We start from the raw sequence: 57,671 nt of genomic DNA, 5'->3' as shown, positions 1-57,671 counted from the left end.
GCGTCGAGAACGTTTTCAATGAGCTAATCCAAGACAGCCGAGCAAAGAAGAAGCGCTACAGCGTCCACCGCATCACGCTTGATGATGCCTGCGAGCAAGGTCTCTATAAGCGTATTTGCCAAGTGCGCGGCAAGATCTGGACGCCAGAGGCAGAGGAGGAATGGAAAGCCAACCTGCTCAAAGACACCGCCACGCGGGAAGACGCGCTAGAAGAGTACTACTGCGTGCCCAAGGCAGGCGGCGGTGCCTACCTTTCCCGCGCCATGATCGAAGCGCGCATGGTCGATGCGCCGGTGATCCGCTTTGAAGGCAGCGCCGAATTTAACGCGGTACCGGAACACTACCGCGCCCTAGAGATAGCCGACTGGTGCAACGAACACCTGCTGCCATTGCTGGAAAAACTCGACCCACGCTCAACCCACTGCTTTGGTGAAGACTTTGGGCGTAGCGGTGACTTAACTGTGATAGCCCCCATGGCCATCACTCAGCAGTTGGTGCGCCAGGTACCGTTCATGGTCGAGCTGCGCAATGTGCCGTTCAAGCAGCAAGAGCAAGTGCTGTTCTTCATCGTTGACCGCCTGCCGCGCCTACAAGGTGGCGCGCTGGACGGTCGCGGTAACGGCCAGTACCTGGCAGAGCAAGCCGCCGAGCGCTACGGCAGCATTGTCGAGGTCGTGATGCTTTCCCAGAGCTGGTACCTGAACAATATGCCGCCCTTCAAAGCCGCGTTTGAAGATGAGCTAATCCTCATTCCCCGCGACAGCAACGTGGTCGATGACCTGCGCGCCCTGCAAGTGATTAAGGGCGTGCCGAAGCTACCCGATGCCAAAACCGGTGACAGCAAAGACCGCCACGGCGATGCCGCCATCGCGCTAGCCATGGCGTACTACGCCAGCCTAATGGATGTAGCCCCCATAGAATTCACCCCCGCGCCCCTGCCTGGCACCCGCCAGGACAACGACAGCGATAACGACGACATTGAACACGCCGGATTCGGCATAGGAGGCGGCGCATGGTAAGCCCAGCAAAGAAGTATCGGCGTAATTTGATCAAAACGAATAGCCCTGCGCTGAAAGAGCAACAGACCAACGATGCCCGCATCGGCCAGCTCAAGCGGGAGTTTGCCGACCACCCCACCAAGGGGCTGACGCCTGCGCGCCTCTACCAGATTCTTGAGGCTGCTGAGCAAGGCGACCTCAAAGCGCAGTCTGAACTCTTTGACGACATGGAAGAGAAAGACGCCCAGATCGGCGCGGACTTAGGCAAACGCCGCCAGCTTGCCGCCGAGCTTGAATGGCAGATCGTGCCGCCAGAAGGTGCGGATGCCCGCGAGAAGAAAGCTGCCGAGCATGCTGCCGAAGTGTTCTCGGGCATTGAGGTTGAGGATCTTATTCTGGACTTGGGTACCGGCATCGGCCACGGCTGGGCCAATCTCGAATTAAGCTGGCAACGCGATGGCGCACTGCGCTATATAGAGCAGCCCACACTGCGTCCGCATAGCTGGTTCAGGCTGCACCCAGACGATCAGAACTGCATCACCCTGCGTGACAACAGCGCGACAGGTGACGAGCTATGGCCGCTAGGTTGGGTGCAACACCGCCACCGGGCCAAGAGTGGCTACGTCGCCCGTATGGGGCTACACAGGATGCTCGCTTGGCCATATTTATTTCAAAATTATGCGTTAGGCGACCTAGCGCAATTGCTAGAAATCTACGGCCTGCCCGCCCGCATCGGTAAGTACCCGAAGAACGCCACCGAGCGTGAGAAAGCCACGCTCTTACGCGCTGTGGTCACGCTTGGCCAGAACGCCGCTGGCATCATACCGGAAGGGATGTCGGTGGAGTTTATGGAAGCGGCGGGTAAAGGGTCATCTTCAGATATCTATAAGGTGATGATGGACTGGTGCGAACGCGCCAAAGCGAAAGCCATCTTGGGCGGCACCCTGACAAGCGGCACCGGCGAAGGCACTAACACCAACGCGCTGGGCAATGTGCATGAACGCGGGCAAGCCAGTTTGATTCGTTCGGATGCCCGGCAATACGCAGGCAGTATCGGTAAGAGCATCCTCTGGCCCATGGCCGCGCTAAACTTCGGCATCGACAAGCCCCAGCGTGCGCCACGGTTCTACCTAGACTGTGGCGAAACCGAAGACCTGGAGCGCCTCTCCAAGAGCCTACCCACCATTGTGGACATGGGCGTGAAAGTGCCCATGTGGTGGTTCCATGAAAAAAGCGGCATCCCGAAGGCCGCCAAAGGCGAAGACGTACTAATGCCAAAGGCAGCGCCAAACCCGTTTGGGGCCCTACGCCTGCCAGCATCTAAACCACTGCTGGCAGCGCTACGCCAAGCGCCTACCCAGCCAGGCCAGCCCAGCTACTACCGCGATGCCACCCTCGACCAGCTCGACGACCAGGCGCAGCCAATTATCGACGCTTGGGTTAATCAGGTGCAGCAGCTCGCCGAGCAAGCCGAAAGCCTAGAGCAGCTGCAAGAGCTGATTGCCGCCGCCTTTGATGATTTGGATGAAAGCGAGTTGGCCAACGTGATGGCCACCGCGTTTGAAGCGGCCACATTAGCAGGCAGAGCCACGGTCGATGAGGAAACCGGTAATGCCGATTAGCGCCCAGTTCAACCGCCCGTTCGCAGAGCAAACCGAGTTCTTCCGTAACAAGCTGAACCTGCCCACGACCCGCTCCGGGCAAATCACCCGCGACCAAAACGACGCCGCGTTCGTTGTCGCCGGTGCCACCAAGGCGGATCTGCTGGCGGATCTTCGCGGCGCGGTGGACGATGCGATCAGCAACGGCCAAAGCCTGGGCGAGTTCCGCAAGCAGTTTGAAGAGATCGTGGCAAAGCGCGGCTGGACGGGCTGGACAGGCGAAGACAGCAAAGCCGGGCGCGCCTGGCGTACCCGTCTTATCTACAAGACGAATCTCGATACCAGCTACGCCGCTGGCCGCTGGGCGCAGATGACCGACCCGGATGTGGTACGCCTGCGCCCCTACTGGCGTTACGTACACAACACCGTCGAGAACCCACGTCAGCAGCACCAGCGCTGGAACAATCTGGTGTTGAGGGCTGATGACCCCTGGTGGCAGGCGCACTACCCACCCAACGGCTTTGGGTGTAACTGCGGTGTAGAGACGCTAAACGAGCGTGGCTTAAAGCGCCTGGGTAAAGATGCACCGGACACAGCACCGAATGACGGCACCTATGAACACGTGGATAACACCACCGGTGAAGTCATGACAGTGCCAAATGGCCTGCAGCCTGGCTGGGATTACGCACCAGGTCAAACCTCAACAGAGCGTGCGATCGCTGCCAGGCTTAACCGGCTGGATAGCGTCGAGGCGAACATCGCCCGGCAACACGTCGCCCAGTTAGTCGAAGCGCCGCTATTCAACCGCTTTTGGAATGGCGAAGTGCGTGGGGAATATCCGGTTGCTGTAGTGCCGCCAGTAGAACGCCAGGTGTTAGGGACAGATAGTCCAGTGGTGCTGCTGTCTCAGCAGAGCCTGACAGCACACCGTGAGCGCCACCCTGAGATCGGTATCAACGACTATCGCCGCGTGCAGCAGCTGCTGGACGATGGCGAGGTGTACCGAATACCCAATGAGCCAGGCCGCTTGATCTACCTGATCATTGAAGGCGTCACCTATCGCGCCGCGCTCAAGCGCACTGAAGACGGTAAGAAGAACTACTTCCTGACGCTGTTTAAAAGCCGTACAGATCAACCGCCGCCGGATGCAGAACGCTTGAGATAAGAAAAGAAAGTAAAGCGGGGTGTAGCCTGCCGCATGGGAGGCACCCATGCTAGCCCTCATCAACGCTCGTTCGATAAGCGAAGGGGTCGGTAGCCATACCGAGGACAGGCACTCACAGTATAGGAGAGATTCATGGGCACCATCAATGCCAGCACCGATGAAGTCGAGCGCGCTATAACCGAGCTGCTGCAAAAAGGCGAAGACCTCACCGCGCCAATGAAGTCGATTGGTGAAGAGATGATCAACCGCACCCAGCAGCGCTTCCGCGATAAGGAAGCCCCCGACGGCACGCCGTGGGCCGCTAACTCTTCCGTTACTGAAAAGCGCAAAGGACACGGGCGTGTGCTTGAGGGTGAAAGCAAACAGCTCGCAAAACAGTTCAGCTACAGCGCCAGCAGCAATGGCGTCGAATGGGGCAGCCTGATGATCTACGCCGCTATGATGAACTGGGGCGGTACCAAGGCTGAGTTCCCCCACTTGTGGGGTGACATCCCAGGTCGGGAGTATATCGGCCTGAATGATGACGACGAAGACGAAGTGCTGGCCATCCTCGCCGACCACCTAAGCCTCTAAGCCCAACCGCCAACGCGGCCCTGTAAGCCCCACTGCGGCGTGACCCGCTACGTTGCCCCGACTTTCCGCCGCAAGAAGGGTTAGACCCGCGTTAGATTTTCGAGAATTGGGATGAAGAACTCGCATGTCATAGCTAAGATGCAGGTACACGCTATAAAAATCCAGGAAGGGTTCATGTCACGTCGTGCCGCAAATAAAAAAGTACATTATGTCCGAGCTGTTTATAACAGTGGTCAGCATCCTGAGAAGTCCTTTGAAGAGCTTGTCAGGAATGCTCTTATTAAACTTCCAGAAGTCGCTGACACCAAAGTGGCGTTGCCAGCTCATGGGGATATGGGCGTTCGCACGCGTCATAGTGATTGGCAGAATGATGATCAGTCATTAAAACTTGCGCTAGCTGCAGGCGCTACAGGGGAAGCAATAGGCACCTTTGGAGCCAACTCGCGCGCAAAAGATGATACTGATGTTACTACAGACCCACCCGAGAACCGTGCTTTCAAGCTAGCAGAGGCCTTTGTCTTGATTGAAGGTGATCAGGTATTGGTTTGCACCGATGGGACAATGCGAGGGTACAAGACCGTTTCACGCTACTTTAGGTCTTTATTCGATAAGGCGGGCTTCTCACCATCAGAGCAAGCATTTGATTTTGAACCTGTTTCAAACCAAGACAAAAGGAGGACGCTAGAAAAGGAAGGCGTAAAAGAGCTCAAGATTTTAGGTACCATGTATGCCGCAACAAGACAGATGGACCCTAAAAATGATGGCATTAATCAGAAGCTCAGGGACTGGAAAAGGAGCGTGCAGACACTACTGCAAGACGAAATTTCTGAAGAGGATCGTGAGACCCTTGCTGAAAACTGGGGTAACTTCAACGTTCATACAATTATTTCGCCTAAAGGTGGCTCCAGAGCGGAATCTATCGTGCTCGAGTCACTTGATGCCGTCGCCGATAGCATGATAGATGAAGTGCCTGACGATTCTGAACTGGTAATTAAAACTCGTGGTGGAAGCGAGATCAAATCAGGCGACGTCATATTATCCAGCACTATCACCACCTATCGCAAAAAAGCTAGGAATGATCTGGATCACTTTGAAATGTGGCGTCACCTTGATGAATATCGAACAGAGCTAATACAGCTCAAGGCTTGGGAAACTTGAACCCTAACCAACGTCCAATCAGCTACAAGAAAGTAGTTAAGTTGCTGACCCTGCTTCTATTAGCAGGTGTCTCGGCTTACTTCTTGCAGCCTTGGTACGCTGAAAGTGACAGGGCATCAATTATCATTGTTAGTGTTTTTTCAATGCTATCAGGCTTTTTGTTGGCAGTAATGGCAGTAGTAGCAAACGACAAGTCGCTCCGGGGTCGCAATTGGAGGGAGAAAACTTATTACCTTCAATCCATTAGCGATGAGCTTTTTCGTCATCAAATTACCTTTTATGTTTATCTCCTAACGTTAGTAGCCGTTTTTGCAGCTAGTGTGTCTGGCACGTGGTGCTCAGACACACAAAAAGGCGCTCAATATGCTCTACTCTTCTTTGCGACCATTGGCATAGTCCTTTCCTTTCGCTTACCTGCTGAGCTTAAAAAGCGGCATGAGACGATGCTCAAGAACCATGTTGAAAATGAGAGAGAAAAAGAAAGAAAAGAGGCCTTGAAGAAGGGTCAAAACAATTCTGATCACTCCCCCAAAAACTCCTAAAGCGCTTTAAATCCACGCCCCGCCCTAAGCCCCCGATTATGGGGGCATGACTACACACAGCCTTCACCCCAAGCCCCGCGTCGCTGCCTGCGCTCTCAGAGTGCAGCTCACTGACGACAAGACGCGACTGATGCCTGCTGGCACCTTCCACGTACCGCGTGGGGCTGCAATAGGCTCAGGCCCCTGGAACCTCTCTGCCGAACACGGTCAGGCGATTATCAGCCTCGCGGCTGCGCGCAGTACCGACATCGCCATCGACTACGAACACCAAACCCTATACGCCGAAAAGAACGGCCAGCCCGCGCCAGCGGCTGGCTGGGTCGACCCACGCTCGCTTGAATGGCGCGACGATGGTTTGTACGGCGCTGTCGCCTGGACAGCCGCCGCCCGTGCCCAAATTGCCGAAGGCCCCAATGGCGAGCCGCCAGCCTATCGCTACCTCTCCCCCGTATTCCCGTATGACGCCAACGGTGTGCCGTTAGACCTACTGCACCTGGCGTTAACCAACACCCCAGCCATTGATGAGGGCGCGGCACAGCTTGCCGCTGCTCGGATGGCGATTACCCATGACGTCAATGATGACGACCAGGAGATCGACACCGTGAAACGTGAGCAACTGATTAAAACCCTCGGCTTGGCCGCTGAAGCAACCGATGAGCAAATCGACACCGCGATCGCCGCGCTAAAAGCAGGCGACGCTGATGCTAAGGCGCTGCGCCAGGCACTGGGTGCCAAAGACGACGCGCAGCCTGCTGAAGCCGTTGCTGCCTTGAAAGCCGCCAGCACTACCGCCGCCCCCGACATGAGCCAGTACGTGCCTGTTGAAGTGTATCAAGAAACCACTCAGCAACTGGCCGCGCTAAAAGCGAACAGCAACACCGCTGAGCTGGACGCACTGATCAAGGGAGGCTTGGACGATGGCCGCATCCCAGGCCAAGCCACCGCCGACTGGCTGCGCGCGCAAGGCATCGCTGCCTGCAAGGCGCATCTCGATGGCGCACCTAGCATCGCCGCGCTGAAAGCTACCCAGACCCAAGGCAAGCCGCCGGAAGGCAGCGAGACCAAAGGCGACGGCAAGCTAACCGAAACCGAGCTGGCGGTATGCAAAAGCATGGACTTAACGCCCGAGCAGTACCGCGCCGCCAACCCAGCGTAACGGCTGACCACCCTTAACACGCAAGAGGACACGCACGTGACCGCTGCAACCCAAAACCGCAACACACCGCACCGCCTTGGCTGGTCTCGGGGGCTGTTCGTCGCCGCCGCTGCCGAATGCTTTGCGGGCACTATCGCCGTCATCAATGGCGATGGCTTTACCGAGCCAGGCACTACCGCCACCGGCCTAACCGCTGCCGGAGTTTTTGAGCACTACCAGGACAACACTGCAGGCGCTGACGGCGACCAGATCGTGGAAGTGAAGCGCGGCAACTTCCGCCTGGATAACTCTGCCGGTGCCGATGAGGTCACCGCCGCCGATATCGGCAAGGTCTGTTACATCGTCGATAACCAGACCGTTGCTAAAACCGACGGCACCGCTACCCGCTCCCCCGCTGGCATTGTCGACGACGTCGACGATGCTGGCGTGTGGGTCAACATCGACCCGACTAACGGCGTGGCCGCTAGCGCGTAATTGAGGACGCTCAAATGGATTTAACGAACGCAAACCTACAGGTGCTCTTTCGTGGGTACAACACCACGTTCCAGCAAGGGTGGGACTCAGTAGGCGACATCGGCAGCCTGCATGAGCTGTTCTGTACTGTCGTTAACAGCACTACCGCTGTTGAGGTCTACCCGTGGCTCAAAGAGCTGCCACGCATGCGTGAGTGGTTGGGCGACCGTGTTATTCACGGCCTGGACGGCGCGGACTTCTCGATCAAGAACCGCAAGTTTGAACTCACCGCAGGCGTGCCCCGCGACAAAGTCGAAGACGACACCTACGGGCTATATAACCCAATTTACAAAGAGTTTGGTAGCCAGAGCCGCCAGCATCCTAACGAACTCGCTGTTCAGGTATTGGAACAGAACCCTGTCTGCTACGACGGTCAGTCGCTGTTTGATACCGATCACCCCGTGCTGGATGAAAAAGGCAATGAGGTGTCGGTCTCCAACGACATGGGCGGCGATGGCCCCGCCTGGTATGTGATGGATCTGAGCCGCGCTATCAAGCCGATGATTTTCCAAAAGCGCAAAGATTACAGCTTCCGCGCTATCACTAATTTAAATGACTCCCAGGTGTTCTTAACCGATGAATTCATGATGGGGGTGGATGCCCGCGTGAATGCCGGTGCGGGTCTATGGCAATTAGCTGTTCGTTCAAAACAGCCGTTCAACGCTGAGAACTACGAATTAGCGCGCACCCGACTTCAAGACCTCAAAGGCGACTATGGCAAACCATTAGGATTGCTCCACACGCACACGATGGTGCCCAGCAATCTGGAGGGTGCTGCCTTACGTGTCCTGAAAAACTCCATGAATGCAGCTGGTGCCACCAACGAATGGGAAGGTACCTCAACGTTGATCAAGAACCATTGGTTAAAAGGCGCTTAAAGCGACGTTAAACCGGCCTACCGCAGTGCCCTAGCGGGCACTGCGCAACGGAGAGCACCACCATGGCAACACGTAAAACCACCGCGCCGAAGGCTAAACAGACAGTCCCGACGAAAGCGGAAGCGCCCGAGCCGAAAGCCGAACCGGTACCGGAAACGTCAACGCCTGAGACTGTGTCGGAAACTCCCACGCTCAACGATGCCGTAGCGCCCAACGCTGAGCAGGAAGCGCCAGCGAGCGAAGAAACGGCGGAAAACGAAGCGACCCAGCCCACCGAGATCAAGGGCGAAACCATCACAGGCGATGGCACCGGCAAGGCGCTGCCGACGATGGAGGAAATGCCAGGCGTTTTCGTTCGCACCAAGCGGCGCATCAAAAGCCGCCGCCGTGCGGGCTTCCGCTTCAACCGTGAAGGTGTGGGCATTGCGCTGGAACTGCTCACTGAAGAGCAGCTCAAGCAACTGCGCGATGACCCAGCCCTGGAAGTGGAAGACTGCACCTTCCCGCTGGAAGAAGCGACCAGCGAGCCAGAGGCCTAACCCATGCCCTACTGCACGCAAGCGGATCTCATCGAGCGCTTCGGCGAAAACGAGCTACTCGAAATCGCCTGCGATGAAAGCGGCACCGCTATCGATGCCGCTGTTGTGGAACGCGCTTGCGACGACGCCAGCGGCGAGATCGACGGCTATGTGAGTGCGGCAGGCTACCCCGTGCCGCTATCGCCTGTACCGCGCATCGTGATTGCCAATGCGTGTGATATCGCCCGCTACCGGCTTTACGACGAACACGCCACCGACCAAGTACAGAAGCGCTACGACGACGCGGTGAAGTTCCTGAAAAGCGTTTCGCGGGGTGAAGTGCGCTTGGGTATATCAAGCGGTGCCGCCAGTAGCAGCGCAGGTAGCGTGCAAATGAACTCAGGCCGCCAGGTGTTTAACGGCGGCGGATTTTAGGAGATGGCCATGAGTGCCAAACAGACCACCAAAAAAGCCCCGCCGGTGCCGCGTGCCAATGTGACGGTGCGGGTAAAAACCAAAACGCCAGGCGTAAAGCGCCAGGTGTGCGGCGTCATCTTCGGCAACGAATGGAAGCGCTTGGTGCTGGATGACAAAGGCAGCGCCTACAAAGCACTAGCACGCGACCCGGCCATTGTGATGGAGCGCCTACCCGATGAGCCGCTATCAGATGCTGATGTCGCCGCTGACAAGCTGCCCAGCAAAGACAAAGAGAAAGAGGCCAAGTAATGCTCTCGCTCACGCCCTGGCTTGAACGGCTAAACGCATTGGACGGCCCCAACGTGCAACTAGCCGCTGATGTGGATGCTGCCCAAAACGCCAAGAAGAACCCTAGCCGAATGCTGGTATTAGGGCGTGAAACCGTCACACACCATGACATGAGCAGCGGAGCCGACCACCTGATTAAACCAGAGGTGCTGCTCATCACCGGCATTCAACGGCGCAACCAGCCGCTGGGCAATACCGACGATGAGTTAGCTGAGCTGCGCGAGCCGATGTTGAACAGCTTGATTAACTGGATACCCGACGACTGCGACAGCGCCATCAAATGGCAACGCGGCCAAATCCTCAGTTTAAAAAGTCACGCCCTTTTCTGGGTCGACGTATTTACCACTGAATACCGGTGGTAGGAGAACGAACCGTGAGCATGAAGACGAACCGCCGGGCGCTCATCGTCGCCCTGGAAACTGAATACAACGATGGCACCACTACGCCAGAAGCAGCCAGCGATGCTGTTCTAGCGCGTGAAATTAGCACGACGCCGTTGGCGGGTAACAACATCGACCGTACCTATGTACGCCCCTACTACGGCAACTCCCCCCAAGCACCCGGCGAAAAGCACGTGCAAGTGCAGGTAGAGGTGGAGTTGAACACCAGCGGTACGGTAGGCACGCCGCCGCCGTGGGGCAAAATGCTGCGCGCCTGCGGCTGGAGCGAAGTGATCGTTGAAGGCGAAAGCGTCACGTATAGCCCAGTGTCGGAAAATGAAGACAGCTGCGTGTTCTTCGCCCACATGGACGGCAACCTGCACAAAGGGCGCGGTGCTCACGGCACCCCTGAGTTCACCCTCAACGGCAACAGCATCCCGGTTATTCGTTTCACGCTATACGGCCTCATTAGTCCTGTGACAGCAGAGGAACTGCCCAACGTCACATTGACCCAGTGGAAGAAAGCCCTGGTGGTCAACAGCACCAATACCGAGAACATGAGCTTGATGGGTGCGAGTGTCCCATTCAGCCAGTTCGGCTTAAACATGAGCGGCAACGTTGAACACATGTCCGAGATCGTTGGTGGCGCGGATATTGAGATCACCGGTCGCGCCCCATCCGGCACGCTGCAAATTGAAGACCCAGGCGTCGGCGTTAAGGACTATTTCGAAGTTCACCAAAACGCTGAAACCGGCGCGCTTACGCTTACTCACGGTAAGACAGCGGGCAGCATTATTGAATTCAACATGCCCTCTATCGGCATCGATGCACCTACCTATGCCGATGTAAAAGGCAAGCAGATGCTTGGCATTAACTACATGCCCCAGCCGGTCGAAGGCAACGACGAAGTCACCATCGTCGTCAAATAAATTCTTTTAGGAAAGATTAACCGCTGCACAAGCGGCGGTTAAACAGCGCTTAGCTATCCGTGATTAACCAGGAGAAATACCCGTGTTCAAGCTCAACACCACCCGCTCTTACTCTTTCCCCGTTTCCCTAACTGTCTACGACGAAACCGGCAAAGAGCAAACAGGCAAATTCACCGCCACGTTCAAAGTGGTGGCGCAAGACAAGCTGCGCGATATGCCCGCCGACACGCTGCTGCTCGATCAAGTTCTGGTTGGTGTCAAAGGCATCGAAGTACCCGGCGAAGGTGGTAAACCACTGGAAGGCGAAGAGCTGCTGCATGCCCTGAAAAACGACCCTGCCGCTAGCACTGCGCTGATAACCGCTTACCAGGAGAGCGTCTCAAAAAAGAACCGTGGGCGAATCTAGTCGACGCAGGCAAGCACTGGGCTGAGGCCGAGAAGGCAAGGGCTCAGCCCAACCTGGTCAAGGAAGACCTTGCTGCCCTTGGCATTACGTTGGAGGGAGAACTGGCAGAAGAGGCCGATTCAGAGGCCGCCGCGCAGGATCATTTTGATGTGCTGCCCGAAAACTGGGAGGCGGTAGAAGCCTTTCAGTACTGCTGCCGTAACTGGATATTCAAAGGGATAGGTGGCGAACGCGAAGGGCTAGATGTAACGGCGATCGTCAGCGTGCTCAGCCTGTATGAACTGCCCCCAGCAGGAAAACGTAAGCGGCTTCATCAAGTACAGCTCATCGAACTCGGCGCGCTCAGCGTTATGAACCAACCCCGCAACTAAACGTTAGAAGGAAACATCGTGTCGAACAATCTAACGCTTAGCGTCACCCTCACTGGCGATGGTCGTCAGCTCTCGGGCACTCTCAAGGATGCCCAGGGTGACGTGCGGGAATTTTCAGCGGCCACTGAGCGCGAAAGCAAAAAAGCCGAAACCGCACTAGAAGCACCGGGCCGCCAAGCGGGCACCGTTTCCGAACATTTACGAGGCGCGCAGCGGGAAGCTCGCACCTTTGGTACCGAAACCGCCCAAGGTGGCCGCCAGGCAACGCAGGCACTGACACAAGCCGGTAATGAAGCACAGACAACAGCAGGACATTTAAATCAATTAAAAGCGGTCGCCATTGGTGTTGGTGTAGCATTCACGGCCATGGGTGTTCGTGAATTTATTAATGACACCTATGCAGCCGTAAGCAGCTCTCAGCAACTTCAGGCTTCACTCAAAACCGTTACAGGCTCGCTAGGTAGCGCCACTAAAGCATGGGACGAGCTGCTAGTTTTTGCGGCAGAGACACCTTTCACGCTTGATCAATCCGTACAAGCATTTATTCGCATGCAGGCGTTGGGCCTAAACCCTACGCAGGCCGCGCTACGCTCGTTTGGTAACACTGCCGCAGCAATGGGCGAAGACATGATGCGGATGGTGGAAGCCGTTGCCGATGCCACCACAGGCGAGTTCGAGCGCCTTAAAGCCTTTGGTATTCGTTCTGCAGTCGAGGGCGATCAAATCGCCTTCACCTTTCAGGGCGTAACCACACGTATTCGTAACAGCGCTGCCGACATCAGTGCTTATCTGCAAAGCATCGGTGAAAACCAGTTCGCCGGTGCAATGGCAGACCAGATGGCCACCCTTAGTGGTCAATCAGCCAATCTAGAAGATTCCATTTACCAGCTTTACCTTGCCATAGGTGAGGCAGGTGCGACCGACGTTTTCGCGAGTGGACTGCGTGCCGCTAGTAATACCGTACAGTTCCTTACCGATAACATTGATACCCTGGTGTCAGGCGCAGAAGTAATGGCTGTGCTGATTGGTGGGCGTGTTGTTGTTGCACTCACCACGGCCACCGCTGCCAAGTTAGCAGCCACACAACAAACTATCGCCTATCAGTTAGCGCTTGCCCGAATGTCTGGTGTGAGCGCGACTGCCGCTGCAGGACAAGTAGCGCTAGCGGGTGCTACCCGCGCTTCCGCTGGAGCGCTGGCATTAGTTGGCGGCCCTCTCGGTGCAGCAATGCTGGCCGGTGGTGCCATTTACTATTTCCGTGAAGAATTGGGGCTAGTCACGCCAAAAGTGCAGTCGGCCACAGATCGCGTTGACGACATGACTAGCGCATTGGATGCCAACTCAGAAGCCGCGCTTAAAAACGCTAAAGCGATGCTTGAGGCTGAGCAACAGTTTCAGCAGTTCCGCCAAGCCACACTAGCAATGGAAGTTACCCGCCAGCGGCAAATTGTTGCTGATGAGCAGAAGCAATGGGATGCCATAGGTGGGCAACAGGCGTTTGGCGCAGGTCCACGAAGCGAAGCGCATCAAGCATTGCAGGATTTGCAGGCCGAGCTTGCTGATACCCGCCGCGCCATGGAGGCAGCGGGTGGATCGGTCTCTGAAATAGATGACAAGCTGGCTCAACTTGAACGCACAACACGCGAAACCATTACTACTACAGATGGCCTGGGAGAGTCTAACGAAGCCGCCGCAAAAAGAACTAATGAGCTAGCAAAAGCCACCACCACACTAGACGGCGCGTACGAATCCCTGCTCGACCGCATCCAGCCGAATCGCCGCGAGGCACGCCAATACGCGCAAGATCTGGGGGTGCTTAATCTCGCCCTCGCCACTGGCCGTATGACGGCACAAGAGTATATGCAGGCCATGGGGCTGCTACAAGAGCACTACCAGGCTGCACAGCGCGACACCGACGACTTAGCCGATAAAACCGTTAAAGCCGCGTACACCATGGAAGGCGCGTGGGACGAGGTGCGGCTAAACGGCCTTCGCCGCCTGGATGATGGTTTTGCCAGCCTCTGGGAAGGCGCGATCGACGGCAGCCTAAATGCTGGCGAGCTGATGAAGAAAGCGCTGGCACAAACGTTGGCAGAAATGGCGCACATAGCCATCACCCGCCCGATCACCGTGCAGTTGGCCACCAGCATGGGTTTGAACGGCGGCGCAGGCGGTGGTGCTGGCGGTGGCTTCAATGGCATCGGTAGCCTGATCAATGGCGGTAAGTCTTTATTGGGTATCGGCGGAGGATCTACCGCTGCTGCGGCAGGCGGCCTCTACTCGGGGGCCAGTACTGGCCTGGCGGCGGGTGGTTTGTATGGAAACGCGGTCACTGGCGGCGTTGCCTCTACGGGCATTATGAGCAGCATCACCGCAGGCGTCAGTGCCGCGATGCCCTGGATCGCTGGCGGCCTCGCCATCGATTCATTGCTGGGTGGCGGTATCACGAAAGCGATCGGTAGCTTATTCGGTGGTAAGAAAACACCTTTTTACGGTGAGTTTGGCACCGGTGACGGTGTACGCGAATACCCGCAAGAATCTGCATTTGGGCGCATTGGGTTTACCCGCGCGCAGCGCTTAGAGCGGGGCACTAGTGCCGGCAATCAAGATTGGGCAGGCGAGCTAGCAACTACTAGCGCAGCGTTGGATAACATGCTGGCCACCCTTGCGCGCTCACCTGTTGAGTTTGATGCGATGACCCGAGCTGCCGAGGATTTCCGCGTTGGCAGTGGCAGCGTCGCCCGGCTAATCCAGGGCCAGCTTGTTGATCGGTCTCTCAAGATTCTTGAGGCTGCTGGGCACGATATTACGGCGGCGTGGGGCAACCTGGGCGCGGAAGAATTGGCAGCACGCATCGAACAAGCATCGGGTGCAATGAGCGTGATGAGCGCCTCGTCAAAACGCTTAAACCTTCAATTTGACGTCACGTCATCCAGTGCTCTTCGCGCTGCTGACAACATGGCTCAATACGCGGGCGGCGTACAAAACTTAGCGTCGCTGCAAGACCAGTATTTTCAGCGCTATTTCAGTGATACCGAACGCGCAGCGGCCCTACAAGCGGATCTAACTGCGTCGCTCAATGCGATGGGGCTAGCCCTACCACAGAATGAAGCGGGATTCCGTGCCCTGGTAGAAGCGCAAGACCAGAACACTGACGCGGGCGGACGCAACTACGTTCAGCTGTTGCAGTTGAGCAACGGCTTTGCCCAATTACAGGACATGCTCGGCCAAACCGAAACCGACGTACGTGATTTTACAGCAGAGCTAAGTGCCGCACGCGATGCTGTCTCGACTGCTGAAGATCAAGTGCGCCGCGCTTACGAAGTGTTTGACCGCCTGGCCTTCGACCAGCAGATCACCTTACTGGGTCTGTTAGGCGACTCCGAAACTGCCCTGATCCTTGAGCGTGAGCGCGAACTCGCCACAATCGATGAGTCACTGCGCCCCACCCAAGAGCGCATTTGGGCAATTCAAGATGAGATCGCGGCACAGCAAAACGCAACGCAAGCGGCGCGCAACTACCAGCGCGAGCTAACCCGCGTTCGTGACCAGCTCAACCAGTCGCTGGCAAATGTCGGCACCTGGCTTGATCAGCAACTCGCCACTAGCGGCACGCCAGAAAATAACTTAGCCACGGCGCAAGAACAGCTCGCTCGCCAGCTAGTACTCGCAGAAAACGGCGACCGAAACGCCCTGCAAAACATCACTCAATATGCACAGCAGGTGCTAGACGCCAACCGCGACTACAACGCTAGCTCCGCAGCGGGTCAGCGTATCCAGCAAGACGTTTATGACGCGATAGCCGGGCTGCCTGCCGCCATCAACGCAGAGCAGTATTTAGCGGATGAGATCCGCACTGCCCTCTTTGATGCACTAGAAGGCAAAGCGACCGACAGTGAAATCAAGTCGCTAATGGCAAGCGTAGCCGATGGCGACATGACCATTGAGGCTGCACTCAAGCAAGTTTATGGCGCTAGTCAAGGCACTGAAGCCAACACCGACTCGCTAGAAAAACAGGCACGCGACCAACTGCGCGAGCTTAATGGCTTAGTCGGCGAAATGACCCGCACCACGGATCAGTTCGTGGGCTTGAACAGCACCATGGTCAGCTTACGCGATGCCATCATCGCGCTAGGAGTTGCTCAAGATGACATCGCCCGCATTGAAGAAGAGCGCGCTGCTGCTGAGCAAGCCGAGCGTGATCGCGTTAGCAATGAGCGCACCGCGTCTCAGTACACTGCTGCAGCAAGTAGTCACATGGCCCAGTCCGTTGACGCCATCGGGCGCGCTCAGCAAGGGGTTGATGCCATCGGCCTGGGTGGCCAGGAAATTGGCGAAATATCCAAGCTCATTGAACGCTATGCAGGCGATGACGGGCTGCTGCAAAGCAGCGAATACGGCGCGCTGCGAGATACGGTTGAGTCAATGGACCCAGGCCATTACCGGGGCGTTGCGCGTACGCTCGCACTCGCTGCGCGGCACGCATCACAAGCTGCATTCAATGAGCGTGATGCGGCAAACGTGGGTGTATCCGGTGATGATCGTGTTGATGCACAGGGCATCAATTATTGGGATCTGTGGCAATCGCACCTTCGCTTTGCCAAAGGCGGCGTGTTTACAAACTCAGTGGTTGATGAACCTACCTCGTTTGCAATGGGGCTGATGGGCGAAGCAGGCCCTGAAGCGATTATGCCACTTAAACGGCACTCTGACGGCTCGCTCGGCGTACGCGCCGAACTGCCAGCGTTCCCGCAATTCCCAGCGTTAAATAGCAACGATATCGTCGAAACCCTGCGCGACCTCAAGCGCGAAAACCAGCAGTTGCGCGCCGATCTCAGCCGGTTACTAGAGCGCATCAGCGACAACACCCATGGCACAGCAAATGCCGTCGCCAGTAGTGCTCAGGTCGCGGAACGTCAACGCCAGGCGCAACTTGAAGAGCAGCGCGCCGCAACACGCGCCTCGCGCATTAAGGGGCGTGTGCTATGACCGATGCTCAATACGAAAACTGGTTAGCAGACCTGAGCGCCCCTCGCGTGCTGCTTGTTGAACTGCACCACGCCGACGGCGTTGAGTACGTTGCCAACGCCCCGTACATCTCCAAACCTTCGGATAGCGCACCAAACCGCATTTATGACGACCTGCTGGCATCCGCTGTCGATATCTCAACGCGTATCGATGGGCTAATTGGCTTTGGCGAACTATCGCTAATAGATGACGGTGAGATTACCCACTGGGCACAGCGTGCCTGGCAGGGACACCCAATACGACTGTATCTAGGTGGCCCCGACTGGTCTTTGGATGATTTCCGCTTGCTTGCGCGGGGCCGCAACGACGGCATTTCAGAAGCCAAGCGCGGCGTGCTGACGTTCTTGATGAGCGACGAAAGCAGCGTGCTCGATGAGCAGATCGATACCGGCGAGCTACCTGATGAGGCAGGCGCTGTGCCGCTGGTACTCGGCTACGTGTTTAATGCACCTGCCTATCGCGTTGCAACTGAAACGCTGACCTATCGAGCGTCTTATCTACCGGTTACCGCTATCAGTGCCAAAGATAACGGAAATTTGGTATCGCATACGACCGATGCCACGGCAGGCTCGGTTGAGCTAGCAGCGCCGCTGGTCGGCACCATCACAGTAGACATCGAAGAGCCCCACAAAACGCCCGCCTTGGTCGCGACATGGGTGGCCGATCATTACGGCATCACAGTCGGTGATATTGATCTACCCGGCTACCTGGTGGGCCTGCACTACAGCGGCGCAACAACCGGCAGCCAGATTCTGAGCGACCTATGTGCTGGACTAGGCGCGTACTGGTACATCAATGCCCTTGGCGAGCTGATAGTAAGGCAGCACAAAGCCGCTGATACAGCAGAACTCATGCTGTTCGCTGATGACATTGTCTATGACCAAATCAGCCTCTCTGAGACCGAATCCCCTTGGCGCGGCTTAACACTGCGTTGGGGCCGTAACCTGGCACCACTGACTACTGTTGCTGCCGTAGTTGATGACGAAACGCCAGCTCTGGCGTCACGCCTGCGCCGTGAGTTTCAAGAAAGCCGCGCTACTCAGACGGTAGATGGCTACCCACTGGCTGAAAACGCGGAGCGCGACAGCGTGATTCAAGACGCCGCAGATGCTGCAACAGAGCGCGATCGCCTGCTGGCACTGCGCTCGGTACGCCGTGAGCTATGGCGCATCGAGGCGTTCTTGCCGCCAGTTGAGATCGGCCAAGCCATCGCAGTGGATCACCCACGCCTAGCAGGCCGTGTGGGCCGTATCGTCAGCATCGCCCGCTCACCAACCCGCTCCACAACCGCGCTGGAGGTGTGGGTATGAGTGCCAACGCAAACATGCGGCTGATCATTGAAAACCTACACGACCAAGCGACGCTCAGCGCAACAAGCCAGGCGTTGCCTATTGCTTATACCCAGCGCAGTGGCCGCTCGTACGTCTGGCGCTCTACTGACACATCGCAGCAGGTCATAACCGCCACGCTGCCGGGGCCACGCCCGATCAGTGGTGTAGCTGTTTACGATCACAACCTGAGTGTCCAGGGGCGTGTGCGCATTGAGTTTCTGCTTGATGGACGTGTTGTTTACGACTCTGGCGATGAATTCGCCTCAGGACTGATTCCCTTGGGGATTTGGCGGGCTGGCATCGACCCTTGGGGCGGTCTTGACATTACGGGGATACCGCAAGCGCGATCAGATACGTGGACAGATGAGCGTATTGCAGACTCCTACCGTATCACCATCACTGACCCCAGCAACGAATCTGGCTACCTGCAAGTAAATCGAATTTTTGCAGGTGCAGCATACTCGCCAAAGTTTAATGGCAGCTATGGCCTGAAATTGGAGTGGCTGGACTTTGCAGAGCATCAGCGCACCGAAGGCTTGTCACTACGCACGACTGGCGATGGTTCGGCCAGACTGCTTACCGTAAATCTTGATCACCTCGACCGGGCAGGTATGGCTCAGCTGGGGAGATCACTGCTGCGCGTCGGCAAACGGCAAGATATCTACGTTTCTGTTTACCCCACCTGGGGCGGATTCCTAGAAGCGGAGCACGCCTTTGTTGCAAGACGGAGCGAGCGCTATGGGCACGCCCACTCCGCCGTCGAAAACTGGCAATCACCATTATCCTTTGAGGAAGTTTAACCATGTCTGCGCCATTCATCCCCGACTTCAATGACTTCAGATTCTTGCAAGGCGAAACCTCTGCAGTACTCGAAAAACACAACTTACAAATGGCGGCGCTTAACAGCTTTGCAACGGCATTAGTTGACTATGTCGAAGAAAAAGGTGAAGAGCTGCTAGTCGCCGGTGGAAAGGTTTTTCCCACGCTTGAGGCGGGCATGCTGGTTGCAGAAGATGATCAATATTTTTACGCTGAATCGCCTGATCCTGCGGTTTCGAAAACCCTCTATCAGAGGATTAGTAGCACTGAGCATCGCCGAATCGCAGATGAACCCGTTGCAACTGAAGACGTTGTGCGCGGCTACATAACGGCTATGTCGCCGGGGGCGCTTGTAGAGCGACGCATTGGCGACGCGAACATTGATTACACGACATCACTCGCCGACGGAGGCCCTGAGAACCGCCCCCCGCTTCGATACGCTGACAGAATCGTTGGTGCGTCAGGAATAACATTTAGGCTTACAGCACCATCGCTCGTAGCACGGCGAGCGGCATTGAGCCTGTCTGTCAATGCTGGCGCATTGATTGAGGTCTCTATTTTGACGGGGCTCCCTGCATCTGAAGTCGCTAACGGTAATGGCCTACTACGCGCGGGCGTCGCGTGGTTCTCGGCGGGTAGAGTGCGGCTCGCTGAAACCCCCGAAACGATATATATCGAAACTGCTGATGCTGTTGCTACTACATCGTTTCGAGCGTCATTCACATTCGGTACTGCGGGATCTGGTGCTGATATAGAAGCCCCTGCTGCGGCTGTCTATGCGATACCCTTTTTTGAGTTTACTGGCGAAGGGTTTGACTTTTTTGCATCAGAACTTCGAGTAGAGCGTGTTGATCAACGCAGGCAGTTACAGCGGCTAGAGCGGACCGGTTATCGAGACCTACTGTCACTGCTCGATGAGCAAACTGCGGCTGATATTTTTGACTTCACGAACCCTGTGTTTATGTCATCCGCACCGGTGGCAGGCCAGCCATTCCCACTGGTCAAGGCGCTGGTGGGAGACGGCTATATTTCTGGTGATGTTGACGCGGTTCGGACTGATGGCAGGGTTTTACCGGGGCAAAGTGCATCAACACCTGGCCGCCGCTACTTTACCGCCAGCAAGCCTCTTTTGCCTGAGTCTGGGGATTTTACGGTTTTCGCCTCAGCTCTGATGGATGGTGAGCAAACAGGCAATCGAACGCTGTTTTGGCAGCACTCATCAGGTCAACCGGGGCGTGTGCAGTGCGTCATAAACGGCGTGTATGACGGTTTCGTTCAAGCGATAAATAATGAGTCGGTTGGAATTTGGGTGGAAGGAATAACCGAGGGTGCTGGAGTTGATGGTTACCCACGTGGCGGAAATGCACAACGTGGCCTGCCTGTATCGGCTGTAGTCGTTTTCCGTGATGGCCCTGGCCAATCTGAATACTGGCTGAACGGTGAGCTAATCGACACATTCACTCGCCCTCCTGTCATCTATCAAGGCAACACCGTGCTTATGGGGACGGGCGGCAGTTCGAATCAGTCTGGCCGTAGCTATGGGCGTTTTGGTGTAATTGGTCGTGCATTATCCCCCGACGAAATAGGGGTGGCTGGTCAATGGGCTGCAGATGCTTATGGCGACACATGGCGGCGTAAAGTTCTCGGCAATAGTGAGCTGCTGAACGCCACAGGAGCCGTGTCGTACTTGATCAGCGCCCCTAGTTCACCCTCAAAAATCAGCGACTACTCAAACATGCAGCCGTTATTTCTTCATGGGCATCAGCAGATACTTTACCCCGCATCAATGACTAAAGTGCTCACGTGCATGGTCATGCTCGATAATATTAGTGATCTGCAAGCTACAATCGAGATGCAATCTGGCGATGAGACTGGGGGTAGTGGTAATAACATTAATGCGGGCGACGTGTTCACGTACGAAGACGCCATTTATAACATGATGCTGCCGAGCAGCAACGTCACAACCACCGTTATCGCACGCGTGATTGGCACACTACTGCTAGATGGTGCGTCAGGTGATCCTGTAGCCAGATTTGTCGAAGAGATGAATGCTAAAGCGAAAAAGCTAGGCATGCTCAACTCGAATTTTACAAATCCATCAGGTCTGGCTGAGACTGAGATGGTAACTACTGCCGAGGACATGGGGCGTCTCTGTGCATCAGTCGTGTCGTATCCAGAGTTGCTATCGCGTTGGGGTGCGCTTACACGCACGATAACTATCACAGGGCCAGACCCGCGAACAGTTGAGGTGACTCACTCAGCACATGATTTTTTTGTTGAGCAAGATGGCAATGTGATCGGCGGCAAAACAGGAAGTGTTAGTTCCAGCCCATTGGGTAATACAACCCGTAACCTCATGACCATTTCAAAAATGCCCGGGGGCAACTATGTGGCTACTGTCATTATGGTGACCAATAGTAGTGGGGCTAACCGCTACACAGGTATGACAAATCTGCTTAATTATGTGCGCTCTAATATGCGATGGCCACTAGCGAGCATGCCAGGCTAGATCAAGTGCTTTGCAAGAGAGACGATGCCCACGCCTTCGCTGGGCATCGGGACAATGATTGCTATTTTTTGTCCTCATCATCGCATTCTATGATGGAGACGGTTTTATCAGTCTCTAGTATCTGCTCAATTTCTTTTTGAGACATGTTTTCTAATGGTTTTTTTCCAGTTTTTGTTAGTAGCATTAGATCCTTTTTCTTTCTTTTTAGCCTTTCGGAATGCTTGCTTTTCAAGCCATAAATTATGGCAGCGATTACCACGACGGTCTCGATATTGAAGTTCAAAATTATATTGACCGTCAATTGGGGGATGTCTCCACCGCCCTCGTAATCCTCTGGGTTAATATGGTTTCCTGAGGAGTCAAAATTTTGGACCTTGGGCTGCTGGCTAGCCTGGATAATTTCAAAATCCTCGCTACTAAACAGGCCCTCGGGAATATTAATTTCTAATTTTTGGCTATCCATTATCCACCCTTTTAAGATTGGCCTGGCATTAACAAGTTGGTCTTAAGAACGCTAGGCAGTTGATTGTTATTAGTGAGAGGAGTGACCACCCAAGGTGCAGCAACACCGAGGGAGGCCACCAACAAGCAGCACATCTGCAAGTCGGCCAAGACTCCCCTGCCTCGCGAGGCACAGGCAGTCTAAGCCAAACGTTAGAACGTTAGAAGGCTTGACATGGTGTTAATCGAAATCCGTTGCACTCGGTGCAAACGCAAGCTGGCGAATGTCAGCGACTATCAGTTCATTGAAATAAAGTGCCCACGTTGTAGGCACTTAAACCAACAGAGAGCCACGAGCTCCAAACCATCAAAGGAGATGCCTCGTGGCTACCCCAATAATCCCCTGGATGGGCGGCAAGCGCCGTCTCGCTGATCGTATCTTCCCGCTAATGCCACCACACCAGTGCTACGTAGAGCCCTTCGCAGGAGGGGCAGCACTGTTCTTCCTGCGTCCCTCACCTGCCGAGGTTGAAGTACTTAACGACGTCAACGGCGACCTAGTGAACTTATACCGCGTCGTACAAAACCACCTTGAAGAGTTCGTTAGGCAGTTCAAGTGGGCGCTCTCCAGCCGCCAAGTGTTCGAGTGGCTGAAGATGACACGGCCTGAAACGCTCACTGATATCCAGCGAGCAGCGCGCTTCTATTATCTACAGCAGAATGCCTTCGGTGCCCGCATCGAAGGCCAGACGTTTGGTACTGCTACCACCACACCTCCAGGGCTAAACCTACTGCGCTTGGAAGAGTCGCTTTCAGCAGCTCACTTACGGTTGGCCAGTACCTTTATAGAGCACTTAAGCTGGCAAGCATGCATTGAACGATATGATCGACCCCACACGCTGTTCTATATGGACCCACCCTACTGGCAGACAGAAGGATATGGGGTACCCTTTGGCATAGAGCAGTATGAGGAAATGGCGAGCATGCTGGCCAAGCTCAAAGGCAAGGCCATCATCAGCCTCAACGACCACCCAGACATCCGCCGGATCTTCGCGAACTACCACATCGAAACCACCGACATACGCTACACCGTCGGCGGCGGCAAAGGCTCAGACGCTAAAGAAGTACTGATCTTCAGTTGGGATGTGAACGCAGAGCCAGCGGGGCTGTTTTAAGCGACTTAGTAGTCACTACCACAGGACACAGAAATGGTTGATATCCTAGCAATAGGCTCAGGCCTCAAAACTGCGTATGAGCTTGCTCGGGCCGCTAAAGACGTTGACGATAAAGTGCGTGTCGATACAGCGATCAGCAAGATAATGGATCAACTCACTGCTGCCCAGTTTGGTTTATTTGAGATGCAGCAGCAGTATCAACAGTTGATCGATGAAAACCGGGAGCTAAGAGAACAGATAAGCAAGGAAGAACGCTTCAATCAGTATCGATTGAAAGAAACGCAGCAAGGTGGGTTTGTATTAGAACTCAAAGACGAGTATGTGACTGAAGATAACCCGAAGCATGCAATATGCCAGTTATGTTCACAGGAGGGTAGACTGACCCCTTTGAATAAAGATCCCCAGTACTACCATTGTCCTCGCTGCAGAGTTGCCACAGAGCATACATATCATGACCTGCCTTGCTAACGCTTAGTCAGTGCCAATTATCCCGCTAAAATTTGCTTGGGGGTTCCATGTATCGCTGTGCCAATTATCCCGCTAACCTGTGCCAAATACGCCACGCGCTTACACTAACGTACCGCAAACTGCATGTGGATAACTTAAATGGCAGGCACGAAAAAGCCCGCTGATTGCTCAGCGGGCTTTTTCTATATTCTGTGGCGGAGAGGGAGGGATTCGAACCCTCGAAGCCTTTCGACTTACACACTTTCCAGGCGTGCTCCTTCGACCACTCGGACACCTCTCCACTTTTTTGCTCGGTTGTTAAGGCGTTGCCTTTCCCAACAGAACGGCGCATATTCTATGGTCTAAGACCTAAAATAGCAAGCCTTTTAAAGATTTAAGCAACAGGCAGCACAGCGTAGCGCCCGCTGGCTTCCAGGCAGAGCGTGTCGCCACAGTAGAGCTGCTGGGTGAGTGCAATGCTGCCCCTGCCCCGCGCGTTAAGCTTTTCCGCTAGTTGTTCTGGGCCTTGGGAGTCGCTGGGGGTGCAAATGATACGGTAGTCGCTAGTGACTGGCGCAAGAAAGCGTTGGCTGGCTTCGGCCACTACAACATCCTGCGCCCGCCCTTGGGCACGCAGCCATAGCGTTACCCAACACCAGCCCTGCAGCGTGGTTTGCGCCGTTAGCGCGCCACCGAAGCCTGTGCCTTTGTCGTTTAGGTTGGGGCTAAGCGCTAGCTGCCACATCAATGCCCCGCCCTCTCGGTCGGTGCTTTGGGACATGCTCTGAATCCCCAGCGTGCCCACCATGGGAATTGCTTCCCCTAGCCACCGCTGAAAGGCGGCAAGGTCTTCCTGGGTTTCAGGGAGTGGCAAACGCGGGTAAGGCACTCCTGGTTGACGTGGCTGGCTCATTACCGTTAATCCCAACGCTCTACAAAGTCGTCCACATTGTGCTGAGGTAGCGGTTTATGGCGACCGGCCAGGCTACCCAGATAGATAAACGCGACCACTTCGTCATTTTCGTCTAGCGATAGACCTTTACGCACCACGGGGTCAAAGGCGTACTTACCGCTGCGCCACATGGCACCTAACCCTTGCGCGTGGGCAGCCAGCAGAATGCCGTGGGCGGCGCAGCCGGCGGAAATCACCTGCTCCATTTTCGGCACACCCGGAATATCTGGGGTGACCTTGGCAATCACAGCAATGATCATCGGCGCACGCAGCGGTTTTTTACGCGCGGAATTTAACGTGTCATCACTGGCACTGGGGTCTTCTTGAAATTCCGCTTCTGCAAACAGCTCACCCAGGCGCTCGCGCCCTTCACCGATAAATTCGATAAACCGCCAGGGGCGCAGCTCTTTATGGTCTGGGGCGCGCAGCGCGGCTTGGTAGATAGCGCTGAGCTGGTCGGCACTGGGCGCAGGCTCGGTGAGTTTCCCCATAGAGCTACGTTCGTGAAGCAGCGTGAGTGCGTCCATGATGACTCCCCTTTTATTGATCGTTGAGCGCTAGATTAGCGCCGTTGTTACTGCCTTGCTAGGCGCAATGGGCTGGGCGGCGTTAACCCAGGAGTTGCTCGCCATGGGCTGATATCAAGCCCGCCACGGCGTACATAACGGGCCAACACCAGTAGCTCTTCAGGCTTAGCCAGTTGCATCAGGTCAGTAAAAATATGCTCGACACAGTGCTCGTGGAAGTCCTGGTGCTGACGATAACCGATTAGGTAGCGTAGCAGCCCTTCACGGTCGATTTTAGGGCCTTTGTAGCGAACTAATACACTGCCCCAATCAGGCTGGCCAGTCACAGGGCAGTTAGATTTAAGTAGATGGGAATGCAGTGTCTCTTCGACGATCTCTTCGCTGACTGCCAAATGCGCTGCACTGGGCGTGTAATCGCTGATGTCGATATCCAGGTCATCCAGACATTCGCCCGGCAGGCGCCGGGGGGTAAGCTCAGCGTCGTCTACACCTAATAGCTCTACGCTCACAGAGGCACCCGCCGCGGCGGCTAGGTCGCGCACAAGCACACATTGCACCGCGTCTCGGCTTTCAAAGCGCGTTTGATTTAGGCTATTGAGATAGAGCTTCCAGGATTTAGACTCAATCAGGTTCGGTGAATCCGCAGGCAGGCGGAAACGGGCAACCGCCACAATGGGTTTACCACGGTTATTCAACCAGGAAACTTCAAACGCGTGCCACTCATCTTCCCCAACAAACGGCAGCTTATTGTCTTCAATGCCCAATGGGGCACGGTTAGCAGCACGGGGAATAGGATACAACAGCCCAGCGTCATAATGCTCTGGGTAGGCGGAATCGCGCCCTAAGGGCGCGTGTTCTAAGGTATCGGGGCGGTGTGCCATGACTGGTTGCTCTCTTGATTAGTAGCGTGCTTTCTACTGGGCGTTATCACACGTTTAACTGCGAATGCCTTTGCCGCGCTCTAGCATGGTAAGTGCCACCATAAACAGCACAACGATAAAGGCAAAGATAGCGGCCAGCGCCCAGACGACCGGAATATCAGAAACGCCTAGAAAGCCGTAGCGGAAGACGTTCACCATATACAGTATTGGGTTGAGCATGGAGACGCCCTGCCAGAAATCGGGCAGCATCGAAATCAAGTAAAACACGCCGCCTAAATACGTCAGCGGGGTCAGAATAAACGTCGGCACGATGGAGATATCATCGAATTTATTGGCCAGCAGCGCGTTAATAAAACCACCGATAGAGAACAGCGCCGAAGTCAGCACAACGACCAGCACCGTAAGCAGTGGATGCTCGACGGTTAAGCGGGTAAAGAACAGCGATACCAGCGTGACAATTAACCCCACCCCCAAGCCGCGCGCCATCCCCCCCAAAATAAAGCCGGATAAGATCACCCAGTTGGGCATGGGAGAGACCATCATCTCTTCAATAGAGCGCTGAAACTTATTGGAAAAGAAGCTAGAGGCCACGTTGGAGTAGCTGTTGGTGATTACCGACATCATAATCAGCCCTGGCACAATGAAGTCCATGTAGCTGAAGCCGTCCATATCGCCAATACGCGAACCAATCAAGTTACCGAAGATGATGAAATACATCGCCATAGTAATGGATGGCGGCAGCAAGGTTTGCGGCCAAATCCGCGTAAAGCGCTTGATCTCTTTAAGCACTAGCGTCCACAGCGCGATGAGGGTTTGCGTTGCATTCATGCCCGCGCCTCCTGCTGCTCGCGTTGATCAATCGCTTGCTGGCTACTTTCCACCATGGAAACAAACATCTCCTCTAAGCGGTTGGCGCGGTTGCGCATGGAAACCACGTTTAGCCCCTGTTCGCTTAAGGCACTGAACACGTCGTTAAGCTGCTGACCACGATGAATCACTAACGCCAGTTGGGAAGGCTCGATTTGCTGAATTTCAAACCCTTCAACGACGGGCGCTTGCTCAACCGGGGCGGACAAGTCGAGCAGGAAGGTTTCAGTGTTCAGCTCGGTCAACAGTTCACGCACACTGGTGTTACGCACGATTTCGCCTTGATTGATAATGGCGATATTGCGGCATAGGCTCTCGGCCTCTTCGAGATAGTGTGTCGTGAGAATAATGGTAGTGCCCTCATCGCGGTTAATACGCCGCATGTATTCCCACATACTGCGGCGCAGCTCAATGTCGACACCCGCTGTTGGCTCATCAAGAATCAGTAGCTTTGGACGATGCATCAGCGCACGGGCAATCATCAAACGACGCTTCATACCGCCCGAAAGCATACGCGCACTGCCGTTACGCTTGTCCCATAGCCCAAGGTCAGTGAGCAGTTGCTTAGCACGGGGCAACGCCTCATTACGGGTCATTCCGTAATACCCCGCCTGGGCCAAAATGATATCAATGACCTTTTCAAACTGGTTGAAATTGAACTCCTGGGGCACCACTCCAAGCTGGTATTTCGCTTTCGCGAAGTCTTTATCGATGTCGATACCAAAAATCGACACCTTACCGGCGGATTTCTGCACCAGCGAGCAGACCACCCCCAGGGTGGTCGACTTACCCGCTCCGTTAGGCCCTAACAAAGCAAAAAAATCGCCCTGCTGGACGTCCAAATCAATACCTTTTAACGCTTGAAAGCCGTTGCCATACACTTTTGTGAGGCCACGGATAGACAATGCCGGTTCGGCCATGAATATGTCCTGTCAGCAAATGGGGAGCACAAGAAAAACAAGTTAGACGAGAGGATATCGGGGCATCCGTATGTTTTTTCAAGTCGCCCGAAAGACGGCCACGCGAAAATATCGCCAATTGATGTGCGATACAATGTTCAAAAAACACAGGAAAACAAGCAATAAAGGAGGATGAAAAGAGAGTGTTTGCTTGGAGCGGGAAAAGAGATTCGACCGGGCTGGCGCTCCAGCTCTCGACCCTTGGCACCTATGTAAAACCGTTGTATGGAGCGGGAAAAGAGATTCGAACTCTCGACCCTCGCCTTGGCAAGGCGATGCTCTACCACTGAGCTATTCCCGCGTACAACAAACAAGTTCTACTAAAAATGCGAGATGGCGTCCCATAGGGGGTTCGAACCCCTGTTACCGCCGTGAAAGGGCGGTGTCCTAGACCACTAGACGAATGGGACGTTTTGGAGCGGGAAAAGAGATTCGACCGGGCTGGCGCTCCAGCTCTCGACCCTCATCTACTTTACCACGCCTTACAGATTGGAGCGGGAAAAGAGATTCGAACTCTCGACCCTCGCCTTGGCAAGGCGATGCTCTACCACTGAGCTATTCCCGCTTAACCTGTATTACTCGCAAATCGGATTGGCGTCCCATAGGGGGTTCGAACCCCTGTTACCGCCGTGAAAGGGCGGTGTCCTAGACCACTAGACGAATGGGACACTGTAAGCATATAAAATGCTTGGAGCGGGAAAAGAGATTCGAACTCTCGACCCTCGCCTTGGCAAGGCGATGCTCTACCACTGAGCTATTCCCGCACATCCGATACCTTGACGACTTCTTACTCTATACCACTAGCTCTAAAAGAGTAAGTGGCGTCCCATAGGGGGTTCGAACCCCTGTTACCGCCGTGAAAGGGCGGTGTCCTAGACCACTAGACGAATGGGACGTTTCATTGCCTCGTCGAGGTGGCGCGTATATTACTCAGCCCTTAATGTGCTGTCAAGCACTCTGAAATCGAAACGTTTTATCCTGCCACGAGTCGCGCCTGCTAAATGGGGTACTTTGATCCCCCCAGCACTTTATATAAGCGCACCTGCTTATTTCTCATACACTTACTATACCGTCACGGTAATGTCGCTAGCGTGTAAACGCCACACTGGCGGTTTTCTTACCTTTCACACATGCTGAACCTGGACAGGCTATCTACTGTCACTCTGCGTAGTGATACGCTAGCCTGCTTAGTAAGCCTCTGTTTAACGGTAACCAGAGGGAGAGGAGATCCCCATGGCGAAAATAGAAAAATCCCCTGATGAATGGCGCAAGCAACTCACCCCGGAACAATACCGTGTGGCACGTGAGAAAGGCACTGAACGCCCCTTCACCGGAGATTATCAGGTCAGTGATGCCCAAGGTATTTACCACTGTGTGTGCTGCCATGCGCCGCTGTTTGAAAACGAACATAAGTTTGATGCGGGTTGCGGCTGGCCAAGCTTTGATCGCCCACTGGGAACACGCTGCATTGAAGAGCATAGCGACACCTCCCACGGCATGCGACGCACTGAGGTCGTTTGCTCCCACTGCGACGCCCATCTGGGTCACGTATTTCCCGATGGTCCGCCAGACACGACGGGGTTGCGCTACTGCATCAATTCGGTGTCACTAGAGTTTCATCCTGACGAGTAATCGTCACTAAATCCTCGTTCAACGTCAGAAAGGCGGGCGCCATCTGCTAGAATGGCAGCCCGCTTTTTTTGTGCCCGTTTTTCGTGCTTGTATTTGCTTTGCGCTAATTAGGAGAAACTCATGCTCGGCTGGTTCCCCGGACATATGAACAAGGCCCGCCGCCAGATTAAGGACGCGCTGCCCGAAATTGATGTCGTGATTGAAGTACTTGATGCACGTCTGCCCTACTCCAGCGCCAACCCGATGCTGGCCGAGCTGACTCGCCATAAGCCGGTATTGAAGATTTTGTCGCGGGCGGATCTTGCTGACCCTGAGCGTACTGCTGAGTGGGTGGCTTTTTTCGATGCTCAAGAAGATACCCGCGCCCTGGCAATTACCACTACCAATATTCGCGAGCTTAAAAAAATCCCTAAGCTATGCCACGAGCTGGCAGGCGCGGTACGCGCTGATAGAGATGTCCGCGTGATGATAATGGGCATTCCCAACGTCGGGAAATCGACGCTGATCAACGGGCTCGCTGGTCGGAAAATTGCTAAAACTGGTAATGAGCCCGCGGTCACCAAGCGCCAGCAAAAGGTGCGTATCGACGGCCGCGTCGCATTAATCGACACCCCTGGGGTGCTATGGCCAAAAATCGAAGACCAAGCTAGCGCCTATCGTTTGGCTGCTAGCGGTGCAATTCGTGATACTGCGATTGAGTATACCGATGTCGCCATCGTCACCAGTGCCGAGCTTGCCAAGCGCTACCCTGCAGAGTTGACCGCCCGCTATAAGTTAAAGGCGCTACCGACTTATGAAGCGCCCGTAGCACAAGAGGTGGATGCTGATGGCCCGCAAAAGCCGGACTTCTTAGCCATTGCCGGTTTTGACGGCCACGCTATTTTGAAAGAAATTGCGAGTAAGCGCGGCGGCTTACGCCCCGGCGGCGAAGTCGACATACACCGCGGCGCCGAAGTACTGCTTCACGAGCTACGCGATGGCAAGCTCGGTAGGCTTACGTTAGAAACCCCAGGTGATATTCCACCGCCACCGATACAAAACGACGAAGACAGCCACCTACAATCCGACGCATAATGGGCTAATCATCGGCAACACTCACAACCACAGGAATTTTGGATAATAACCCCCATGGATACCCCGCAACCTACAGAATCGCACACGCTGAAAAAATCACACAAGTTGCATAACGTCTGCTACGACATTCGTGGCCCAGTGCTCGATCATGCCAAGCGCCTGGAAGAAGAAGGCCAACAGATCTTAAAGCTTAACATTGGCAACCCGGCGCCGTTTGGCTTTGAGGCACCGGAAGAGATTCTTCATGACGTGATGCGCAACCTGCCCACTGCCCAGGGCTACTGTGATTCTAAAGGCCTTTACTCGGCGCGTAAGGCAATTATGCAAGAGTGCCAACGTAAACGGATTCCTGGGGTTGGCATTGAAGATATCTACATCGGCAACGGCGTTTCTGAGCTGATCGTGATGTCGATGCAGGCACTGTTAAACGACGGTGATGAAGTACTGATCCCCGCCCCCGACTACCCGCTATGGACCGCCGCAGCGAATTTATCTGGCGGTCACGGCGTGCACTACTTATGCGATGAACAAGCCGATTGGGCACCGGACATAGCAGACATTCGCGCCAAAGTTACCAGCCGTACCCGAGCCATTGTCATTATCAACCCGAACAACCCTACCGGTGCGGTTTACCCGCCTGAAGTGGTACGGGAAGTGCTGGATATTGCCCAAGAGCACAATTTGGTGGTGTTCTCCGATGAGATCTACGACAAGATTCTTTATGACGGCGTAGAGCACACCGCCACGGGCGCATTGGCGGATGATGACCAACTGGTCATTACCATGAATGGGCTATCAAAAAGCTACCGCTGCGCGGGCTTTCGTTCCGGCTGGATGACCATTTCCGGCACGTTAGCCAAACAGCGTGCCAGTGATTTCATTCAGGGCCTGACCATGTTGGCCTCAATGCGCCTGTGCGCTAACGTACCAGCCCAGCACGCTATCCAAACCGCACTGGGTGGCTACCAGTCAATCAATGATTTGATTCTGCCGGGCGGCCGACTATTGGCTCAGCGAGATATCACGATAGAAAAACTTAACGCCATCCCAGGGGTCTCTTGCGTGACGCCTAAAGGTGCGCTGTATGCCTTTCCCCGCTTAGACCCTAAGGTGTTTAACATTCAAGATGACCAACAGCTGGTGCTGGACTTACTGCTCCAGGAAAAAATTCTGCTGGTGCAAGGCACTGCGTTCAACTGGCCAGAACCGGATCACGTGCGCATTGTTACTCTGCCATGGGCCGACCAATTGGGTGACGCACTTGATCGCTTTGCTAATTTCTTGTCTCGCTATCGCCAATAAAACGGCGGCCAATAAAAACGGTGACTTGAAACTGACGTTAACAGCACGTATCTAAACTGTCATTCCACTAACGCTTTTTAATGACCTTTGAGGGAGAACCCGCATCATGATGCGAATTGTGCTGTTTTTAGCCACTAACTTAGCGGTGTTGCTGGTTGCCAGCTTAACGCTGCGACTGTTTGGGGTGGAAAGCTACCTAAGCAGTCAGGGCATCAACTTTACTAGCCTGCTGATTTTCTGCTTCATCTTCGGCATGGTCGGCTCGCTGGTATCGCTGTTTATTTCCAAGTGGATGGCAAAGCGTTCGACTGGCACCGTAATTATCGAAACACCCTCGAATTCAACAGAGCAGTGGCTGTTGGATACGGTGGCCGAACTTTCCCGCGAAGCGGGTATTAAAACGCCAGAAGTGGGCATTTTTCCTGCTCAGCAGTCCAACGCGTTTGCCACCGGCTGGAATAAAAACGATGCATTAGTCGCCGTTTCAGCGGGCCTATTAAACCGTATGCGCCCTGAAGAAGTGCGCGCGGTGCTGGCCCACGAAATCGGCCACGTGGCCAACGGCGACATGGTCACGCTGGCGCTGATTCAAGGCGTTGTGAATACCTTTGTTATGTTCTTTGCTCGGGTCGTGGCTCAGTTAGTCGACAACTTCTTAAGAAGTCGTAGCGACGGCGAAGGTGGCCTTGGTTTTATCGGTTATTTTGCCGTGGTGATCGTGGCAGAAATCGTCTTTGGTCTTGTCGCCTCTGCAATCGTTGCCTGGTTCTCACGCTATCGTGAATACCGTGCCGATGAGGCAGGCGCACGCCTAGCGGGCACCGGCGCGATGGTGAATGCGCTGGCACGTCTGAAAGCGGAAACTGAAATGCCTGACCAGATGCCGGATACCCTGCGCGCGATGGCTATTACGAAAGGCCAAACCCGCTCTTTGCTAGAGCAGCTGTTCGCCAGCCACCCGCCGCTGGACGATCGCATTCGCGCTTTAAAAGAAGCGGCTTACCGTCAGTAAACGCATATTCGCTAGCTGTAACACAAGGCCCGCAAATGCGGGCCTTGTGCTTTCTAAACAACCTAACAACCAACCCACCGTCACCACACAGCTATACGCAGCGCACTTGAAAACCAGCCGCTAGCAATGGCGCTTCCAGAACCGTTGCGTCGTTTTCTAACAACACACGCAGCGTGGCAAACTCTCGACGCAGTGGGTAGTTTGATCGGCAGTAATCAAAGCCCTTTTTGATCCCCTGGTGAAACACATGCCACTGCAACGCATCGTGGTCGCGGCGCACATCGTAAACCGCGCGCGTGCATAGCCGGAGTGCTTCTTCTGTCGGCATCGCTTGCTGCAGCGTTATTGCTGACAGCGCAGGTCGAGGGCAGAGTTCGCTGAACGTAACGCCACTTGGCCGCTCGATATGCTGAGCCAGCGCCTGCTGAATCATCCACGTGCCACGCAACTTGCCATCAAGGCTATGCCCGGCAATATGGGGTGTCGCCAGCGCTACCAAATCACGCAACCCGGCATCGATCTCCGGCTCATCTTCCCAAACATCGAGAATCGCCGTGATGTCGCCTTTACCCGCTAAACGACTACGTAGCGCCAGACCGTCAATACAGTCGCCCCGCCCGGCGTTTAGCAACACAGTCCCAGGGGCTAGGTCATTAATACGCTCAGCATTAAACAGTTGATACGTGGCATGGGGGCCCTCTTTCACCAGCGGATTCACCAGCGGAGTATGCAGGCACACGACGTCGCAGTGTTCGATGACGCTATCCAGCGAGCAAAACAGGCCCGCCTCCTCTACTGCTGCGGGCCCTTTTCCGGGCTGTTCTTTTTCTGCGCGAGGCGGATCACACACCATGGTTTCCACACCCAGTGCTTGCAAACGCTGCTGCAAACGGCTGCCAACGTTGCCAGCCCCCACAATACCCACCCTACGTGCCAGCAACGACCAACCTTGTCGCTCACTCATCAGCAGCAAGCTGCTAAGCACGTAATCCACCACGGCGTCGGCATTACAGCCAGGCGCACTAGCAAAGCCAATGCCGCGCTCGCTTAATAACGCACGATCAATATGGTCAGTGCCAATGGTGCAGGTACCCACAAAACGGACAGGGCTTTGTGCCAACAGCGCGTGGTTGACCTGAGTAATCGAGCGCACGATCAGCGCGTCGGCATCGGCTACATCAAAGGGACGAATCTCACGCCCTGGCAAGCGATGCAGCGTGCCAAACGACTCAAAACAGAGGTCTGCAGCGGGGATATTCGCGTCGATAACAAGTTTCATAGGCGTTTTCGTATCCGGGCTTTACAATACGCCCGCAACGGCTTGCTGTGCAGGCATGATCTAGAAGCAGTTAAGGAGATGGGTGTGATCGTACGCTGGGAAACCGACCATGACTATGTGTTGGTGCATATTCACCAGGATATGTTTGGCGACTGGATTTTCAGCCGCGCCTGGGGGCAAATCGGCACCCAGTTTGGCGGGCTAAAGCATCAGTTGGCAGACACCCTGGAGCAAGCTCAAATGTGGATGGAAGATGAGGCCACCATCCAGGCCTCGCGAGGGTTTCGCAAGGTACTGGAAGCAGCCGATCATACGCCCGAAGGACAGGAAGCCATGCGGCAGTTGTCGCTACTTGATGCACTTTAGGTGCATAGAACTCCATGTTAGCGACAATGATTCAAACCTTAAAGGCTGTTTTAAGAGCGGTTTCAAGGGCTGCCTCAAGGGCTGTCTCAACCCAAGTAGCGCCGTCCATTGCGCTGATGCGCGCCAACTGGCGGCGCATTTTCGGGCGGTGTGGTAAGTGCTGCCAGCGCAGCCTCATCCAACCAGCCGCGCGCTTGTAACCAAGCGCTCAGCTTATCAAGATCAAAGCCTCGATCCAGCTCTTCCCCATTAGCATCCATCAAAACCGGAATGCGTACACCATAACGCGCCGCTAACGTATCGTCGTCGCTGATTTCAATGTGATGCAGCGATACCTCTTGGTTCGCCAACGTTACCACTAGCGCCTCTAACTGAGCGCATAAGTGGCAGCCTAACGTTGTATAAATCGATAGCTGAATCATATCCGGTCTCTTTGTGCCCTTACGCTTTATGCCGTAGCAAAAACACATGATGCAGGTTGGTTCGGCGTTGAAAATCCGGATCAAACGTACGCGATGTAATATCTTCCACTACGTAGCGCTCGCTGAGCGCCTCGTCTAGCTTGAAGCGCCGCTGATTGTTCGAGAACACCAGAGTACCGCCGGGCGCAAGACGCGCCATGGCCAGTTCCACTAGCCGCGGATGGTCACGCTGAACATCAAGGGTATCGCGCATTTTCTTGGAGTTAGAAAATGTCGGCGGGTCCATAAAGATCAGGTCAAACTCGGCGTTCGCGGTTTCAAGCCAGCGGAAACAGTCATCCCGCACCACACGATGTAGCCTTGGGTCCAGCTTGTTCAGCGCAAAGTTGTCTCTCGCCCACTCAAGGTAGGTATTCGACATATCGACACTGACGCTGTCGCTTGCACCGCCCAAGGCTGCTTGCACAGTTGCTGTGGCAGTGTAGCAAAACAGGTTTAAGAAGCGCTTCCCGCTAGCCATCTCGTTAAGCAGGCGGCGTACTGGTCGATGATCCAGAAACAAGCCGGTATCCAAGTAGTCACGCAGGTTAACCCACAGCCGAGCGTCACCTTCCCGCACTTCAAAGCGCTCTCCGCTGGCATCCCGCTTCTGGTACTGGGCACTGCCCGTTTGCCGCTCACGACGCTTTATATACACCTTGCCTGGATCAACGCCGAGGGCATCGGGCAGTACTTCCAAGGCATCAAACAGACGCTTTTGAGCCTGAGCAGGGTTAATTGAGCTGGGTGCAGCGTACTCTTGAACATGCACTCGGTCACCGTAACGGTCGACTGCCAGCGCATACTCTGGCATATCAGCATCGTAAACACGGTAGCAAGTCTCAGCGCTTTTCTTAAGCCACTTTTTCAGACGTTTTTGGTTTTTCGCCAGTCGATTGGCAAACATTTGGGCATTTTCCGACACAGCAGGCTTGGCACTGGTGCTTGTTTGCTGCGCCTCTCCAGCATTTTCTGAGACAGAAGAAACGCTGTCACTGTCTGGCGTGCTGGCCGTGCGGGTGGCAATTTCCATTAGCAGCAACTTCGCATCCAGCGCACCGTTCTTCAGCGCATACTGCTTGTGAGCACGCAGCCCAAGGCGATGCCCTAAATCGGGGTTACCGGTAAACAGCGCCAGTGTCCAACCAGGAAACAGCGCTTTCGCCTTTTCTCCCAATTGGGCATACAAACGCACCAACTCAGGTAATTCGCCTAAGCGCTCGCCATAAGGCGGGTTAGTCATCAATAGCCCGCGTTCGGCAGTAATAGCCTCTGGCCTGGTTAGCTGACTTAGGCTCTGCCCATGCAAGGTAATTAGCGCAGGAATGCCCGCACGCATGGCGTTAGCTTTCGCTGCTGTCAATGCCGCCGGACTCTGATCAAAGCCCACCAGCGCCGTTTTACAGCGTTTACGGCCTATCGACGCCCGCGCCTCAGCTTCGCGCTTTAACTCTTTCCACAGCGGCTCGTCGTGGCCTGCCCAGCCCTGAAAGCCGAAGCGCTCCCGATTGAGATTGGGTGCTTGGTCGGCGGCCATTAGCGCCGCTTCAATCAGCAACGTACCTGCACCACATAGCGGATCTAACAGCGGCTCACCGGCTTTTGCTCGTTCAGGCCAGCCAGCACGCACTAGCAACGCAGCTGCCAAGTTCTCTTTCAGCGGTGCATGTCCAACATCACGGCGGTAGCCACGGCGGTGCAAACTTTCGCCTGAAAGATCAATTCCCAGACTTAAGTTAGCGCGGTGTAGATGGGCGTAGATGCGCAGATCAGGTGTTTTAGTATCCACATTTGGACGCTCCTGACCGGCTAGCTGCAGCGAATCAACAACGCCATCTTTCACCGTCTGGGCACCAAACCGGGTATGGCGAATGTGGTCGCTGCGGCCATGAAAATCTACCGCCAGCGTTTTGCCTGGCGTTAAATGCTGTGTCCAGGGAAGCCGGGCAACCACGTCACGCACTTGCTCAGCGGTATCAATCATCGGCTCCCGAGCCAACAGCAAAATAATGCGGTTAGCTAGCCGTGACCATAGGCATATGCGATAGGCGGTTGCTAGATTGGCGGAAAAATAAACGCCCGCCACGGTCGTTTTACCTGGCTCGGCTCCTAGCGCTGAAAGCTCATCAGCTAAAAGGCCTTCAATGCCTTTTGGGCAGGTAGCAAGGAGGTTTAGAGGGGCAGTTTGGCTCGACTCGGTCATGTTTATCGCCGCGCGTAAGAGCGCGATATTCCTATATATGGCAAATGAGTTTACGTCTTATGACAATTTGATGGTCGACAAGTGACCCCATAATGAGCTAACAATAAGAGTGTAGCTACTGAAAAACGCATGCGTTGTTTGTCAGGGTTCTATTAGCAACTTGCTTTCAAGACCCCTAATTTGTCGAGTCTGCCGCTTTGCCCGTTCAGCACGTGAGTGCTAGGCATTAGCGTTGAGTGGCGGCTTGCCAACGTTATCTATCGAAATAGCACTGATGCAAATATAGCATTTTTGCCCAGCGTGCTTTTCTTATCAAAGGCTTTCGTGAAAAGAGGTTAGCCAATGAAACGACAAAAACGTGATCGCTTCCAACGGGCTTATGTTCACGGCTATAAAGCGGGCATTACGGGTCGCTCCCGAGATGACTGCCCCAGTCAAGATGTTAATTTACGCGAATATTGGATGAGTGGTTGGCGTGAAGGTCGCGGTGATCAGTGGGACGGGATGACAGGCGTCTCCGGTATCCATAAAAATCCCATGGTGATGACCTAGTTTTTTACCTTTTTAAACATGACATTTGGAGTACGGAGCCCGCTGACAAGCGGGCTTTTTTATTGCTCAATTATTGCTGTTTCAATGCCTCGGCGCACGCTTTCACTAACCCAGGCCCTTGATAGATCAACCCTGAGTAGAGCTGCACCAAGTCTGCACCAGCGGCAATTTTAGCAGCAGCGGCCTCACCGCTATCAATCCCACCCACACCTATAATAGGCAGCGTTGGCAGTTGCGCGCGTAACAGGCGAATCACCCTATTCGATGCTTCAAAAACGGGTTTTCCAGAAAGCCCACCCGCCTCTTCTGATTGAGGGTCACTCTTAACGGCATCGCGAGCTATCGTAGTATTTGTCGCAATAACACCATCCAGCGCATTACGAGCAATACTGCCAGCCACCAGAGCGACCTCTTCTTCACTCATATCTGGGGCGATTTTAACCAGTAGCGGCACCTTGCGGCCTAACGCGCTGTCCAGTGCTTGGCTGCGCGAACGAATAGGCCCAAGCAGTGAATCCAGCTGCTCGCCGAACTGTAATGTCCGCAGCCCAGGCGTATTAGGCGAGGAAATATTGACCGCAATATAATCAGCCACGCTGTGCACCGCCTCTAAACAAAGCAGGTAATCATCGAGCGCGTTTTCCACAGCGGTGGTTAAGTTTTTACCAATATTGATGCCCACAACGCCTCTGTAGTGGCGCTTTTTCACCTGGGCGACAAGGTGCTCAACCCCTTTGTTATTAAATCCAAAGCGGTTAATGATCGCCTCGTGGCCTGCAAGCCGAAACAAACGTGGCTTCGGGTTGCCTGGCTGCGCTTTGGGCGTCACGGTGCCTACTTCTACAAACCCAAAGCCCAACGCGCCCAGCGCATCCAAGTGATCGGCATTTTTATCCAGCCCTGCGGCAAGCCCTACCCGGTTACTAAAACGCAGCCCCATCAGTTCGACAGGGTCGCTCACAGGCTCACCATATACCCGCTGCACACCACCCACCCGATGCAGAGTATCTAACGCACCCAGCGCCAACCCATGAGATGCTTCTGGGTCGAGTCGAAACAACAGCGAACGGGCGAAGTTATACATCAGCGAGGCTCTCCAGAGCAGTGGGCATAAAGCAGACGAACGGACACGCTACATGTGGGCAAATAAACGACATAGCGCGCGGCGCGCAGAGTATAGCGTAAATCAAGTTATCTTCGCAGCGCTGAGCGGCGAGAAAGGCGCTGCCGTGAAAAAACGATCACAAGAGCAGTCTCAAGAACGGTCTCAAGAACCGTCATAAAAAAAACCGCGCCCTGATTCAGGACGCGGTAGGTGGTGTTACTTATCGAGCAAGTCGATAGCTAGCTTGCGACTTACGCTTCGCTATCACTTTCAGCAAGATCAACCAATTCACGTACGGCGACGGCAAACAGTGCAAAGCCACCTTCACTGCCACCGCGCACTTCATCAATCAAGTGGCACCAGCGGCGGTGTAGCTCGGCGTGCTGCTCAAGCCACTGAGCCACACGCTCTTGGGTGTCACGACTACCCGCTTCCAATTTCAGAACACTGGTCGTTAGTGCCAGTTGCTGGCGATCAATATCGTCACGGAAGGTTTCTCGCGCTTGCGCTTGCCACGCATCACGCACTTCCAGCTGGGTCACCTGCTGTATAATCCAGGGTAGCTCTAGACGGCTGCCAATTTCGTAGAACACTTCGGCCACACGCTGAGGCTTCTCATTGGTGACCCGCGCTGCGTGAATAATGCCCAAACCTGCATAGAGACTAGGCGACGCAGCCACCGTAGAGGCTAGCGCTTCGGGCACACCTGCTTCTAGCAGCTCGTCGCAACGCTTGCGCCATGTAGCCTGCTCTTCTCCGCTGAGCAGTTCACCAATCCCTTCTTGCAGTTGAGCAAGGCGAGGTCCGAAGTACTCAATTGTATCTTGGGTCGACAATCCCAAATGCTGACGCAGGAACCAGCGCGTCGCGCGGCGAATCATGCGCATCAAGTCGAGCATCATTGAGTACTGCACACGGTTCGGCACTTGGTTGTCCAGCGCCTCAATCTGTTCCCACAGTGCCGTCAGGTTAAACGCGTCTCGAGCGACCACGTAAGCACGAGCAATATCAGCTCGACCCGCGCCGGTAGAGTCCATTAGACGACGAACGAAGACGATACCCATGTGGTCAACGAGATCGTTGGCCACTTGGGTGGCAACAATTTCACGCTTCAGACGGTGGTCGTACATCTCGGTCTGGTAGCGTTCCGTCAACACCTCAGGGAACAAGCGTTCTAAATGACGATGAATGTAGGGATCATCCGGCACATCAGAGTTGATCAAATCGCCTTTCAGGGTGCTCTTAGCGTAAGAAATCAGCACTGACAGCTCAGGTAACCGCATACCCTGGTCATGGCTGGCGCGCTCTTTAAGCACATCATCGGCAGGCAAGAACTCTAATTCACGATCAATTTGACCGGCTGACTCAAGCTCACTGATAAAGCGACGGTATGGCCCCATGCCTTGGAGAGACAGAATTCCGGACAGATCCAGCGCTTGGGTTTGACGATAGTTATCGAGAATGACTAGGTTAGCAACTTCCTCGGTCATATCGGATAGCAGCTGGTTACGCTGCTTGTCGGTCATGTCACCACGCTTAACCACTTCATCAATCAATATCTTGATATTGACCTCATGGTCAGAGCAGTTAACCCCACCCGCATTATCGATAAAGTCTGTATAAACGCGCACACCTTTAGCGGCCGCTTCCATCCGGCCACGCTGGGTCAAGCCTAAGTTTCCGCCCTCACCAACAACGCGGCAATTCAGCTCAGCACCGTTAATACGCAGCGCGTCGTTGGCTTTGTCGCCCACGTCAGCGTCGGTTTCATCGGAGCTCTTCACATAGGTACCGATACCACCGTTCCACAACAGATCAATCTTGGCCTTCAGCATGGCACGGATCAGATCATTGGGTGAAAGGCGCGTTTCTTCGATACCAAACACCTGCTGCATTTCCGGGGTAATCGGGATCGATTTCGCGCTGCGGCTAAAGACACCGCCCCCCTGTGAAATCAGTTCAGCATTGTAGTCTTCCCAGCTGGAGCGCGGCAGGTTGAACATGCGCTTGCGCTCGGCGAAAGCAGCTGCTGCGTCTGGGTTTGGATCGACAAAAATATGCAGGTGGTTAAATGCGCCTACCAGCTGGATTTTATCCGACAGCAGCATGCCGTTGCCGAAAACATCGCCGGCCATATCGCCAACGCCCACTACCGTGAACAAATCTTGTTGGGTATTCACGTCAAGGTTTTTGAAGTGACGCTTGACGGATTCCCAGGCACCACGCGCGGTAATCGCCATTTTCTTATGGTCGTAACCGTTAGCACCGCCAGAAGCAAAGGCATCCCCGAGCCAGTGGCCATACTCTATGGATATCTCATTTGCGATATCCGAGAAAGTTGCGGTCCCTTTATCGGCTGCAACGACAAGGTAGGTGTCGTCGCCATCATGGCGAACCACATTTTGCGGAGGCACAACCTCACCACCCACTAGGTTGTCAGTGACATCCAGCAGTGCGCGAATAAAGATTTTATAGCAGGCGATACCTTCTTTTTGCTGGGTTTCACGATCAGCATTTTCTGGCATGCGCTTGCATACGAAACCGCCTTTAGCTCCCACGGGCACGATAACCGCATTTTTTACCTGCTGGGCTTTTACCAGACCCAACACTTCCGTACGGAAATCTTCGTGGCGATCTGACCAGCGCAAGCCACCGCGAGCGACTTTACCGCCACGTAGGTGAACACCTTCTACGCGGGGTGAACAGACAAAAATCTCAAACGCCGGACGGGGCTTGGGCATGCCCGTGACTTTCGAGGGCTCCAGTTTATAGGAGATATAGTCTTTAAAACGGCCATCATCCGCTTTCTGGTAGTAGTTAGTGCGCAGAGTCGCTTGAATAAGCTCCATAAAGCGACGCAGCAACTGGTCATCATTAAGGCTGGCGACACTTTCCAGGTTCTCATTTAAACGAGCAATACAGTCATCTAAGCTGCTTGGTTGATGCTTGGGATCAAAGCGCAACCGGAATAGCTCAACAAGCGCCTGGGTGATTACCGGATAATTAGCTAGAGTAGCCGCGATGTAATCCTGCGACATACCAAAGCGAATCTGCTTAAGGTAACGGGCATAACCGCGCAGCATGGCTACTTCACGCCAATCAAGGCCAGCACCAATTATTAGACGGTTAAAAGCGTCGTTATCCGCCTCACCGGCCCATATACGCTTAAACGCTTCGCTGAAGGTGTCACGCATTTCACTTAAATTAACGCCTGCGCGACTATGTTCCAGTTCGAAGTCATGAATCCAGTAACGCTGCTGCGGGGCATTAATGTCATAAGGGCGCTCGCCGATAACGCGCAATCCCAGGTTTTCCATCATCGGCAGCACATCAGACAGCGGGATCTGCGTTTCACGATGGAAAAGCTTTAAGTTCATACCGCCCGCTTGCTCTTCCAAGGGGCGATAAAGTGACAACGAGAGATCGTCACCGCTATCCAGGGTCAGTAGATGCTGAACATCAAACACTGCTGTGCGCGCGTTGAAATCTTCTCGGTAACTGGCCGAAAATGCATCATGGAAGTGATCCATTTCGTGGTTGGCGCGCTCTTCACCAAACCCTTCGATCATTGCTTCTTGAAGCTCATCACGCCAGCTACGTGCCAAACGCGCCACTTTGCTTTCTAAGCGCTTAAGGTCATATTCGCTTGGCCCTTCCCCATTAAAGCGCAGAATAAGCTGAATACGGGCTAAAACCGACTCTGACAAATAGGTATTAAAGTCGCCAAAATGAGCGTCTAGTTCATCGCATAGCATCGTTTGTATGCGCTGGCGCAGGTCGGTAGAGAACACATCTCTTGGAACAAAGACTAAGCAGGAGTAGAACTTACCGCTGACGTCCGCGCGAATAAACAAGCGCACTTGACGGCGTTCGCGGATGTTAAGAATACCGAGTGACGTACTGGCCAGGGATTCGGTGCTGATCTGGAATAGGTCATCACGCGGATACACTTCCAACACTTGCAACAACTGTTTGCCGTTATGCCCCTGGGGGTTAAACCCGGCAATATCCATCACCGCTTTCAACTTGCGACGCAGCAGCGGAATATTGCGTGGCGATTCGTTATAAACCGTAGATGTGAACAAGCCAAAGAAGCGCCGCTCGCCGATCACATTGCCGTCGTCGTCATAGCGATCAACGGTAATATAGTCTGGGTATGTGGGGCGATGCACTCGGGAGTGATGCGCGCTTTTCGCAAACGACAGTAGCTGGGGTACCAGCACGTAGTCGCCATTTTCATCAACCCCCTCTTCAGTGCGGATACGCTCGCGGTAACGCGGCTGATCAAGGCGGAAAACCCCCAGAACACTATTGGGGTCGCGCTGCAGCTCTTTGCCTTCCAGCAGGTACTCGTCGTAACCCAGGAAGGTAAAGTTGTCTTTGAGCAGCCACTCTAAAAATGCGATGGCCTCTTCATGATCGTCAGGATCAATTTGCGGGGGGCAGTTTTTCTCTAACTCTTGAATAGCCGACGTGATTTGACCGCACATCTCGTCAAAATCGCTGACGGCGGTTCTAACATCACGTAGAACTTCATGTAACTTATTCTCAATTTTGGCCAGCGATTCAGGATCCGAGTGGCGATCCACTTCAATGACCATCAGCGACTCACGCGCATCAGGCGCATTTTCATCTCTTGGCGAGGCAAGTGCTTTGAGCTGATGCTGACCATCACGCGCCACGGCAAGCACAGCATTCTGAATAGCGTGAACCGTCAGTCCGCGACGATTAAGCTCAATCCGTACCGAATCAACCAAAAATGGCATATCTTCGTGCAAAACGGCAACGAAGGTGTGGGTTGACTGCCAGCCATGCTCTTCAAAGTCGGGGTTGAAAATGCGCACCTTGGGATTTTTGGGATCGTGATGCTGTAAAAACTGCCAAATTGACAGTGTGGCCCCATACAAGTCGTCTAAACGCCGGTCAACCAAGTCTTCAACGGGTACCGTGGCGTAGAAGTGGCGAGCAAAGGCTTCGATATCTGCCGCTCGCTCCGGCTCCAGTCGCGCATCCAATCGCTCTTGTAGCTGCTTCAAAAGATCCCGCCGACTCTCTTCAATCGCAACGTAATGCATCCATCACCTCGACTGCCTGGGGCCACAATTTAGGCCAAAAAAACGAAGGACAATAGGCCTTTAGGCCACACTATCCACTAGCTTACGCTACCGTTGCTTATCCCCCTAACCATCTGACAGGTTATTCATGGTGTATGCCGCTTATGCATCATAAGCACTATTGACAAGAGCCCTTAAGCATTATCGGCAATTTCTCAATTACCCAGCGCTCTTTCGTGTGAGTAATACACCGCATTCACAATGCTCGGTAAACGGAAACTGATCAAAAAGCGCGAACCGTTCAATATGGTGTGTTTGAGTCAGTATGGTTAAGTTTTCGGCTAGCGTTGCAGGATTGCATGAAATATAGACGATTTGAGCGTATTCGCTGATTTGATGACAACTCTCGGCATCCAGACCCGCTCTTGGTGGATCGACTAGCACGGTGGAAAACTCATACGCATCCAACGCCATCTCCGTCACTCGGCGACCTGTTTTCTCGCCCTTTAGCGCCAGGGCGAACTCTTCAGCGGACATTCTTGCGATCTGAGCATTGGTTACACCGTTAGCGTCAAGGTTGACGTTAGCGCTGGCAACCGAGGTGCGCGAAATTTCAGTCGCCAAAACGCGGCGGAAGTTATCTGCTAACGCAATGGTAAAGTTACCGTTACCACAGTAAAGCTCCACCAAGTCTTCATCTTGTCGCCCAGCGGTGGCCTCTCTGGCCCAGCTAAGCATGGTCTGGCAGATATGCGCATTTGGCTGAGTAAAACTGTTTTCGACCTGCTGATAAACCAGCTCACGACCATCAACTGTTAAGCGCTCCCACACATGATCTCGGGTTAGCACCAAGCGCTGCTTGCGAGAACGGCCAATAATCATGATGCCAAGCGCCTCTTCCAGTGCGCGCGCTTCGGCTTCCCAGGCCTCGCCTAGCGGGCGGTGGTAGATAAGCGTCACCAAGGCTTCACCAGACAACGTGGTTAAAAACTCAACTTGAAATAAGCGCCGACGAAGTTCATCGCTGGCAAGAAACGCTTCTCGCAGACGCGGCATCAGCGCATTGATATGCTCACTGGCGACGGGAAACTGATCCAAACGCACGACACGCTTGTTTTTAGGATTATCCGAATCGACCTCAAACATGGCGTAGAAGAGGTCATCATCTTCATGCCAAATACGAAATTCGCAGCGTTGCCGATAGTGACTCGACGGTGAGGGATAAACTTCAAGCGTGGGCGTGGTGAACGCTGCAAAGGTTTTCTCCACGTAGGCTTGCTTTTCAGCGAGCTGTTCGGCGTAGCGTTCTGGTTCTACACTGGGGATCGCCAAGGTAGTTCCTCATTTAAGTAAATAACATCAATAAAAACAAACAACCTAACAGAGGGACTACACCGCGTTAGGAATCGTTAATCGTTGTGGCGCGTGAAAACCAAAGCGTGCCAACCCGTTAGTAAGTTGCGACGCGGATGCTGTCGTGAAGCAACGCCCATCTTGGGCGCTGTTGGCTATGGTCGGTGCCACTTGCCCTACCCGGCGGGCAATTGCATCGCCAGAATCCACCCACACCAAGGGTACCGGCGACAGCCGGATTAGCTCATTTTTGAGCAGTGGAAAATGGGTACAGCCAAGCACAACGGTATCGAGTGCTGGGTTAGTCTGGGTAGCCTGCCATAAAGGTGTTAACGCTAGGTTTAATCGCTGCTGGTTAATCGGTATGCCGGATAGCCACGCTTCCGCTTCGGTGACAAGCTCACCTGCTGCCACCCTGGTGATCACACAGTCACTCGCGAAACTATTAATTAACGTCTGAGTATACGGCCTATTGACGGTCGCCGTTGTGGCGAGCAAGCCAATGTGACGTGTCTGACTACTCAACGCAGCAGGCTTGATAGCAGGCACCGTTCCAACAACCGGAATATCTAACGCTGCACGCAATCCCTCTAACGCTAGAGTGCTAGCGGTATTACAGGCAACTACCAAGACACTCGCCTGACAGGCATCTACTGCCGCTTTGCATACTGAGACAATACGCTGGGAGAGCGTCACATCATCACGTAGACCATAAGGTAGCCACGCATTATCACAGGCATAACACATTGCCAGATGCGGGTAATGCTGGCGAAGTGCATGGGCAACAGAAAGGCCGCCCACACCTGAATCAAACAGTAGTACAGGCCCTGACATCACTGCTTAACCATCCAATACGCGTTGTACATGCCACCCTCCTCAAGCCGCCAATAAAAAACGGGGCGTTAGTTTAACACGCCCCGTTACACCTTGAATGATCAGCTTACGCGCTACATTGATGGCACTTCGGCACCACGCAATTCAGCGTAAAGTTCGGGGTACGCTTGCTGTAGGCGCTCTAGTTCTTGTTCAGCTCCCTCAGGTAGCGCTTGACGAAGCTCCTCCATATCTTCTTCGCTGAAATGCTCATCTATCAACGGGAACAGACCCTCTCTCTCATGACGGAGATAGGCACGGTGTGCATCAAGGTACGCTTTCAACGCCTCTGCAAAAATATCCATGGGCAGCACGTTATCCATTAGAATCATGTCAATATCATTGGATAAACGAGACAGGCGTGGCTTTAATTTACGATAGTCACTGGCCATTTGCTCCATCAATGGAAGGTGCTCAGGGGCCTGCTTTTGCAGACGTTCCACGCAGATTTTTTCCAGCGGAGAAGCAAAACCATCCATATAAGACAAAATGTAGTCCACCACCTCACGCATCAACTGGAAGTCGGGCCGTTCACCACTCACGAGTGTTTTTTGTTTCAGCTGCAACACATGGAGCATTCGCGCCATGTTGGCATGATCTAGACGCAGTTGGTTTAACATCTTGCCGTCTCCTTTGTAAGTGCCTTACCTTTCGCCCATTGCCTGCTAACGCTTAGGCGCATGGCATGAGCTGGGTTCAACTACACTGGTGTTAATCGTTACCATGCGCCTTTGGCATTACCTAGGCAAGCAGGCGCTTATCCGTCGGTTATGCCCAAAGGTAGCCCGACGTTACATTATTTACCACAGACACGTGTTAATCGTTGATTGTTCAACAGCAAGATTTACGCTGGAAATTTATAGGGAACGTTTATATGGATCTTTTTGACCGCGCGTCCGTTACCACAAGTGAAGACGTGCCCCTTGCCTACCGTATGCGCCCTCTAACCCTTAACGATTACGTCGGCCAGCAAGCATTAGTGGGGCCTGAAAAACCGCTACGTCGAATGGCAGAGTCTGGTGTCGTACGCTCAATGATTTTATGGGGGCCACCTGGTGTGGGGAAAACCACGCTAGCAGAGTTACTAGCCCGCGCTTCTGGCGCTCATCTTGAGCATTTAAGTGCCGTCATGGCCGGTGTGAAAGAAATTCGTTCAGCAGTAGAGCGAGCACAGCAACGCACATCGCCCACGCTTCTATTCTTAGATGAAATTCATCGTTTGAACAAGAGTCAACAGGACGCGTTGCTGCCCCATGTGGAGTCCGGCCTGCTAACACTGATCGGCGCAACAACAGAAAACCCCTCTTTTGAGGTCAACTCGGCGCTACTTTCCCGTGCTCGGGTTTATGTACTTAAACCGCTGAGCCATGACGAACTTCTCCAGGTGTTGTCTCAGGCATTAAACGATGCTGAACATGGCCTGGGGAAGCGCCGCATCGAGATGGACGAGGGAGTATTAGAGGCACTTGCTCATGCCAGTGCAGGCGACGCGCGTCGCGCGCTGGGACTACTAGAAACGGCCTGCGACTTTACTGAACAACATGGTGATAAAGAGGTACTACACAAAGCGGTGTTAGCCGATGTGGTAGGTCATCAATCAAGCGCCTTTGATAAGCAGGGTGACGCTTATTACGATTTATTATCAGCAATTCATAAATCAATTCGCTCATCACGTCCTGATTCGGCTCTGCTGTATATGGCACGCTTTTTACAGGGCGGCGGCGACCCGCTTGATATCGTGCGCCGCTTAACGGCAATTGCCTCAGAAGATGTAGGAAATGCTGATCCACGAGCACTGCCCCTGGTCATTGCTGCCTGGGATGCCTACTTACGTTTAGGCGATTATGAGGGTCAGCGAGCGATTGCCCACGCTGCCATTCATTTAGCGGTTGCTCCAAAAAGTAATCGTATTGATCGTGCCTGGAAGGCTGCACAGCAGTTTGTGCAGCAGCAACCACAGTTGGAAGTTCCCAGCTATCTTCGCAACGCTCCCACCAAATTGATGGAGCAGTTAGGACATGGCCAAGGCTATCGCTACGCGCATAACGAACCCTATGGCTACCCTGCTGGCAGCGCTCATGACTGTTGGCCTGATGACTTACCTAAAGCACGATTTTATGAACCGAGCGTCTTTGGTCAGGAGAAACGCTTTGGTGAGATAATGGCGTGGCGGGAACAGCAGGACCTAGAGGCAGATCAGGCACCTTAAGGTGCCTGATCTAGTCATCGTGCGACATTATTACGAGCGTGTACTGCTCGTCTCACACCATTTTTTTACAGCTCTTCGCGGATAACATCAGTGCCTTCAGGAATATCAAAATTGAATAAGCTGCGGTCAATACTACCGTTACGAGTAATGTCGCTAAACGTAATCGCGGTGCGCTGACCAGTACTGTCCATCATCCACAGTTGCGTTAAGGTCTGATTGTCAAAGACCATGCTCAGCTCTTCGAATAACGTATCCGCTGAGATGGGAATCAGCGTAAACACGTCATCACCGTTCTGCTGCTCATGAAATACGTCATAGCTAGCAGTTAAATCGCTTGCACTGCCTGAGAGCAACAGCGCGGGGGTATGCGTGACCCGGTCATCCATTGCCTGAATGGTAACTTGCTCAAGATCAGGGTCATAGAGATAAACATCATCACCATCCGAGACGACGACTTGCGTATAAGGCGCATCGACTTCCCAACGTAGCATGCCAGGGCGCGAGAGCCACATTTCTCCACGCGCGCTCTGTAAACGCTCACCACCACCGTCCAGAATTTGCTGTTCAAACGTCGCTTGATAGTTCTCAAGCGGGTCAAGCCGCTCCGTAAGGCGCTCTGCAGCCTCGTTTGCCCACGCAATAGGCGATGCAAAGGCTAACCCTAGCGCACTGGCTGCTAACGCTAACGCTGATGAGCGTCGAGTATGTGTATCGCGCATTATATTCTCCCTAGGCAGTCATTGCCGAATAGCGGACGAGGCAAGGAGCGTTAAGACGATCCATGTAGCCTCTCAGACGCAAAACGCGCCGCAGGGTTTCACCTACGGCGCGACTTTCACGCTTATTGCATTATTGAACCAAGCGTCGGGCACTCATTAACAGATAAGTCAGTGGCCTATCGGGGGCGGTGCTAACACTTCACGGGCACCGTTAGAGCCCATAGAGGTAACCACACCGGCACCTTCCATTGCTTCCACCAAGCGCGCTGCGCGGTTATAGCCGATTTTGAAGCGACGCTGAACGGCAGATATTGAAGCTTTACGTGTTTCGGTAACAAACTGAACCGCCTCATCGTAAAGCGCATCCTGCTCAGCATCATCGCCATCGACACCCTCTGCCTCAAGCCCCGTCAGTGCATCGGCAGTGACACCGCCTGACAAAATCTCTTCAATGTACTCAGGCGCGCCACGTCGCTTCCAATCATCCACGACCCGGTGCACTTCGTCATCGTCTACAAAAGCACCATGAATCCGGTTAGGCGGCCCTGAGCCAGCGGGTAAGTAAAGCATATCACCATGGCCGAGCAGGCTCTCGGCGCCCCCCTGATCCAGAATGGTACGCGAATCAATCCGAGACGATACCTGGAAGGCCATTCGCGACGGAATATTCGCCTTAATCAGCCCCGTCACCACATCAACAGAGGGGCGCTGAGTAGCCAAAATCAGGTGGATACCCGCGGCACGCGCCTTTTGTGCCAAACGCGCAATGAGTTCTTCAACTTTCTTGCCGACGATCATAAACATGTCGGCGAATTCGTCGATCACCACCACGATGTAGGGCAGCTTTTCAAGGATTGGCGGCGTCTGATGCATTTCCCAAGGCTGCGGCTCCCAAAGCGGGTCGGCAACTTGTGCGCCGGCACTCTCAGCCTCATCTAAACGACCATTAAAGCCTGCAATGTTGCGCACCCCCATTGCCGCCATTAATTTGTAGCGGCGCTCCATCTCCGCAACACACCAGCGCAGACTGTTTGCAGCTTCCTTCATATCCGTGACCACGGGGGCCAAAAGGTGCGGAATGCCATCGTAAACTGACAGCTCCAGCATTTTTGGGTCAACCATGATCAGCTTGAGCTCATCTGGGGTCGCTTTTAGCAACATGGAAATCAGCATGGCATTCACACCCACTGACTTACCAGACCCCGTCGTACCCGCAACCAGAAGATGCGGCATCTTACCTAGATTAGCGACAACGGGCCCGCCGCCAATGTCCTGACCCAACGCCATGGTCAGTGGCGAGCTTTCCTGTTGATAGCGGTCAGAGTCAATGACTTCACGCAGACGAATCATCGCTCGATGGGGGTTAGGTATTTCAATGCCGACCGTTGGACGACCAGGAATCACCTCAACCACACGTACACTCTTGACCATTAACGAACGTGCTAGGTCTTTAGCAAGGTTACTGATTTTGGAAACTTTCACCCCAGCCGCTGGTTTAATTTCAAACCGGGTGATAACAGGGCCAGGCCATGTATCAACGACTTCTGCTTTAACACCATACTCACGCAGCCGCACTTCCAGGAGCTCCGCCATATCAGCAAGCTGCTCGTCGGTGTAATTAGGCTCATGCGGCTCTGGAGGCGTCAGCAGTTGGAGACTAGGCACATCCCCTTCTGGCTCATCGAATGTTTCAAACGCTGGACGCTGGCTCTGCAAATGCTCAACGGTCCACAGAGTAGGCCCATTGTCAGATTCTTTTTCCTCAGAAGAGGCCACGTCGGCAGACATGTCATTTGAATCCACCATCTCAGAAGACGCACCTCGGGGAACCTCAACCCTGGGCGCCTCTTCCCTGGATACATCAGTCCTGGATACATCAGAATCATGTAGCGTTGGCTCTTGGCGCACGGCAGTAACGGCTGGCCGTGCGACAGGGAGGTCGTCTTCCTCATCATCCCATACCGGTTCAGGCACGACTTCAGGTACCCGTTCGGAACGAGGCTCAGGGGGCGTCGCATGCACAGGGCGAGAGTAAGGTTCATCGCGCGGCGTGATTGCCGGCGTATGCTCGGGTTCAGGCATGCTGGTAGAAACAGGCGCCATCTCACGTTCAACATTGTCGCCTTGCTTAGCTGCATCATGCTGTTTTATTTCATGCGCTGCATAAGACATCGCCTGAGACGTAGCTTGAGGCTCTGTTTCATCGCGTGATATGTCTGTCGATGAATGCAATGGCTGCGTTTCTGCTGGCTGGAAACTAGGCGCAGGATGAGAAGCCGTTTTTTCACCGGCTAGTTCATCACGCGCTGGCTGATCGAACGTTGGCTCTGCCTCTCTCGCGGAGAGCGGTACTGAAGGTGTTGGCTCGCTGCTTTCGTCCTTGATGCGCACCGCAAAAGCATCCTCGCGAGGCGCGCTAGGCAATTTTTCCTCGACATCTTCTACAGCGTCTTCCGCAACTTTTTCCACATCGTTGTTCACAACAGGCTCTATTTTAGGCTCTGTTTTAACTTCTGTTTTAACTTCTGTTTTAACTTCTGCTTTAGCTTCACGCCGCTCTTCAGCTGCGGTTTCAAGCGGCCGGTCATTAGGCTCAACCGGCGGAGCATCCTGAGGGGCGTCCATCTCAGGAGCAGGCTGCTCAGGCGCAGTTGAGGATGTACGCTTGGGCATCTCTTCCTCAGGCAATGCACCCGAAAATGCAGCCGCTGCCCATGGAATTGAGGTATCTGTCGTTGAAAGACTAGGCTCACGACGTACGCGGCTGCTTTCTTGGGCGGGTGTTTGCTGGTGACTATTTTCTTTTTGACTTGGGCGTTGCGAGTCACTCTCTGGCTTAGCCGCTTTAAATTCAGCTAGTGGTTTCTCTTTTACTTTCTGAGACGCTGCTTTCGCGGCAGCACGCACAGCAGCACGCTGGGAGCGCCTCTCACGCCCTTTAGCGCGCCGAGCGCTGAACCAGCCCCCTACTTTACACAGACGACGACCAAGCTCATCAGCCACCTGTAACCACGACATGCCGCTAAACAGTGGAAAACCGATCAAGATTAGCGCAGCAGAAATAAGACCAACGCCACCATTGCTGACAAGTGGTTTCAGAGTGCTCACTAACCCTTCGCCCAATATACCGCCAGAGGCGTAAGGCAAAATGCTGTCAGGATGATAAAAATGCAGCGCACCCAACATCGTCGTGCCGAAGATAAGCAGCACTAATCCTCCGGTATGGACAGCAATCGCTACCGGATCGATATCAAAGCGTACTTGGCGTGACCTCATTAGCCACCAGGCCGCATAACCAAACATTCCCGGCCACCACAAGGCACTTGCTCCCAGCAGCGAATAAAGCACGTCCGCCAGCCAGGCACCAACAGGCCCCATCCAGTTATGAACATCCGTTTCCGGCCCTTGATAAGACCAACCTGGGTCGGCAGGGTCATAACTAAACAGTGCCAATAACAAAAACACGCACAGCGCAAGCAGCACGACGACCACGCCTTCGCGCGCCGAGCCCTGCAAGCGCAGACCAAATCGGCGAGCTTTATCCTTTGCGGCTTTAACTCGCCCAGTTGAGGCCGTTGATGATGGTTGACGCGAGTTACGTTGCGTTCGCTTGTCTACCGCCTTATTTACTTTCAAGCGATTCTCCCTTTACACCTCAATGGTGTCTTTAATCCACTTGCGAGTTTGCATCATACCGAGCATCCTTTCGCCGTCACAGCGCTTCTATCGAAGTGTTCAGTAACAGGAGCAAACAATGCTACCTTGGCTTTCATCGCCACAGCCTATCTTTCCGTCTACCGACCTTGCCCTCGAGTCACCGAACGGCCTTCTTGCCGCAGGCGGAGAGCTATCCCCCCACTGGTTAATTCACGCTTACCGAAAGGGTATTTTCCCATGGTATAGCGATGATGAACCTATTTTGTGGTGGAGCCCCAACCCACGTATGGTATTGCAACCAGCACAGTTTAAACGACGTCGTAGCCTTGTTAAGCGATTGCGCCATGGTGGCTTTATCGTCACTCTGGATCAACAGTTTGAAAACATTGTTAAAGCATGCGCTGCGCCACGCTCTGGGGAACCAGGCACCTGGATCAATCAAGATATGCGTCACGCTTACCAACGTCTACATGAGCTAGGCATCGCGCATAGCATTGAAGTACATCTTGATGGCCAACTGGTTGGCGGGCTTTATGGATTAGCAATGGGGCCAATTTTCTTTGGTGAATCAATGTTCTCGAAAGTGCCCGATGCCTCTAAAATTGCCCTCGCCCACTTAGCCCATGCCATGCAACACCATGAGGGTAAACTGATCGACTGCCAGATGCACACACCTCACTTGGCGAGCCTTGGTGCGACAACAGTCGCTCGTAAGACGTTCATCAACTATCTTGAAAAGTGGTTGCCTAACGAGGCATTTAACTTAACGAATATGACCAATGAAGCGCCTACTATACCTGGATCACCGTGGCTTAACGTTATTGCTTCGGCCAATCACCCGGAATGGTAAGCGTATTCAAGCTAGTCCATGTTCAAACTAAGCAAGGAGGCAAGCCGTGAGTAGTAACGCTCCTCGCCGCCCTGTGCGGGATTTGCGCTTCTTCCTAACCGTTCCCCATGCCTGCAGCTATCTTCCTGGCAAGGAAGCAACCACTCTGTTTCTGGATCCCCAGGAATCTCCCGTTCCCGGCGTTTATGACTCACTTTCGTTACTCGGCTTTCGTCGCAGCGGTCGCCATCTATACCGCCCTCACTGCGAGGGTTGCAATGCCTGTCGCTCAGTACGCATTCCTATCAGCGACTTTAGCGCTAATCGCACCCAACGCAAACTCCGGCGCCTTAATGCCGATATTGCTACACGGGTAGTGCCTGCACGCTATGAGGCAGAGCATTATGCACTCTATGCAGACTATATCCGCTTACGCCACGCTGATGGTGACATGTATCCGCCGAGCCGAGAGCAGTATCGTACCTTTTTAACGCTTGAAGAACCCTATGCACACCTTTTAGAAATGCACCTGGATGGGAAGCTCGTCGCGGTCGCGGCATTTGATCAACTTGAGCATGGGCTATCGGCTATTTACACGTTTTTCAGTGTCGATAAGACCTTGGAAAAGCGATCACTGGGAACGTTTGCTATTCTTAAACTCATTGAGCTGTGTGGTGAAAAGTCTCTCCCCCACTTGTATCTTGGGTATTGGATTGAGGAGTGCCGTAAGATGCGTTACAAGCGCGCGTTCACCCCAATAGAGGTGCTCGACGGGCGTCATTGGCGGCCTTTAATTTGCTAAACTTGCCAGCTTTTTTGCCTTGATGGCAGGCTTACGGCACAATATAGCGCTGCTTGCTGGGCAATCGTCATCTGACGATGCCCACTAAAGTAACTAATTAGACCAAACCATTACGTTAAATAAGTGAGGATCTGCCTATATGGCACGCGAAGATCATATTGAAATGGAAGGCGTTATTGTTGATACCCTTCCCAACACCATGTTCCGTGTTGAGCTGGAAAACGGCCACGTCGTTACCGCTCATATTTCAGGCAAAATGCGCAAAAACTACATCCGCATCCTGACAGGTGACAAGGTAAAAGTAGAGCTGACGCCCTACGATCTGTCAAAAGGCCGTATTGTTTATCGCTCGCGCTAAGCCTTGGTAACGCCTACAAGCAAACACTGCCCGCGCATGCACGCATCCTGACTGAAAATATAGCGTAAGTACGGCGCCGCTCTCTGCAAACGACAACGCCCCGTCGGATGACAGGGCGCTGTGCTTTAGTGAGGCATGAGATAAGGGCTTGATGTAGACTTAGGTGGCCTTAGCGCCCTTTTCAGGGCGCATCCGCCATCTCCGACTCCGTTGACAAATGCAGCTCTCCCTCTTCAAGGCTAACGTGCACAATGCCGCCTTGATCAGCCAGCTCGCCAAACAGAATCATCTCGGCCAACGGCTTTTTCAGCTTCTCTTGGATCAAGCGGGCCATTGGGCGCGCACCCATATCGGGATCGTAGCCTTTCTCTGCCAACCAGTCTCTCGCGGTATCATCGACTTCAAGCTGTACACGCTTTTCGTCCAGCTGCGCCTGTAGCTCGATCAGGAACTTATCGACAACGTTACGCACAACAGACGTTGGCAGCGCATGGAACTGGATAATACCATCCAAGCGGTTGCGGAACTCAGGCGAGAAGGTGCGTCGAATCACCTCCATCGCGTCGGTTGAGTGGTCTTGGCTTTGGAAACCGATAGAGCGCCGCGATGCCTGCTCTGCCCCTGCGTTAGAAGTCATGATCAGGATAACGTGACGGAAATCCGCCTCGCGGCCATTGTTGTCTGTCAAACGACCGTGATCCATAACCTGCAGCAGCAGGTTAAACACTTCAGGGTGCGCCTTCTCAATTTCATCTAGCAGCAATACACAATGCGGCTGCTTGGTGACGGCTTCCGTTAACAGCCCCCCTTGGTCATAGCCGACATAGCCTGGCGGGGCACCAATCAAGCGTGAAACAGTATGACGCTCCATGTACTCCGACATATCAAAGCGTACTAGTTCGATACCCATGATATGCGCCAGCTGCTTAGCCACTTCGGTTTTACCAACACCGGTTGGGCCAGCAAACAAGAAACTACCTACTGGCTTATCTGGTGATTTCAAACCGGCACGGGAAAGCTTAATGGCAGCGGAGAGAGTATCGATGGCCTCATCTTGACCGAACACCAACATTTTCAAGTCGCGGTCGAGCTTCTCAAGCAACTTACGATCAGAACTTGAAACACTCTTTGGCGGAATGCGCGCAATAGACGCCACTACCGCTTCTACCTGCTCAACATCAATGGTGTCAGTCCGCACTTCCGGCGGCAGCATACGCTGATGCGCGCCTGCCTCATCAATCACATCGATGGCTTTATCGGGTAGGTAACGGTCATTGATATAGCGATCAGCCAAACGAGCGGCACTCTCTAGCGCACCATCGGTGTACTTAATTTCATGGTGCTCCTCAAAGCGCGAACGTAACCCCTTGAGGATCTTGATGGTGTCATCCACAGAGGGTGCTAGCACATCCACTTTTTGGAACCGGCGAGCCAGGGCACGATCTTTCTCAAAAATACCGCGGAACTCTTGGAACGTTGTCGAACCGATACACCGTAATTCACCAGAAGAAAGCAAGGGTTTCAGCAAGTTAGATGCATCCATTACGCCACCCGAGGCAGCACCCGCACCTATTACGGTGTGAATCTCATCAATAAAGAGCACGGCGTTAGGCTGCTTGCGTAATTCACTAAGTAAGCTTTTTAGGCGTTTCTCGAAATCACCGCGGTATTTAGTACCCGCTAACAACGCTCCCATATCAAGCGAGTAAACCACTGCATCGGCAATCACATCCGGCACGTCTTCTTCAACAATACGCTTTGCTAAGCCTTCTGCGATAGCGGTTTTACCAACACCCGCCTCGCCAACCAATAGCGGGTTATTCTTGCGCCGGCGGGCAAGGATTTGCACCACGCGCTCAAGTTCATGGTCGCGCCCAATCAATGGATCTATTTTGCCTTGACGCGCCTGCTCGTTCAGGTTGGTAGCGTAACCGGTTAACGGATGCGCAGCCCCTTCAGAACTACCCTCTTCAGCATCTTCACTCTCTTGAGAAGACGGCGATGGAGCAGGCCCATGGCCAGCCACCTTCGAAATACCGTGAGCGATATAGTTAACAGCGTCTACGCGCGCAACGCTTTGTTGCTTGAGGAAGTAAACGGCTTGGCTTTCCTGCTCAGAGAAAATAGCGACCAGCACATTAGCGCCAGTCACTTCACTCTTTCCAGATGACTGCACATGAAATACAGCACGTTGCAGTACGCGCTGAAACCCAAGGGTAGGCTGGGTTTCGCGATCCGCCTGACTCTCAGGAATCAATGGCGTGGTCGAATTAATAAAATCCTGCAGATCGGACCGCAGCTTATCGAGATTCGCCCCACACGCCTTTAGCACGTCAACTGCTGACGCATTATCCAACAACGCCAGGAGCAGGTGCTCAACGGTCATAAACTCGTGGCGCTTTGAGCGAGCCACGGTGAAGGCCGTGTTCAGGGTAAGTTCAAGTTCTTTGCTCAGCATGGCAGTCCCCTTTTCGCTACTACCTAGGGCGTGTCGCCACCTAGGGCTTGCGTCGGATCAGTTTAATCGACCGGCACTTTCAACATCGGGTACAAATGGCGCACTTGCAAGGCCCATCGCTAATTTTTTTCAACGCTTTCAGTCAGCAGCTTCGATATCACACATTAAAGGATGCTCGCATTCGCGGGCATATTCATTGACTTGGTAACTTTTCGTTTCTGCAATATCCCGCGTAAAGATACCGCACGTCGCTTTACCTTGGGTATGCACCGCAAGCATGACCTGGACCGCTTGCTCACTATCCATATTAAAAAATTCCTGTAATACCTCAACAACGAACTCCATCGGTGTGAAATCATCATTGTGAAGTACCACTTTGTACAACGGTGGCCGAGCAAGCTCTGGCTCAGCTGGCTGAACGGCTAGGTCATCATCATATTCAGGCGCATCTGGCCGAGTCATTCCTGCGTGCAGGATAGCCATG

The 57,671-nt window shown here is 53.9% G+C and carries 50 protein-coding genes and 7 tRNA genes (1 of these 57 only partly in view); 32 read left to right on the top strand and 25 right to left on the bottom strand.

Features of this window, described 5'->3' with window-relative positions; genetic code table 11:
* The 20 genes from NDQ72_06315 to NDQ72_06220 all read left to right on the top strand — a co-directional run.
* Positions 1-1,019: the 3' portion of a hypothetical protein gene (locus NDQ72_06315; GenBank protein WKD29554.1), read on the top strand. The gene continues 496 nt to the left of window position 1, outside the view; 1,019 of the gene's 1,515 nt are visible here — the last part of the coding sequence; its start codon lies off the left edge, out of view; it ends in the stop codon at positions 1,017-1,019.
* On the top strand, positions 1,013-2,620 hold the full coding sequence (locus tag NDQ72_06310) for a DUF935 domain-containing protein (GenBank protein WKD29553.1): 1,608 nt from the start codon (positions 1,013-1,015) through the stop codon (positions 2,618-2,620). Before NDQ72_06315 ends, NDQ72_06310 begins: the two co-directional genes overlap by 7 nt.
* Positions 2,610-3,764, top strand: coding sequence for a phage minor head protein (locus NDQ72_06305; protein ID WKD29552.1), 1,155 nt, complete (start codon positions 2,610-2,612; stop codon positions 3,762-3,764). Before NDQ72_06310 ends, NDQ72_06305 begins: the two co-directional genes overlap by 11 nt.
* A 132-nt stretch (positions 3,765-3,896) precedes the next feature.
* Positions 3,897-4,337, top strand: coding sequence for a phage virion morphogenesis protein (locus NDQ72_06300; protein ID WKD29551.1), 441 nt, complete (start codon positions 3,897-3,899; stop codon positions 4,335-4,337).
* A 174-nt stretch (positions 4,338-4,511) separates the two neighbouring features.
* Entirely contained in the window at positions 4,512-5,495 is a 984-nt protein-coding gene (locus NDQ72_06295; protein ID WKD29550.1) for a hypothetical protein, read from the top strand.
* Complete coding sequence (locus NDQ72_06290) at positions 5,492-6,037, top strand: hypothetical protein (protein WKD29549.1); 546 nt, start codon at positions 5,492-5,494, stop codon at positions 6,035-6,037. Before NDQ72_06295 ends, NDQ72_06290 begins: the two co-directional genes overlap by 4 nt.
* A gap of 46 nt (positions 6,038-6,083) precedes the next feature.
* A complete protein-coding gene (locus tag NDQ72_06285; GenBank protein ID WKD29548.1) occupies positions 6,084-7,193 on the top strand; it encodes a phage protease in 1,110 nt (369 codons plus the stop codon).
* 36 nt (positions 7,194-7,229) lie between these two features.
* Entirely contained in the window at positions 7,230-7,667 is a 438-nt protein-coding gene (locus NDQ72_06280) for a hypothetical protein (protein ID WKD29547.1), read from the top strand.
* A gap of 14 nt (positions 7,668-7,681) precedes the next feature.
* Positions 7,682-8,584 carry a Mu-like prophage major head subunit gpT family protein gene (locus NDQ72_06275; protein WKD29546.1) on the top strand — a complete coding sequence of 301 codons (903 nt, stop codon included), beginning with the start codon at positions 7,682-7,684 and terminating at the stop codon, positions 8,582-8,584.
* Between the two features lie 62 nt (positions 8,585-8,646).
* On the top strand, positions 8,647-9,123 hold the full coding sequence (locus tag NDQ72_06270; protein WKD29545.1) for an HI1506-related protein: 477 nt from the start codon (positions 8,647-8,649) through the stop codon (positions 9,121-9,123).
* A 3-nt stretch (positions 9,124-9,126) separates the two neighbouring features.
* Positions 9,127-9,537 (top strand): DUF1320 domain-containing protein, encoded by a 411-nt coding sequence (locus tag NDQ72_06265; protein WKD29544.1) that lies wholly within the window; start codon positions 9,127-9,129, stop codon positions 9,535-9,537.
* Positions 9,538-9,546: 9 nt separating this feature from the next.
* Complete coding sequence (locus NDQ72_06260) at positions 9,547-9,828, top strand: hypothetical protein (GenBank protein WKD29543.1); 282 nt, start codon at positions 9,547-9,549, stop codon at positions 9,826-9,828.
* Positions 9,828-10,229: a hypothetical protein gene (locus tag NDQ72_06255; protein ID WKD29542.1), complete on the top strand. Its 402-nt coding sequence runs from the start codon at positions 9,828-9,830 to the stop codon at positions 10,227-10,229. Before NDQ72_06260 ends, NDQ72_06255 begins: the two co-directional genes overlap by 1 nt.
* 11 nt (positions 10,230-10,240) lie before the next feature.
* Positions 10,241-11,176, top strand: a complete 936-nt coding sequence (locus tag NDQ72_06250; GenBank protein WKD29541.1) for a hypothetical protein — start codon at positions 10,241-10,243, stop codon at positions 11,174-11,176.
* Positions 11,177-11,258: 82 nt separating this feature from the next.
* Positions 11,259-11,582, top strand: a complete 324-nt coding sequence (locus NDQ72_06245; protein ID WKD29540.1) for a hypothetical protein — start codon at positions 11,259-11,261, stop codon at positions 11,580-11,582.
* Positions 11,583-11,671: 89 nt separating this feature from the next.
* The gene (locus NDQ72_06240; protein WKD29539.1) at positions 11,672-11,953 is read left to right on the top strand and encodes a DUF1799 domain-containing protein; all 282 of its coding nucleotides are present in this window, start codon (positions 11,672-11,674) and stop codon (positions 11,951-11,953) included.
* 18 nt (positions 11,954-11,971) lie between these two features.
* Entirely contained in the window at positions 11,972-16,942 is a 4,971-nt protein-coding gene (locus NDQ72_06235; GenBank protein ID WKD29538.1) for a hypothetical protein, read from the top strand.
* Positions 16,939-18,291 (top strand): hypothetical protein, encoded by a 1,353-nt coding sequence (locus NDQ72_06230; GenBank protein ID WKD29537.1) that lies wholly within the window; start codon positions 16,939-16,941, stop codon positions 18,289-18,291. Before NDQ72_06235 ends, NDQ72_06230 begins: the two co-directional genes overlap by 4 nt.
* Positions 18,288-19,112, top strand: coding sequence for a hypothetical protein (locus NDQ72_06225; GenBank protein WKD29536.1), 825 nt, complete (start codon positions 18,288-18,290; stop codon positions 19,110-19,112). The genes NDQ72_06230 and NDQ72_06225 overlap by 4 nt, the downstream gene beginning before the upstream one ends.
* A gap of 2 nt (positions 19,113-19,114) precedes the next feature.
* Positions 19,115-21,640: a serine hydrolase gene (locus tag NDQ72_06220; GenBank protein ID WKD29535.1), complete on the top strand. Its 2,526-nt coding sequence runs from the start codon at positions 19,115-19,117 to the stop codon at positions 21,638-21,640.
* A 61-nt stretch (positions 21,641-21,701) separates the two neighbouring features.
* Here the strand turns inward: NDQ72_06220 and NDQ72_06215 are convergent, their stop codons facing one another.
* The gene (locus NDQ72_06215; GenBank protein ID WKD29534.1) at positions 21,702-22,103 is read right to left on the bottom strand and encodes a hypothetical protein; all 402 of its coding nucleotides are present in this window, start codon (positions 22,101-22,103) and stop codon (positions 21,702-21,704) included.
* A 361-nt stretch (positions 22,104-22,464) separates the two neighbouring features.
* Between NDQ72_06215 and NDQ72_06210 the strand changes: the two genes are divergently transcribed.
* Complete coding sequence (locus tag NDQ72_06210) at positions 22,465-23,256, top strand: DNA adenine methylase (protein ID WKD29533.1); 792 nt, start codon at positions 22,465-22,467, stop codon at positions 23,254-23,256.
* Positions 23,257-23,289: 33 nt separating this feature from the next.
* Entirely contained in the window at positions 23,290-23,724 is a 435-nt protein-coding gene (locus NDQ72_06205) for a hypothetical protein (protein ID WKD29532.1), read from the top strand.
* A gap of 192 nt (positions 23,725-23,916) precedes the next feature.
* Here NDQ72_06205 and NDQ72_06200 read toward each other — a convergent pair.
* The 12 genes from NDQ72_06200 to NDQ72_06145 form a co-directional block, all read right to left on the bottom strand.
* Positions 23,917-24,004, bottom strand: a tRNA-Ser gene (locus NDQ72_06200).
* A 93-nt stretch (positions 24,005-24,097) separates the two neighbouring features.
* Entirely contained in the window at positions 24,098-24,616 is a 519-nt protein-coding gene (locus NDQ72_06195) for a thioesterase domain-containing protein (GenBank protein ID WKD29531.1), read from the bottom strand.
* A 5-nt stretch (positions 24,617-24,621) separates the two neighbouring features.
* On the bottom strand, positions 24,622-25,182 hold the full coding sequence (locus tag NDQ72_06190; GenBank protein WKD29530.1) for a nitroreductase family protein: 561 nt from the start codon (positions 25,180-25,182) through the stop codon (positions 24,622-24,624).
* Positions 25,183-25,229: 47 nt separating this feature from the next.
* A complete protein-coding gene (gene queF / locus NDQ72_06185; GenBank protein ID WKD29529.1) occupies positions 25,230-26,063 on the bottom strand; it encodes an NADPH-dependent 7-cyano-7-deazaguanine reductase QueF in 834 nt (277 codons plus the stop codon).
* 54 nt (positions 26,064-26,117) lie between these two features.
* Positions 26,118-26,891, bottom strand: coding sequence for an ABC transporter permease (locus NDQ72_06180; GenBank protein ID WKD29528.1), 774 nt, complete (start codon positions 26,889-26,891; stop codon positions 26,118-26,120).
* The gene (locus NDQ72_06175) at positions 26,888-27,850 is read right to left on the bottom strand and encodes an ABC transporter ATP-binding protein (GenBank protein WKD29527.1); all 963 of its coding nucleotides are present in this window, start codon (positions 27,848-27,850) and stop codon (positions 26,888-26,890) included. The genes NDQ72_06180 and NDQ72_06175 overlap by 4 nt, the downstream gene beginning before the upstream one ends.
* A 265-nt stretch (positions 27,851-28,115) precedes the next feature.
* Positions 28,116-28,190, bottom strand: a tRNA-Gly gene (locus NDQ72_06170).
* 33 nt (positions 28,191-28,223) lie between these two features.
* Positions 28,224-28,299 (bottom strand) — tRNA-Glu (locus NDQ72_06165).
* Positions 28,300-28,379: 80 nt separating this feature from the next.
* Positions 28,380-28,454, bottom strand: a tRNA-Gly gene (locus tag NDQ72_06160).
* A gap of 27 nt (positions 28,455-28,481) precedes the next feature.
* Positions 28,482-28,557, bottom strand: a tRNA-Glu gene (locus NDQ72_06155).
* Positions 28,558-28,578: 21 nt separating this feature from the next.
* Positions 28,579-28,653, bottom strand: a tRNA-Gly gene (locus tag NDQ72_06150).
* 55 nt (positions 28,654-28,708) lie between these two features.
* Positions 28,709-28,784 (bottom strand) — tRNA-Glu (locus NDQ72_06145).
* Positions 28,785-29,122: 338 nt separating this feature from the next.
* Between NDQ72_06145 and msrB the strand changes: the two genes are divergently transcribed.
* From msrB to htpX, 4 genes are all read left to right on the top strand, one after another.
* Entirely contained in the window at positions 29,123-29,521 is a 399-nt protein-coding gene (gene msrB, locus NDQ72_06140; GenBank protein WKD29526.1) for a peptide-methionine (R)-S-oxide reductase MsrB, read from the top strand.
* 120 nt (positions 29,522-29,641) lie between these two features.
* Complete coding sequence (ylqF, locus tag NDQ72_06135) at positions 29,642-30,595, top strand: ribosome biogenesis GTPase YlqF (GenBank protein WKD29525.1); 954 nt, start codon at positions 29,642-29,644, stop codon at positions 30,593-30,595.
* Positions 30,596-30,649: 54 nt separating this feature from the next.
* The gene (locus NDQ72_06130; protein ID WKD29524.1) at positions 30,650-31,897 is read left to right on the top strand and encodes a pyridoxal phosphate-dependent aminotransferase; all 1,248 of its coding nucleotides are present in this window, start codon (positions 30,650-30,652) and stop codon (positions 31,895-31,897) included.
* 106 nt (positions 31,898-32,003) lie between these two features.
* Positions 32,004-32,909 carry a protease HtpX gene (gene htpX, locus NDQ72_06125; GenBank protein ID WKD29523.1) on the top strand — a complete coding sequence of 302 codons (906 nt, stop codon included), beginning with the start codon at positions 32,004-32,006 and terminating at the stop codon, positions 32,907-32,909.
* 91 nt (positions 32,910-33,000) lie between these two features.
* On the opposite strand, the gene pdxB is transcribed toward htpX, so the two are convergent.
* Positions 33,001-34,188, bottom strand: a complete 1,188-nt coding sequence (gene pdxB, locus NDQ72_06120; protein ID WKD29522.1) for a 4-phosphoerythronate dehydrogenase PdxB — start codon at positions 34,186-34,188, stop codon at positions 33,001-33,003.
* Positions 34,189-34,272: 84 nt separating this feature from the next.
* Between pdxB and NDQ72_06115 the strand changes: the two genes are divergently transcribed.
* Positions 34,273-34,554, top strand: coding sequence for a hypothetical protein (locus tag NDQ72_06115; GenBank protein ID WKD29521.1), 282 nt, complete (start codon positions 34,273-34,275; stop codon positions 34,552-34,554).
* A gap of 86 nt (positions 34,555-34,640) precedes the next feature.
* On the opposite strand, the gene NDQ72_06110 is transcribed toward NDQ72_06115, so the two are convergent.
* Positions 34,641-34,976, bottom strand: a complete 336-nt coding sequence (locus NDQ72_06110; GenBank protein WKD29520.1) for a glutaredoxin family protein — start codon at positions 34,974-34,976, stop codon at positions 34,641-34,643.
* Between the two features lie 19 nt (positions 34,977-34,995).
* Positions 34,996-37,218, bottom strand: a complete 2,223-nt coding sequence (rlmKL, locus tag NDQ72_06105) for a bifunctional 23S rRNA (guanine(2069)-N(7))-methyltransferase RlmK/23S rRNA (guanine(2445)-N(2))-methyltransferase RlmL (protein ID WKD29519.1) — start codon at positions 37,216-37,218, stop codon at positions 34,996-34,998.
* Positions 37,219-37,560: 342 nt separating this feature from the next.
* Between rlmKL and rmf the strand changes: the two genes are divergently transcribed.
* Positions 37,561-37,770: a ribosome modulation factor gene (gene rmf, locus NDQ72_06100; protein WKD29518.1), complete on the top strand. Its 210-nt coding sequence runs from the start codon at positions 37,561-37,563 to the stop codon at positions 37,768-37,770.
* Positions 37,771-37,840: 70 nt separating this feature from the next.
* On the opposite strand, the gene NDQ72_06095 is transcribed toward rmf, so the two are convergent.
* The 5 genes from NDQ72_06095 to NDQ72_06075 form a co-directional block, all read right to left on the bottom strand.
* Complete coding sequence (locus tag NDQ72_06095; GenBank protein WKD29517.1) at positions 37,841-38,854, bottom strand: quinone-dependent dihydroorotate dehydrogenase; 1,014 nt, start codon at positions 38,852-38,854, stop codon at positions 37,841-37,843.
* A 272-nt stretch (positions 38,855-39,126) separates the two neighbouring features.
* Positions 39,127-43,950, bottom strand: a complete 4,824-nt coding sequence (locus tag NDQ72_06090; protein ID WKD29516.1) for an NAD-glutamate dehydrogenase — start codon at positions 43,948-43,950, stop codon at positions 39,127-39,129.
* A gap of 198 nt (positions 43,951-44,148) precedes the next feature.
* On the bottom strand, positions 44,149-45,261 hold the full coding sequence (gene trmA, locus NDQ72_06085) for a tRNA (uridine(54)-C5)-methyltransferase TrmA (protein WKD29515.1): 1,113 nt from the start codon (positions 45,259-45,261) through the stop codon (positions 44,149-44,151).
* Between the two features lie 57 nt (positions 45,262-45,318).
* Positions 45,319-46,116, bottom strand: a complete 798-nt coding sequence (gene murI, locus NDQ72_06080) for a glutamate racemase (protein WKD29514.1) — start codon at positions 46,114-46,116, stop codon at positions 45,319-45,321.
* Positions 46,117-46,229: 113 nt separating this feature from the next.
* Positions 46,230-46,775, bottom strand: coding sequence for a hemerythrin domain-containing protein (locus NDQ72_06075; protein WKD29513.1), 546 nt, complete (start codon positions 46,773-46,775; stop codon positions 46,230-46,232).
* 254 nt (positions 46,776-47,029) lie between these two features.
* Between NDQ72_06075 and NDQ72_06070 the strand changes: the two genes are divergently transcribed.
* A complete protein-coding gene (locus tag NDQ72_06070) occupies positions 47,030-48,364 on the top strand; it encodes a replication-associated recombination protein A (GenBank protein WKD29512.1) in 1,335 nt (444 codons plus the stop codon).
* Positions 48,365-48,429: 65 nt separating this feature from the next.
* On the opposite strand, the gene lolA is transcribed toward NDQ72_06070, so the two are convergent.
* Positions 48,430-49,083: an outer membrane lipoprotein chaperone LolA gene (gene lolA, locus NDQ72_06065; protein ID WKD29511.1), complete on the bottom strand. Its 654-nt coding sequence runs from the start codon at positions 49,081-49,083 to the stop codon at positions 48,430-48,432.
* 168 nt (positions 49,084-49,251) lie between these two features.
* Entirely contained in the window at positions 49,252-52,719 is a 3,468-nt protein-coding gene (locus NDQ72_06060) for a DNA translocase FtsK 4TM domain-containing protein (protein WKD29510.1), read from the bottom strand.
* A gap of 118 nt (positions 52,720-52,837) precedes the next feature.
* Here NDQ72_06060 and aat point away from each other — a divergent pair, with 118 nt between their 5' ends.
* The 3 genes from aat to infA all read left to right on the top strand — a co-directional run bounded on the left by aat (position 52,838) and on the right by infA (position 54,729).
* Positions 52,838-53,590 (top strand): leucyl/phenylalanyl-tRNA--protein transferase, encoded by a 753-nt coding sequence (gene aat, locus NDQ72_06055; GenBank protein ID WKD29509.1) that lies wholly within the window; start codon positions 52,838-52,840, stop codon positions 53,588-53,590.
* 46 nt (positions 53,591-53,636) lie between these two features.
* Positions 53,637-54,371 carry an arginyltransferase gene (locus NDQ72_06050; GenBank protein ID WKD29508.1) on the top strand — a complete coding sequence of 245 codons (735 nt, stop codon included), beginning with the start codon at positions 53,637-53,639 and terminating at the stop codon, positions 54,369-54,371.
* A gap of 139 nt (positions 54,372-54,510) precedes the next feature.
* Positions 54,511-54,729: a translation initiation factor IF-1 gene (gene infA / locus NDQ72_06045; GenBank protein WKD29507.1), complete on the top strand. Its 219-nt coding sequence runs from the start codon at positions 54,511-54,513 to the stop codon at positions 54,727-54,729.
* Between the two features lie 181 nt (positions 54,730-54,910).
* Here infA and clpA read toward each other — a convergent pair whose 3' ends face one another.
* Positions 54,911-57,187 (bottom strand): ATP-dependent Clp protease ATP-binding subunit ClpA, encoded by a 2,277-nt coding sequence (gene clpA, locus NDQ72_06040; protein ID WKD29506.1) that lies wholly within the window; start codon positions 57,185-57,187, stop codon positions 54,911-54,913.
* A 138-nt stretch (positions 57,188-57,325) separates the two neighbouring features.
* Positions 57,326-57,670 (bottom strand): ATP-dependent Clp protease adapter ClpS, encoded by a 345-nt coding sequence (clpS, locus tag NDQ72_06035; GenBank protein WKD30357.1) that lies wholly within the window; start codon positions 57,668-57,670, stop codon positions 57,326-57,328.
* Position 57,671 lies beyond the last annotated feature (1 nt).

Origin of the sequence: Halomonas sp. KG2 (assembly GCA_030440445.1) — a bacterium.
Lineage (GTDB): Bacteria > Pseudomonadota > Gammaproteobacteria > Pseudomonadales > Halomonadaceae > Vreelandella.
Note: the sequence above shows the minus strand (reverse complement) of the source record. Positions and strands in the feature narration are given on the sequence as shown.

What these genes read in the sequence shown, in the direction of transcription:
- NDQ72_06310 (WKD29553.1), top strand. Translation starts at nt 1,013, where the DNA reads ATGGTAAGCCCAGCAAAGAAGTATCGGCGTAATTTGATCAAAACGAAT.
- NDQ72_06305 (WKD29552.1), top strand. Translation starts at nt 2,610, where the DNA reads ATGCCGATTAGCGCCCAGTTCAACCGCCCGTTCGCAGAGCAAACCGAG.
- NDQ72_06300 (WKD29551.1), top strand. Translation starts at nt 3,897, where the DNA reads ATGGGCACCATCAATGCCAGCACCGATGAAGTCGAGCGCGCTATAACC.
- NDQ72_06295 (WKD29550.1), top strand. Translation starts at nt 4,512, where the DNA reads ATGTCACGTCGTGCCGCAAATAAAAAAGTACATTATGTCCGAGCTGTT.
- NDQ72_06285 (WKD29548.1), top strand. Translation starts at nt 6,084, where the DNA reads ATGACTACACACAGCCTTCACCCCAAGCCCCGCGTCGCTGCCTGCGCT.
- NDQ72_06275 (WKD29546.1), top strand. Translation starts at nt 7,682, where the DNA reads ATGGATTTAACGAACGCAAACCTACAGGTGCTCTTTCGTGGGTACAAC.
- NDQ72_06270 (WKD29545.1), top strand. Translation starts at nt 8,647, where the DNA reads ATGGCAACACGTAAAACCACCGCGCCGAAGGCTAAACAGACAGTCCCG.
- NDQ72_06265 (WKD29544.1), top strand. Translation starts at nt 9,127, where the DNA reads ATGCCCTACTGCACGCAAGCGGATCTCATCGAGCGCTTCGGCGAAAAC.
- NDQ72_06260 (WKD29543.1), top strand. Translation starts at nt 9,547, where the DNA reads ATGAGTGCCAAACAGACCACCAAAAAAGCCCCGCCGGTGCCGCGTGCC.
- NDQ72_06255 (WKD29542.1), top strand. Translation starts at nt 9,828, where the DNA reads ATGCTCTCGCTCACGCCCTGGCTTGAACGGCTAAACGCATTGGACGGC.
- NDQ72_06230 (WKD29537.1), top strand. Translation starts at nt 16,939, where the DNA reads ATGACCGATGCTCAATACGAAAACTGGTTAGCAGACCTGAGCGCCCCT.
- NDQ72_06225 (WKD29536.1), top strand. Translation starts at nt 18,288, where the DNA reads ATGAGTGCCAACGCAAACATGCGGCTGATCATTGAAAACCTACACGAC.
- NDQ72_06220 (WKD29535.1), top strand. Translation starts at nt 19,115, where the DNA reads ATGTCTGCGCCATTCATCCCCGACTTCAATGACTTCAGATTCTTGCAA.
- NDQ72_06215 (WKD29534.1), bottom strand. Translation starts at nt 22,103, where the DNA reads ATGGATAGCCAAAAATTAGAAATTAATATTCCCGAGGGCCTGTTTAGT.
- NDQ72_06205 (WKD29532.1), top strand. Translation starts at nt 23,290, where the DNA reads ATGGTTGATATCCTAGCAATAGGCTCAGGCCTCAAAACTGCGTATGAG.
- NDQ72_06195 (WKD29531.1), bottom strand. Translation starts at nt 24,616, where the DNA reads ATGAGCCAGCCACGTCAACCAGGAGTGCCTTACCCGCGTTTGCCACTC.
- NDQ72_06190 (WKD29530.1), bottom strand. Translation starts at nt 25,182, where the DNA reads ATGGACGCACTCACGCTGCTTCACGAACGTAGCTCTATGGGGAAACTC.
- queF (WKD29529.1), bottom strand. Translation starts at nt 26,063, where the DNA reads ATGGCACACCGCCCCGATACCTTAGAACACGCGCCCTTAGGGCGCGAT.
- NDQ72_06180 (WKD29528.1), bottom strand. Translation starts at nt 26,891, where the DNA reads ATGAATGCAACGCAAACCCTCATCGCGCTGTGGACGCTAGTGCTTAAA.
- NDQ72_06175 (WKD29527.1), bottom strand. Translation starts at nt 27,850, where the DNA reads ATGGCCGAACCGGCATTGTCTATCCGTGGCCTCACAAAAGTGTATGGC.
- msrB (WKD29526.1), top strand. Translation starts at nt 29,123, where the DNA reads ATGGCGAAAATAGAAAAATCCCCTGATGAATGGCGCAAGCAACTCACC.
- ylqF (WKD29525.1), top strand. Translation starts at nt 29,642, where the DNA reads ATGCTCGGCTGGTTCCCCGGACATATGAACAAGGCCCGCCGCCAGATT.
- NDQ72_06130 (WKD29524.1), top strand. Translation starts at nt 30,650, where the DNA reads ATGGATACCCCGCAACCTACAGAATCGCACACGCTGAAAAAATCACAC.
- htpX (WKD29523.1), top strand. Translation starts at nt 32,004, where the DNA reads ATGATGCGAATTGTGCTGTTTTTAGCCACTAACTTAGCGGTGTTGCTG.
- pdxB (WKD29522.1), bottom strand. Translation starts at nt 34,188, where the DNA reads ATGAAACTTGTTATCGACGCGAATATCCCCGCTGCAGACCTCTGTTTT.
- NDQ72_06110 (WKD29520.1), bottom strand. Translation starts at nt 34,976, where the DNA reads ATGATTCAGCTATCGATTTATACAACGTTAGGCTGCCACTTATGCGCT.
- rlmKL (WKD29519.1), bottom strand. Translation starts at nt 37,218, where the DNA reads ATGACCGAGTCGAGCCAAACTGCCCCTCTAAACCTCCTTGCTACCTGC.
- rmf (WKD29518.1), top strand. Translation starts at nt 37,561, where the DNA reads ATGAAACGACAAAAACGTGATCGCTTCCAACGGGCTTATGTTCACGGC.
- NDQ72_06095 (WKD29517.1), bottom strand. Translation starts at nt 38,854, where the DNA reads ATGTATAACTTCGCCCGTTCGCTGTTGTTTCGACTCGACCCAGAAGCA.
- NDQ72_06090 (WKD29516.1), bottom strand. Translation starts at nt 43,950, where the DNA reads ATGCATTACGTTGCGATTGAAGAGAGTCGGCGGGATCTTTTGAAGCAG.
- murI (WKD29514.1), bottom strand. Translation starts at nt 46,116, where the DNA reads ATGTCAGGGCCTGTACTACTGTTTGATTCAGGTGTGGGCGGCCTTTCT.
- NDQ72_06075 (WKD29513.1), bottom strand. Translation starts at nt 46,775, where the DNA reads ATGTTAAACCAACTGCGTCTAGATCATGCCAACATGGCGCGAATGCTC.
- NDQ72_06070 (WKD29512.1), top strand. Translation starts at nt 47,030, where the DNA reads ATGGATCTTTTTGACCGCGCGTCCGTTACCACAAGTGAAGACGTGCCC.
- lolA (WKD29511.1), bottom strand. Translation starts at nt 49,083, where the DNA reads ATGCGCGATACACATACTCGACGCTCATCAGCGTTAGCGTTAGCAGCC.
- aat (WKD29509.1), top strand. Translation starts at nt 52,838, where the DNA reads ATGCTACCTTGGCTTTCATCGCCACAGCCTATCTTTCCGTCTACCGAC.
- infA (WKD29507.1), top strand. Translation starts at nt 54,511, where the DNA reads ATGGCACGCGAAGATCATATTGAAATGGAAGGCGTTATTGTTGATACC.
- clpA (WKD29506.1), bottom strand. Translation starts at nt 57,187, where the DNA reads ATGCTGAGCAAAGAACTTGAACTTACCCTGAACACGGCCTTCACCGTG.
- clpS (WKD30357.1), bottom strand. Translation starts at nt 57,670, where the DNA reads ATGGCTATCCTGCACGCAGGAATGACTCGGCCAGATGCGCCTGAATAT.